The sequence below is a fragment of the Rhodoplanes sp. P11 genome (genome assembly GCF_964266735.1).
Taxonomy (GTDB): Bacteria; Pseudomonadota; Alphaproteobacteria; order Rhizobiales; family Xanthobacteraceae; genus Rhodoplanes; species Rhodoplanes serenus.
In genome coordinates, this window is record NZ_CAXWGY010000019.1 from 166029 (window position 1) to 214983 (window position 48955).

Annotated in this window: 44 protein-coding genes (1 of these 44 running past the window's edge); 26 read left to right on the forward strand and 18 right to left on the reverse strand. The window is 71.5% G+C overall.

Translation table 11 applies throughout. The annotated features are described in order from the left end of the window. The 6 genes from ACFQUV_RS19885 to ACFQUV_RS19910 all read left to right on the forward strand — a co-directional run. Positions 1–1934 carry the end of an alpha-2-macroglobulin gene (locus ACFQUV_RS19885; RefSeq protein ID WP_129608552.1) on the forward strand. 3328 nt of this gene lie to the left of the window's left edge, so only the last 1934 of its 5262 coding nucleotides appear in the window; its start codon lies off the left edge, out of view; the stop codon is at positions 1932–1934. Positions 1935–2234: 300 nt separating this feature from the next. After that, the gene (gene pbpC, locus ACFQUV_RS19890) at positions 2235–4238 is read left to right on the forward strand and encodes a penicillin-binding protein 1C (protein ID WP_244601526.1); all 2004 of its coding nucleotides are present in this window, start codon (positions 2235–2237) and stop codon (positions 4236–4238) included. A gap of 168 nt (positions 4239–4406) precedes the next feature. Next, positions 4407–6134, forward strand: a complete 1728-nt coding sequence (locus ACFQUV_RS19895) for a glycosyltransferase family 39 protein (RefSeq protein WP_129608554.1) — start codon at positions 4407–4409, stop codon at positions 6132–6134. Next, positions 6131–6985, forward strand: a complete 855-nt coding sequence (locus tag ACFQUV_RS19900; protein WP_129608555.1) for a phosphatase PAP2 family protein — start codon at positions 6131–6133, stop codon at positions 6983–6985. Before ACFQUV_RS19895 ends, ACFQUV_RS19900 begins: the two co-directional genes overlap by 4 nt. Before the next feature lie 46 nt (positions 6986–7031). After that, the gene (locus ACFQUV_RS19905) at positions 7032–7781 is read left to right on the forward strand and encodes a glycosyltransferase family 2 protein (protein ID WP_129608556.1); all 750 of its coding nucleotides are present in this window, start codon (positions 7032–7034) and stop codon (positions 7779–7781) included. Continuing rightward, positions 7775–8122, forward strand: a complete 348-nt coding sequence (locus tag ACFQUV_RS19910) for a lipid-A-disaccharide synthase N-terminal domain-containing protein (protein WP_129608557.1) — start codon at positions 7775–7777, stop codon at positions 8120–8122. The genes ACFQUV_RS19905 and ACFQUV_RS19910 overlap by 7 nt, the downstream gene beginning before the upstream one ends. Positions 8123–8125: 3 nt before the next feature. On the opposite strand, the gene metC is transcribed toward ACFQUV_RS19910, so the two are convergent. Further along, complete coding sequence (gene metC / locus ACFQUV_RS19915) at positions 8126–9331, reverse strand: cystathionine beta-lyase (RefSeq protein WP_129608558.1); 1206 nt, start codon at positions 9329–9331, stop codon at positions 8126–8128. Between the two features lie 318 nt (positions 9332–9649). On the opposite strand from metC, the gene ACFQUV_RS19920 reads away from it, so the two are divergent. The 4 genes from ACFQUV_RS19920 to ACFQUV_RS19935 are packed head-to-tail and all read left to right on the forward strand — an operon-like array spanning position 9650 to position 13839. Beyond that, positions 9650–10666, forward strand: coding sequence for an amino acid ABC transporter substrate-binding protein (locus ACFQUV_RS19920; protein WP_129608559.1), 1017 nt, complete (start codon positions 9650–9652; stop codon positions 10664–10666). A 27-nt stretch (positions 10667–10693) separates the two neighbouring features. After that, positions 10694–11872, forward strand: coding sequence for an amino acid ABC transporter permease (locus ACFQUV_RS19925; RefSeq protein ID WP_129608560.1), 1179 nt, complete (start codon positions 10694–10696; stop codon positions 11870–11872). Positions 11873–11879: 7 nt separating this feature from the next. Then, the gene (locus tag ACFQUV_RS19930) at positions 11880–13043 is read left to right on the forward strand and encodes an amino acid ABC transporter permease (RefSeq protein WP_129608561.1); all 1164 of its coding nucleotides are present in this window, start codon (positions 11880–11882) and stop codon (positions 13041–13043) included. Between the two features lie 10 nt (positions 13044–13053). Beyond that, positions 13054–13839: an amino acid ABC transporter ATP-binding protein gene (locus ACFQUV_RS19935; RefSeq protein WP_129608562.1), complete on the forward strand. Its 786-nt coding sequence runs from the start codon at positions 13054–13056 to the stop codon at positions 13837–13839. 473 nt (positions 13840–14312) lie between these two features. On the opposite strand, the gene sseA is transcribed toward ACFQUV_RS19935, so the two are convergent. Next, positions 14313–15179, reverse strand: a complete 867-nt coding sequence (gene sseA / locus ACFQUV_RS19940) for a 3-mercaptopyruvate sulfurtransferase (RefSeq protein WP_129608563.1) — start codon at positions 15177–15179, stop codon at positions 14313–14315. Positions 15180–15246: 67 nt separating this feature from the next. Then, positions 15247–16017 (reverse strand): alanyl-tRNA editing protein, encoded by a 771-nt coding sequence (locus ACFQUV_RS19945; RefSeq protein ID WP_244601525.1) that lies wholly within the window; start codon positions 16015–16017, stop codon positions 15247–15249. 197 nt (positions 16018–16214) lie between these two features. On the opposite strand from ACFQUV_RS19945, the gene ACFQUV_RS19950 reads away from it, so the two are divergent. After that, a complete protein-coding gene (locus ACFQUV_RS19950) occupies positions 16215–16370 on the forward strand; it encodes a DUF3096 domain-containing protein (protein WP_111385096.1) in 156 nt (51 codons plus the stop codon). 69 nt (positions 16371–16439) lie between these two features. Here ACFQUV_RS19950 and ACFQUV_RS19955 read toward each other — a convergent pair whose 3' ends face one another. Continuing rightward, positions 16440–17477, reverse strand: a complete 1038-nt coding sequence (locus tag ACFQUV_RS19955; protein ID WP_129608564.1) for a cysteine synthase A — start codon at positions 17475–17477, stop codon at positions 16440–16442. An 85-nt stretch (positions 17478–17562) separates the two neighbouring features. Next, entirely contained in the window at positions 17563–19029 is a 1467-nt protein-coding gene (locus tag ACFQUV_RS19960; RefSeq protein WP_129608565.1) for a deoxyribodipyrimidine photo-lyase, read from the reverse strand. 295 nt (positions 19030–19324) lie between these two features. Between ACFQUV_RS19960 and ACFQUV_RS19965 the strand changes: the two genes are divergently transcribed. Further along, a complete protein-coding gene (locus ACFQUV_RS19965) occupies positions 19325–20536 on the forward strand; it encodes a GGDEF domain-containing protein (protein WP_165363839.1) in 1212 nt (403 codons plus the stop codon). 19 nt (positions 20537–20555) lie between these two features. Here the strand turns inward: ACFQUV_RS19965 and ACFQUV_RS19970 are convergent, their stop codons facing one another. Both ACFQUV_RS19970 and ACFQUV_RS19975 read right to left on the reverse strand, forming a co-directional pair. Beyond that, a complete protein-coding gene (locus ACFQUV_RS19970; RefSeq protein ID WP_129608567.1) occupies positions 20556–21230 on the reverse strand; it encodes an SDR family NAD(P)-dependent oxidoreductase in 675 nt (224 codons plus the stop codon). Between the two features lie 4 nt (positions 21231–21234). Continuing rightward, positions 21235–22215 (reverse strand): tripartite tricarboxylate transporter substrate binding protein, encoded by a 981-nt coding sequence (locus tag ACFQUV_RS19975; RefSeq protein ID WP_129608568.1) that lies wholly within the window; start codon positions 22213–22215, stop codon positions 21235–21237. Positions 22216–22473: 258 nt separating this feature from the next. On the opposite strand from ACFQUV_RS19975, the gene thiL reads away from it, so the two are divergent. Next, complete coding sequence (gene thiL, locus ACFQUV_RS19980; protein ID WP_129608569.1) at positions 22474–23496, forward strand: thiamine-phosphate kinase; 1023 nt, start codon at positions 22474–22476, stop codon at positions 23494–23496. A gap of 6 nt (positions 23497–23502) precedes the next feature. On the opposite strand, the gene ACFQUV_RS19985 is transcribed toward thiL, so the two are convergent. The 4 genes from ACFQUV_RS19985 to ACFQUV_RS20000 form a co-directional block, all read right to left on the reverse strand. Continuing rightward, positions 23503–24282, reverse strand: a complete 780-nt coding sequence (locus ACFQUV_RS19985) for a DeoR/GlpR family DNA-binding transcription regulator (protein ID WP_129608570.1) — start codon at positions 24280–24282, stop codon at positions 23503–23505. 85 nt (positions 24283–24367) lie between these two features. Continuing rightward, the gene (gene pdxA, locus ACFQUV_RS19990; RefSeq protein WP_129608571.1) at positions 24368–25360 is read right to left on the reverse strand and encodes a 4-hydroxythreonine-4-phosphate dehydrogenase PdxA; all 993 of its coding nucleotides are present in this window, start codon (positions 25358–25360) and stop codon (positions 24368–24370) included. Between the two features lie 4 nt (positions 25361–25364). Then, on the reverse strand, positions 25365–26609 hold the full coding sequence (locus tag ACFQUV_RS19995) for a four-carbon acid sugar kinase family protein (RefSeq protein ID WP_129608572.1): 1245 nt from the start codon (positions 26607–26609) through the stop codon (positions 25365–25367). A 1-nt stretch (position 26610) separates the two neighbouring features. After that, the gene (locus ACFQUV_RS20000; protein ID WP_129608577.1) at positions 26611–27648 is read right to left on the reverse strand and encodes a 2-keto-3-deoxygluconate permease; all 1038 of its coding nucleotides are present in this window, start codon (positions 27646–27648) and stop codon (positions 26611–26613) included. 272 nt (positions 27649–27920) lie between these two features. Here ACFQUV_RS20000 and ACFQUV_RS20005 point away from each other — a divergent pair, with 272 nt between their 5' ends. Together ACFQUV_RS20005 and ACFQUV_RS20010 are read left to right on the forward strand one after the other, a co-directional pair. Further along, positions 27921–29159, forward strand: coding sequence for an MFS transporter (locus tag ACFQUV_RS20005; RefSeq protein WP_129608573.1), 1239 nt, complete (start codon positions 27921–27923; stop codon positions 29157–29159). Between the two features lie 183 nt (positions 29160–29342). Further along, complete coding sequence (locus ACFQUV_RS20010) at positions 29343–31466, forward strand: sodium-translocating pyrophosphatase (protein ID WP_111386757.1); 2124 nt, start codon at positions 29343–29345, stop codon at positions 31464–31466. 350 nt (positions 31467–31816) lie between these two features. Here ACFQUV_RS20010 and ACFQUV_RS20015 read toward each other — a convergent pair whose 3' ends face one another. After that, entirely contained in the window at positions 31817–32269 is a 453-nt protein-coding gene (locus ACFQUV_RS20015) for an outer membrane protein assembly factor BamE (RefSeq protein ID WP_170300805.1), read from the reverse strand. A gap of 264 nt (positions 32270–32533) precedes the next feature. Here ACFQUV_RS20015 and ACFQUV_RS20020 point away from each other — a divergent pair, with 264 nt between their 5' ends. The 6 genes from ACFQUV_RS20020 (at position 32534) to ACFQUV_RS20045 (ending at position 38256) form a co-directional block, all read left to right on the forward strand. Further along, on the forward strand, positions 32534–33064 hold the full coding sequence (locus ACFQUV_RS20020) for a DUF177 domain-containing protein (protein WP_129607176.1): 531 nt from the start codon (positions 32534–32536) through the stop codon (positions 33062–33064). A gap of 153 nt (positions 33065–33217) precedes the next feature. Further along, positions 33218–34267 (forward strand): phosphate acyltransferase PlsX, encoded by a 1050-nt coding sequence (gene plsX / locus ACFQUV_RS20025; protein WP_129607175.1) that lies wholly within the window; start codon positions 33218–33220, stop codon positions 34265–34267. Beyond that, positions 34264–35241, forward strand: coding sequence for a beta-ketoacyl-ACP synthase III (locus ACFQUV_RS20030; protein ID WP_129607174.1), 978 nt, complete (start codon positions 34264–34266; stop codon positions 35239–35241). The genes plsX and ACFQUV_RS20030 overlap by 4 nt, the downstream gene beginning before the upstream one ends. 139 nt (positions 35242–35380) lie before the next feature. After that, complete coding sequence (locus ACFQUV_RS20035; RefSeq protein ID WP_111386767.1) at positions 35381–35734, forward strand: integration host factor subunit alpha; 354 nt, start codon at positions 35381–35383, stop codon at positions 35732–35734. Between the two features lie 136 nt (positions 35735–35870). Then, positions 35871–36716, forward strand: a complete 846-nt coding sequence (locus ACFQUV_RS20040; protein WP_129607173.1) for a MerR family transcriptional regulator — start codon at positions 35871–35873, stop codon at positions 36714–36716. 301 nt (positions 36717–37017) lie between these two features. Beyond that, a complete protein-coding gene (locus ACFQUV_RS20045) occupies positions 37018–38256 on the forward strand; it encodes a lipid A biosynthesis lauroyl acyltransferase (protein WP_165363725.1) in 1239 nt (412 codons plus the stop codon). A 44-nt stretch (positions 38257–38300) separates the two neighbouring features. On the opposite strand, the gene ACFQUV_RS20050 is transcribed toward ACFQUV_RS20045, so the two are convergent. The 3 genes from ACFQUV_RS20050 to ACFQUV_RS20060 all read right to left on the reverse strand — a co-directional run bounded on the left by ACFQUV_RS20050 (position 38301) and on the right by ACFQUV_RS20060 (position 41901). Next, complete coding sequence (locus tag ACFQUV_RS20050) at positions 38301–39155, reverse strand: universal stress protein (RefSeq protein WP_129607171.1); 855 nt, start codon at positions 39153–39155, stop codon at positions 38301–38303. Between the two features lie 1585 nt (positions 39156–40740). Then, a complete protein-coding gene (locus tag ACFQUV_RS20055) occupies positions 40741–41325 on the reverse strand; it encodes a glutathione peroxidase (RefSeq protein ID WP_129607178.1) in 585 nt (194 codons plus the stop codon). Positions 41326–41574: 249 nt separating this feature from the next. Continuing rightward, positions 41575–41901, reverse strand: a complete 327-nt coding sequence (locus ACFQUV_RS20060; RefSeq protein ID WP_155480142.1) for an ATPase inhibitor subunit zeta — start codon at positions 41899–41901, stop codon at positions 41575–41577. A 331-nt stretch (positions 41902–42232) separates the two neighbouring features. Here ACFQUV_RS20060 and ACFQUV_RS20065 point away from each other — a divergent pair, with 331 nt between their 5' ends. The 3 genes from ACFQUV_RS20065 to ACFQUV_RS20075 all read left to right on the forward strand — a co-directional run bounded on the left by ACFQUV_RS20065 (position 42233) and on the right by ACFQUV_RS20075 (position 43569). Further along, positions 42233–42493, forward strand: coding sequence for a hypothetical protein (locus tag ACFQUV_RS20065; RefSeq protein WP_244601404.1), 261 nt, complete (start codon positions 42233–42235; stop codon positions 42491–42493). Between the two features lie 117 nt (positions 42494–42610). Continuing rightward, positions 42611–43213: a nucleoside deaminase gene (locus ACFQUV_RS20070; RefSeq protein ID WP_129607169.1), complete on the forward strand. Its 603-nt coding sequence runs from the start codon at positions 42611–42613 to the stop codon at positions 43211–43213. A 161-nt stretch (positions 43214–43374) separates the two neighbouring features. Beyond that, positions 43375–43569: a hypothetical protein gene (locus ACFQUV_RS20075; RefSeq protein ID WP_129607168.1), complete on the forward strand. Its 195-nt coding sequence runs from the start codon at positions 43375–43377 to the stop codon at positions 43567–43569. Between the two features lie 35 nt (positions 43570–43604). On the opposite strand, the gene ACFQUV_RS20080 is transcribed toward ACFQUV_RS20075, so the two are convergent. Then, positions 43605–44069 (reverse strand): SRPBCC family protein, encoded by a 465-nt coding sequence (locus tag ACFQUV_RS20080; RefSeq protein WP_165363724.1) that lies wholly within the window; start codon positions 44067–44069, stop codon positions 43605–43607. Positions 44070–44146: 77 nt separating this feature from the next. Between ACFQUV_RS20080 and ACFQUV_RS20085 the strand changes: the two genes are divergently transcribed. Continuing rightward, the gene (locus tag ACFQUV_RS20085; protein WP_244601403.1) at positions 44147–45829 is read left to right on the forward strand and encodes a DUF2339 domain-containing protein; all 1683 of its coding nucleotides are present in this window, start codon (positions 44147–44149) and stop codon (positions 45827–45829) included. On the opposite strand, the gene bcsS is transcribed toward ACFQUV_RS20085, so the two are convergent. Beyond that, positions 45717–46580, reverse strand: coding sequence for a cellulose biosynthesis protein BcsS (gene bcsS, locus ACFQUV_RS20090; RefSeq protein ID WP_378395558.1), 864 nt, complete (start codon positions 46578–46580; stop codon positions 45717–45719). The two genes, ACFQUV_RS20085 and bcsS, sit on opposite strands and share 113 nt — an antisense overlap. A gap of 346 nt (positions 46581–46926) precedes the next feature. On the opposite strand from bcsS, the gene ACFQUV_RS20095 reads away from it, so the two are divergent. Continuing rightward, positions 46927–48177 (forward strand): MFS transporter, encoded by a 1251-nt coding sequence (locus ACFQUV_RS20095; protein ID WP_165363723.1) that lies wholly within the window; start codon positions 46927–46929, stop codon positions 48175–48177. A 287-nt stretch (positions 48178–48464) separates the two neighbouring features. Here ACFQUV_RS20095 and ACFQUV_RS20100 read toward each other — a convergent pair. Next, the coding region (locus ACFQUV_RS20100; RefSeq protein WP_378395561.1) for an IS630 family transposase at positions 48465–48955 on the reverse strand (491 nt) is incomplete at its 5' end.

Below are 48955 nucleotides of genomic sequence, written 5' to 3' on the forward strand. Positions count from 1 at the left end.
TCGACATCCCGGCCTTCGCCGGCACCGTCCGGGTGATGGCGGTCGCCTGGTCGGCCGACAAGGTCGGCCGCGCCTCGACCGACGTGACGGTCCGCGATCCGGTGGTGCTCACCGCCACGCTGCCGCGCTTCCTGCTCACCGGCGACCGCTCGACGCTCCAGGTCGAGCTCGACAATGTCGAGGGGAAGGGCGGCGACTATCGTGTGACCGCGGCGGTCGACGGGCCGGCTACGATCGCGGCCGCAGGGCCGCAGACGGTGCGGCTGCCGGCGCGCCAGCGCGGCGCGCTCTCCCTGTCGGTCACCGCCACGGCGGCAGGCACCGCGACCGTGACGGTCTCCGTCGCCGGTCCCGACGGCTTCGCGCTGGAGCGGACCTATCCGCTCGCCGTGAAGCCGGCGACCCAGATCGCCACCCGGCGCACCGTGCGCACCATCGCCCGGGGCGAGAGCCTGTCGCTCGGCGCCGACCTCGTCGGCGATCTCGTGCCGGGCACCGGGTCGCTGGCGCTGTCGGTCGGGCCGTCAACGGCGCTCGACGTGGCGACGCTGCTCAAGGCGCTCGACCGCTATCCGTTCGGCTGCTCCGAGCAGATCGCCAGCCGGGCGCTGCCGCTCCTCTACGTCAACGACCTCGCGGTCGAGGCGCATCTCGCCCTCGACGCCGATGCCGACCAGCGCATCCGCGACGCCGTCGACCGGCTGTTGGCGCGGCAGGACTCCTCGGGCTCGTTCGGCCTGTGGGGGACGGGCGGCAACGACGTCTGGCTCGACTCCTACGTGACCGACTTCCTCACCCGGGCGCGCGAGCGCGGCTTCGTGGTCCCCGACAACGCCTTCAAGCTGGCGCTGGAGCGGCTGCGCAACCATGTCGCCAACGCGCCGGAGCCCGGCAAGGAGGGGGCGAAGGATCTGCCCTATGCGCTCTACGTGCTGGCGCGGAACGGCACCGCGCCGGTCGGCGACCTGCGCTACATCGCCGATACCAAGCTCGGCGACGTCGCGACCCCGCTGGCGAAAGCGCAGATCGGCGCCGCCCTGGCGCTGCTCGGCGACCGGGTGCGGGCCGAGCGGGTGATGGCGGCCGCCGTGCAGGCGATCGAGCCGCCCAAGGCGCTGGAGTTCGGCCGTCCCGACTACGGCTCGACGCTCCGCGACGCCGCCGCCGTGGTGGCGCTCGCGGCCGAGAGCGGCGCCGCGCCGGCGCTGCTGCCGGCGGCGCTCCGCGGGGTGGAGGAGGCGCGGGCGCGCGCCTTCTACACCTCGACCCAGGAGAACGCCTGGATGGTGCTCGCCGCGCGGGCGCTGTCCAAGTCGGTGCCGCTGTCGCTGGAGGTCGCGGGCAGTACCCGCACCAGCCCGCTGTACCGGACGCTGCGGCCGGCCGAGCTGGCGACACCCTTCCGCGTCACCAACACCGGCGAGGCGCCGGTGCAGGCGGTGGTGTCGGTCTCGGGGGCGCCGTTGACGCCGGAGCCTGCCGCCGAGCGGGGATTCAAGATCGAGCGGACCTACCACACCCTCGACGGCGCCAAGGTGGACATCTCGAAAGCCCGCCAGAACCAGCGCTTCGCCGTGGTGCTGAAGATCACCGAGCCGCAGCCGCAGTTCGGCCGCGTCCTCGTCGTCGATCCGCTGCCGGCCGGCTTCGAGATCGACAATCCGCGCCTCGTCTCGTCGGGCGAGACCGGGACGCTCGACTGGATCGAGGACGCTGCCGAGCCGGTGAAGGCCGAGTTCCGCGACGACCGCTTCTCGGCCGCCTTCGAGCGCAACGCCAAGTCGCCGGCGGTGTTCACGGTGGCCTATGTGGTGCGGGCGGTGTCGCCCGGCCGCTACGTGCTGCCGCAAGCCTATGTGGAGGACATGTACCGGCCCGACCGTTTCGGCCGCACCGGCACCGGCACCGTCGAGGTGACGGTGGCCAGGCAGTAGGGGGCGGATCACCAGGTCATGGGACCGGACGGGCAACAGGGCACGGCCGAACCCTCTGGCTTCGCGGAGGCTGTGTCGCATGGGTCATTCCGGGGCGCGGCACCCGGATCGGCGCTTCGCGCCGTCCGGGCGCCACGAACCCGGAATCCGGCGGCAGATGCGCAAGACCCGGCTGGATTCCGGGTCCGGCGCTTTGCGCCGTCCCGGAATGACCGGGATGGTAGCTGGCGCCGCGCCACGCGCTGTCTCGTCGCCGCTGCGGTGCTCGCCGGGGTCGGCCTCGGCGCGGCGGCGTTCTGGATGGCGCTGTGGGTGCAGTCCCTCGGCCCGCCGCCGCTCGGCGAGCGGCTGGCCTGGTCGACCGTGGTGGTCGATCGCGACAGTCGCATCCTACGGCCCTACGCCACCCCGGACGGGCGGTGGCGCCTGCCGGCGACTGCCGACGCCGTCGACCCGCGCTTTTTCGATTTGCTCCTCGCCTACGAGGACCGGCGGTTCCACGACCATGCCGGGGTCGATCCGGCGGCGCTGCTGCGGGCCGCCTGGCAGTTCGGCACCACCGGCCGGGTGGTGTCGGGCGGCTCGACCCTGACCATGCAGGTGGCCCGCCTGCTGGAGCCGCGCAGCGAGCGGTCGGTCGCCGCCAAGCTGCGCCAGATGGTGCGGGCCGTGCAGATCGAGCGGTCGCTGACCAAGGACCAGGTCCTCGCCCTCTATCTCGGGTTCGCCCCCTATGGGGGCAACCTGGAGGGCATCCGGGCGGCCTCGCTCGCCTGGTTCGGCAAGGAGCCGCGGCGGCTGACGCTCGGCGAGGCGGCGCTGCTGGTGGCGCTGCCGCAGGCCCCGGAGGCGCGCCGGCCCGACCGGGCGCCCGACGTCGCGCGAAGAGCCCGCGACCGGGTGCTCGACCGGATGGCGGCGGCCGGGGTGGTCGAGCCCGGCGAGATCGACCGCGCCAAGGCCGAGCCGGTGCCCACGGCCCGCCGGCCGATGCCGATGACGGCCCCGCACGCGGCCGACCGGATGGTATCTTACAACCCGGAAAAGAACATTCACCGCATGACCTTGGAGGCGCCGCTTCAAGTTGTGCTCGAAGCATTGGCGAAGGATCGTGCGACAGCTCTCGGCCCGGACCTGTCGGTCGCCGTCCTGGCGGTCGAGCACGCCACCGGCGAGGTCCTGGCCCGGGTCGGCTCGGCCGACTGGACCGACGCCCGGCGGGCCGGGCAGGTGGACATGACGCTGGCGGTCCGCTCGCCGGGCTCCACCCTCAAGCCCTTCGTGTTCGCGCTCGGCTTCGAGGACGGCTTCATCCACCCCGAGACCCTGCTGGACGACCGGCCGACCCGCTACGGCGCCTATGCGCCCGAGAACTTCGACCTCACCTTCCAGGGCACCGTGACGGCGCGGCGTGCTCTCCAGCTCTCCCTCAACGTCCCCGCCGTGCAGGTGCTGGAGAAGGTCGGCCCCAGCCGCTTCACGGCGCGGCTCGCCCAGGCGGGCGGAAGGCTGGTGCTGCCGCCCGGCGAAGCGCCCGGCCTCGCCATGGGGCTCGGCGGCACCGGGATCACGCTCGCCGATCTGGTCGGCCTCTATGCAGGGCTGGCCCGGCTCGGCACCACCGTGCCGCTCACCGAGCGGCTGGACGACACAACCGCCGCCAACCCGCCGCTACGGCTGGTCGAGCCGGTGGCGGCCTGGTACGTCGGCAATGTGCTGCTCGGGGCGCCGCCGCCCGAGAATGCCGCCGGTGGCCGCATCGCCTTCAAGACCGGCACCTCCTACGGCTATCGCGATGCCTGGGCGGTCGGCTTCGACGGCCGCCGCACCATCGGGGTGTGGGTCGGCCGGCCCGACGGCGCGCCGGTGCCGGGCTTGATCGGCCGCGCCACCGCGGCGCCGATTCTGTTCGATGCCTTCGCCCGGCTGGGCAGGCCGCTGGTGCCGCTGCCGCCGGCGCCGCGCGGCGCGCTGTTCGCCTCCACCGGCAAGCTGCCGCTGCCGCTCCAGCGGTTCCGGCCGGGGGCGCTCCCGAGCCAGGGGGCCGAGCCGCCCCTGCGCATCGTGTTTCCGCCGAACGGGGCGCGGCTGGAGCTGGCCGGCGAGGCGGGCGAGCCGGCCGCGCTCGCCGTCAAGATCGCCGGCGGCAGCGGGCCGGTGACCGTGATGGTGGACGGCCTGCCGCGCGCCGTGCTGCGCGACCGCCGCAGCACCACGGTGAGGCCGGAGGGCCCCGGCTTCGTCCGCCTCACCGTCACCGACGCCCGCGGCGCGACCGACAGCGTCCTGGTCCGGCTGCAATAGCGCCGGGCGGTCCGCGACCAGCCCCGCACAGTCCATCCAAATTACTGAAAAGGCTCTATTTCGCCGGGTGTTGCCGCGCCGCGACAACGGCCCTGCCATGGTTCCCGGGGCGCTTTCCCGCCCGGGTGCTTTTCTCTATTGTCCGCGCGACTTCAGCAGGACCCCGGAATGCGCCTGACCTCCACCACCTCGACGTCGACCAGGCTCGTCGCCACGCGGCTGCGGGCGCTGCTCGTCTGGGCTTCCCGAAGTCGCCGCAACGCCATGGTGCTGCTGGTCGCGACGAGCCTGCTGGCCTTCCTGCCGGGCTTCTTCACGCTGCCGCCGATCGACCGGGACGAGGCGCGTTTCGCCCAGGCCACCAAGCAGATGGTGGAGAGCGGCGACTATGTCGACATCCGCTTCCAGGAGGAGAGCCGCTACAAGAAGCCGGTCGGCATCTACTGGCTCCAGGCCCTGGTGGTGAACGGCGCCGAGGCGATCGGGGTGCGCGAGGCGCTCACCCGCATCTGGCTCTACCGCATTCCCTCGCTGATCGGTGCCATCGCGGCGGTGCTGCTGACCTGGTGGACGGCGCTCGCCTTCGTGTCGCGGCGCGGCGCCGTTCTGGCCGGGCTGATGATGGCGGGCTCGATCCTGCTCGGGGTCGAGGCCAGGCTGGCCAAGACCGACGCCATGCTGCTCGTCACCGTGGTGGCCGCCATGGGGGCGATGGCCCGCGCCTACCTTGTCGAGCGTGGGGTCCGGCGCGACGACGGCCACCCCTGGACGCTGCCGGCGATCTTCTGGACCGCCATGGCGGCGGGCTTCCTGATCAAGGGGCCGCTGATCCTGATGGTGGTGGGCCTCACCGTCGTGGCGCTCGCCGCCGTCGACCGCTCGGCCCGGTTTCTGCTGCGCCTCAAGCCGCTGCCCGGCCTCGCCTGGATGCTGCTGCTGGTGCTGCCGTGGTTCGTGGCCATCGTGATCAAGAGCGGCGACAGCTTCTTCGCCGAGTCGGTCGGGCGCGACCTGTGGGCCAAGGTGGGCAGCGGGCAGGAGTCGCACGGCGCCCCGCCGGGCTACTACCTGCTGCTGTTCTGGGGCACGTTCTTCCCGGCCTCGATCCTGGTGCCGATGGCGGCCGGGGCGGTGTGGCGCGGCCGCCGTCACCCGGCGGTGGTCTACCTGCTGGCCTGGCTGGTCCCGACCTGGCTCGCCTTCGAGGCGGCGATGACCAAGCTGCCCCACTATGTGCTGCCGGTCTATCCGGCGGTCGCGATCCTGCTGGCGCTGGTCATCGATCATCGCGCGCTCTCCACCAACAAGTGGCTGCGGCGGGCGCCGATGTGGTGGTTCATCCTCATCGCGGCCCTGACGATCGGCCTGATCGTGATCAACATCACCATCGGCCAGCGGCTCGGGCTGATCACCTGGGGCCTGTCGGCCGCCGCCCTGATCGTCGCCCTGGTGGCATGGTGGCTGTTCGAGGCGGACGGCGTCGAGGTGTCGCTGATGCGCGCCGTGGTCGCCAGCATGCTGATCTCGACCGCCGCCTTCGCGGCCACCTTCGCGACCATCGGGCCGCTGTTCCCGTCCTTGCAGCTCGCCCGCTTCGTCGCCTTCGGCCAGTGCGAGCGACCGGCGGTGGCGACCGCCGGCTTCCACGAGCCGAGCCTGGTGTTCCTGGTCGGCACCCAGGTGCAGCACGTCACCGGGCCCGGCGCGGCCGACTTCCTGGCCGCCGGTGACGGGCGGTGCCGCTACGCCTTCGTGGACAGCCGGCACGAGCGCGCCTTCGCGCAGCGCGCCGAGGCGCTCGGTCTGCGCTACCGCTCCGGCTTGCGCCTCGAAGGGGTCAACATCTCGAGCGGTCGCTCCGTGTCGATCGCCGCCTTCGTCGGGGGCCTGCCGTGACGGCGGTGACCGGACCCGAGGCGGTGCCTGCCTCCGCCACTGCGCCGGGCTGGCCGCGCCGGACGGTGACGCATCTCGGCGTCTGGCTCGCCGTGCTGTTCACGCGGCCGCGCCGGTCCTGGCGCACGCCCGGCTTCAAGGCGCTGGTGCTGGCGCATCGCTGGCAGGCCGCGGTGGCGCTCGGCCTCGTGCTGCTCGCCATGCTGGTGGTCGATCCGCTCGCCGCCGAGGTCAAGCGGGCGCCGCGGTCCGTCATCGGCATCGCCGAGGACATCAGCGATCTCGGCCGCTCGGGCTACATCCTGATCCCGGTCGCGGTGCTGATCCTCTGGATCGCGGCGTTGCTGCGGCCGGGGCTCGATCGTCTCAGCCGCGCCGTATTGGCCGCCTTCGTGGTGCGGCTCGGCTTCGTGTTCGTGGCGGTCGGCCTGCCGGGCCTCATCGGCACGGTGCTCAAGCGATGGATCGGCCGGGTGCGGCCGTCGGAGCTCGGCCACTGGGCCTATCAGCCGCTGTCCTGGCGGTCCGAGTATGCGAGCCTGCCGTCCGGCCACACTATCACGGCGTTCGCGGCCCTGGTGGCGATCGGCGCCGTCTGGCCGGCCGCCCGCCCGGTCCTGTGGGTGTATGCCCTGCTGGTCGGGGTCAGCCGGGTCGTCGTGTCGGCCCATTTCCCGAGCGACGTGATCGCCGGGGCGGCGTTCGGGGCGTTCGGGGCGATCCTGGTGCGCGAGTGGTTCGCGTCGCGCGGCCTCGCCTTCACGGCGGGACCGGACGGCGTGGTCCGGGCCCGTCCGGGGCCGCCCGCCCCGCGGGTGCTGCGGGCGCTGGCGACGGCGGTCGAGCGGTGAGGGCGCCGCGGCGCGGCCGCCGACAATTCTGGGAGCCTGTCCTTCGATGACCCTGCAAACTGGACCGGGACCGGCGGTGGCCGTGGTGGTGCCCGTGCGCAACGAGGCCGCCAATGTCGAGCCGCTGGTATCGGAGATCGCCGTGAGCCTCGCCCACGAGGGGCCGTTCGAGGTGGTCTATGTGAACGACGGCTCGACCGACGAGACGGCGGCCGAGCTCGATCGACTGCGGCAGGACCGGCCGTGGCTGCGCCATGTCCGCCACGCGGTCTCGTGCGGGCAGTCGGCGGCGGTGCGCACCGGCGTCGCGGCCGCGCGGGCGCCGCTCGTCGCCACCCTGGACGGCGACGGGCAGAACGACCCGTCCTTCATCCCGGCGATGCTCGACCGGCTGCGCAAGGACCCGCAGATCGGCCTCGTCGCCGGCCAGCGGGTCGGCCGCAAGGACACCGGCTTCAAGCGCCTCCAGTCGCGGATCGCCAACGGGGTGCGCAGCCGCGTCCTCAAGGACGGCACCCGCGACACCGGCTGCGGCCTCAAGGCGTTCCGCCGCGACGTGTTCCTGGCGCTGCCGTATTTCGACGGGCTGCACCGCTTCCTGCCGGCGCTGGTGCGCCGCGACGGCTTCACCATCGCGTATGTCGACGTGGTCGACCGGCCGCGCCGCCACGGTGTCTCCAAGTACGGCTTCTGGGACCGGCTGTGGATCGGGATCTTGGATCTCGCCGGCGTGTGGTGGCTGATCCGCCGCCGGGTCCGGGTGCCGCAGGTCACCGAGGGAGACCGCCCATGCTGATCGATCTGTCGCACGCCGTCGGCGGCTATCTCTACGATGTCTTCGTCACCCGGCTGGACTGGTGGGTGTTCCTCGGCATCGTGGCGCAGGGCCTCTTCACCATGCGGTTCGTGGTGCAGTGGCTCGCCTCCGAGAAGGCCGGCAAGAGCGTGGTGCCGATGGCGTTCTGGTGGCTGTCGATCTCGGGCGGCACGCTGCTGCTCGCCTACGCGCTCTACCGCCGCGACCCGGTGTTCATCGCCGGCCAGGGCTTCGGCGTCTTCGTGTACCTGCGCAATCTCCAGTTCGTGCTGCGCGAGCGCCGCGCCGGCCGCGAGGTGACCGGCAAGCCGGCGGGGTGAGGCTCACGCGCCGGCGGCTATCTTCATCGCGGCGAAGCCGCGGTCGAGGTCGGCGATCAGATCGGCGGGGTCCTCCAGACCGATGTGGAAGCGCACCGTGGGGCCGCCCGGCGCCCAGGCGGTGGCGGTGCGGATCGGCGTGCAGTCGAACGGAATCGCCAGGCTCTCGTAGCCGCCCCACGAGGCGCCGATGCCGAACAGCGTCAGCGCATCCAGGAACGCTTCGACGGCGGCCGGCGGCACCGGCCGGAATACCACCGAGAACAGCCCGCTCGATCCCGTGAAGTCGCGCCGCCACAGGGCGTGGCCGGGATGCGAGGGCAGGGCCGGGTGCAGTACCCGCAGCACCTCGGGGCGGCCCTCCAGCCAGCGCGCCACCGTGAGCGCCGCCTCCTGGTGGGCGGCGAGCCGCACCGCCAGCGTGCGCAGGCCGCGCTGGGCGAGGTTCATGTCGTCGGGGCCGACGCACAGGCCCATGTTGAATACCGTGTCGCGCAGCGCCTTGTTGGTGCGGGCATTGGCGGCGACGCAGCCGAACATGATGTCGGAATGGCCGCCGATATATTTGGTGCCCGACTGGATCGACAGGTCGACGCCGTGATCGAGGGCGCGGAAGAACAGCGGCGTCGCCCAGGTGTTGTCCATCAGCACGACGGCGTCGCGGGCATGCGCCGCGGCGGCGATCGCCGGGATGTCCTGGATCTCGAACGACAGCGAGCCCGGACTCTCGACGAACACGGCGCGCGTGTCGGGCCGCATCAGGTCGGCGATGCCGGCCCCGATCGCGGGATCGTAATAGGTGGTCTCGATGCCCCAGCGGGTCAGGATGGTGTCGCACACCGTGCGGGTCGGATCGTAGGCCGAGTCGCTCACCAGCAGGTGGTCGCCCGCCTTCAGCACGGCGAGCAGCGCGGCCGAGATCGCGGCGAGGCCGGACGGCAGCAGCGCCACGCCGGCGCAGGCATCGCCCTCGATCGCCGCGAGCGCGCTCTCCAGCGCCTCCGAGGTCGGCGTGCCGCGGCGCGCATACTTGTAGCGCGAGCGGCGGCCGAGATAGTCGCCCGCGGTCGGATACAGCACGGTGGAGCCGTGGAACACCGGGGTGTTGACGAAGCCGTAATGCTCGTCCGGACGGCGGCCGCCGAGCACCAGGCGGGTGCGCGGCCCGTGCTCCGGCCGCGGGCCGTGGCGATCGTCGGAACTGGTCATGGCGGACAATCCTCGCAGGTCGATCAGGCGCGTCGGCAGGGCCGCGGCGCAGCCTCTACCGGAGCGGGCATGCGACCCGCAAGCACTTGACCCGGGTTGGCATTCGTTCTGATATGCGGACCCGAAACGCGCTGTGGCGCTGGCCCCGCAGTGCCTTCGCTGGCGCTGCGGTGCAGCGACATTTCGACACGAGAAGCACTTCGGCACGAGACATGCTTCGTCACGTCGTGCTTCTGCACGTCATGCATCGGGACGTATCCGGGCAACCGTCGGATGCTGCCCATGCACTCTCCATTTCGCACTGTCAATGAGGCGCATATGAAACGTGTATTCGTCGCCATCCTCGCCGCGTGCGCAGCCCTGACGACGGGCGCGCCCGCCTCGGCGGCGACCCTCGACACCGTCAAGGCGCGCGGTAGCTTGAACTGCGGCACCAATGGTCAGCTTCCGGGCTTCGCCATGCCGGACGCCCAGGGTGTGTGGACCGGCTTCGATGTCGAGCTGTGCCGCGCGGTGGCGGCGGCGATCTTCAACGATCCCACCAAGGTGAAGTTCGTGGCGCTGACCGCCAAGGATCGCTTCACCGCGCTCCAGGCCGGCGACGTCGACGTGCTGATTCGCAATACGACCTGGACCCTGTCGCGCGACACCCAACTCGGCCTCAACGCGACGAGCACCTATTACTACGACGGCCAGGGCTTCATCGTCAGGAAGTCGCTCAAGCTCAACTCGGCGCTGGAGCTCAACGACGCCGCCGTCTGCGTCCAGCAGGGCACCACCACCGAGCTGAACCTCTCCGACTACTTCCGCGCCAACAAGATGCGGCTCAAGAGCGTGACCTTCGCGACCCTCGACGAGGCGCTGAAGGCGTACGACACCGGCCGCTGCGACGCCTACACCACCGACGCCTCCCAGCTCTACAGCGTGCGCCTGAAGCTGGCGCGGCCGGACGAGCATGTGGTGCTGCCCGAGATCATCTCCAAGGAGCCGTTCGCCGCCTTCGTGCGCCACGGTGACGACCAGTGGTTCGACATCGTGCGCTGGGTGGTGTTCGCGATGCTCAACGCCGAGGAGTTCGGCATCACCAAGGCCAACATCGACGAGCAGGCCAAGTCCGACAATCCGGAGATCAAGCGGCTGCTCGGCACCGAGGGGAACTTCGGCGAGGCCCTCGGCCTGACCAAGGACTGGGTGGTGCGGATCGTCAAGCTGGTCGGCAACTACGGCGAGGTGTTCGAGCGCACCATCGGGCAGAACACGCCGCTGAAGATCAGCCGCGGCCAGAACGCTCTGTGGACCAAGGGCGGGCTTCACTACGCCCCGCCGGTGCGCTGATCCGGGCCGGCCGACGGAGACCCCGCAATGTCCCGCGCCGGCTCCGCGGCCCCCACCGTGCCGCTGTGGCGGCGGCCCCGGGTGCGCAGCCTGCTGTGGCAGGTGCTGCTGTGCCTGGCGGTCGCCGCACTCGCCTGGTTCGCCATCGTCAACGTCACCGAGAACCTGGCGCGTGCCAAGATCGCGTCGGGCTTCGGGTTCTGGAATGTCACCGCCGGCTTCGACATCAGCCAGACGCTGATCGCCTACTCGGCGCAGGCGTCGACCTATGGGCGGGCCTTCTGGGTCGGGCTGCTCAACACGCTGCTGGTGGCCGGGCTCGGCATCGTGCTCGCCACCGTGCTCGGCTTCACGGTCGGCATCGCCCGGCTGTCGCAGAACTACCTGGTGGCCAAGCTGGCCGGCTGGTTCGTCGAGCTGATCCGCAACATCCCGCTGCTGCTCCAACTGCTGTTCTGGTACAACGCCGTGCTCAAGGCGTTGCCCGACATTCGCGGCAGCATCGCGGTGCCGGGCGGCGGCTTCCTCAACAACCGCGGCCTGTTCCTGCCCGACCCGCAGGTGACGGCCGGCGGGCCAGTGCTCGCCGCGCTGCTCGGCGGTCTCGCCGCCGCCGTCGCGTTCGGCCTCGTGCGCGAGCGGCTCGGGGCGCTCGGGCGCGGTGCGCCGCGCGTCGTCGTCACGCTGCTGCTGATCGTCACGCCGCCGCTCGTCGCCGCTTTGGTGGCCGGCTCGACGGTCTCCTTCACGGTCCCCGAGATGGGGCGCTTCAACATCCGGGGTGGCCTCGAGGTGCTGCCGGAGTTCGTGGCGCTGCTGCTCGGCCTGTCGATCTACACGGCCGCCTTCATCGCCGAGGCGGTGCGGGCCGGCCTGATGGCGGTGCCGAAGGGGCAGACCGAGGCGGCCCATGCGCTCGGCCTGCGCCGCGGCGCCACGCTGCGGCTCGTCATCGTGCCCCAGGCCATGCGGGTGATCGTGCCGCCGCTCACCAACCAGTACCTGAACCTCACCAAGAACTCGTCGCTGGCGGTCGCGATCGGTTACCCGGACCTCGTGCAGATCTTCACCGGCACGGTGCTCAACAACACCGGCCAGGCGATCGAAGTCGTGGTCATCACCATGGCGGTGTATCTCACCATCAGCCTCGCCACCTCGGCGCTGATGAACGGCTACAACGCCTGGATCACCCCGACGGAGCGGTGAGGGCGCCATGACCGATCTCGCCATGCCGGCCCACAAGAGCGTCGCCTTCGTGCGCACCACGCCGGCCCCGCGGGTGCCGCGGCCGCCGCTGCCGGGTGGGCCGCTGCACTGGGTCCGCACCAATCTGTTCCCGACGCCGTTCAACGGGCTGCTGACGCTCCTGGTGGTGCTGCTATTCGTGTGGACGGTGCCGCCGCTGGTGCGCTTCCTGTTTATCGATGCGGTGTGGATGGGGGCGAGCCGCGACGCCTGCCTGCCGAGCGTCGCCAATCCCGATCCGGGCGCCTGCTGGGCCTTCGTGCGCACCTGGTTCTCGTTCTTCATCTACGGCCCATATCCGATGGCCGAGCGATGGCGGGTCGACGTGTTCTTCGCGCTGCTCGCCTTTGGCACCGCCTGGCTGCTGTGGCTCGATGCGCCGCGGCGCGGCCTCGGCGCCGCCTTCTTCTTCCTGGTGCTGCCGGTGGTGTCCTTCGTGCTGCTCAGCGGCTTTCCGGCCATCGGGCTGCCGACGGTGGACACCGCCTCGTGGGGCGGCCTGCTGGTGACGCTGGTGGTGGCGTCGGTCGGCATCGTGGTGTCGCTGCCGGCCGGCATCCTGCTGGCGCTCGGGCGGCGCTCGACGATGCCGGCGGTGCGGCTGTTCTCGATCGGCTTCATCGAGCTGGTGCGCGGCGTGCCGCTGATCACGGTGCTGTTCATGGCGAGCGTGATGCTGCCGCTGTTCGTGCCGCCCGCCTGGTCGCCCGACAAGCTGCTGCGGGCGCTGGTCGGCATCGCGATCTTCGCGTCCGCCTACATGGCCGAGGTGGTGCGGGCCGGCCTCCAGTCGATCCCCAAGGGGCAGTACGAGGCGGCGAACGCGCTGGGCCTCGGCTACTGGCGCATGCTCGGCCTGGTGGTGCTGCCGCAGGCGCTGCGCGTCACCATCCCGAACATCGTCAACAACACCATTGCCCTGTTCAAGGACACGACGCTGGTGTTCTTCGTCGGCATCTTCGACTTCCTGCGCACCATCGAGATCGCTCGCGTCGATCCCAACTGGGCGACGCCGGTGACCAGCACCACCGGCTATGCCTTCGCGGCGATCTTCTACTTCGTCGCCTGCCATTTCATGTCGCGCTACGCGACCGGGATCGAGCGGCGGCTGGCCGCCGGCGATCGCCGTTAGGAGTGCCACCATGAGCTCGACCGCCGAGACGATCGCGCGCGACACCCCGGCGACCACCGCCGACGGGCCGGCCGTGCTGATCAGCGGCCTCTACAAGTGGTACGGCGAGTTCCAGGTGCTGGCCGACGTGAACCTCGAGGTGGCGCGCGGCGAGCGCATCGTCATCTGCGGGCCGTCCGGCTCCGGCAAGTCGACGCTGATCCGCTGCATCAACGCGCTGGAGCCGTTCCAGCGCGGCTCGATCGTGGTCGACGGCGTCAGCGTCACCGACGACCTCAAGCGCATCGACGAGGTGCGCCGCGAGGTCGGCATGGTGTTCCAGCAGTTCAACCTGTTCCCGCACCTGACCGTGCTGGAGAATTGCACGCTGGCGCCGATCCATGTCCGCAAGATGCCGCGCAAGGAGGCCGAGGAGATCGCCATGCGGTATCTCGCCCGCGTGCGCATCCCGGAGCAGGCCCACAAGTATCCGGCGCAGCTCTCCGGCGGCCAGCAGCAGCGCGTCGCCATTGCCCGCTCGCTCTGCATGGCGCCGAAGATCATGATGTTCGACGAGCCGACCTCGGCGCTCGATCCCGAGATGGTCAAGGAGGTGCTCGACACCATGGTGTCGCTCGCCGAGACCGGCATGACCATGCTGTGCGTCACTCACGAGATGGGCTTCGCCCGCCAGGTGGCCGACCGCGTGGTGTTCATGGACGAGGGCCAGATCGTCGAGATCAACACGCCGGCCGAGTTCTTCACCAATCCGCGTCACGAGCGGACCAGGACGTTCCTCGGGCAGATTCTCGGGTAGAGCATTTTCCGGCGAAGTGGACTCCGGTTCGCCGTTGAAAATGCGATTACGCGAGAACGTCCAGAGCGGAAACCGATCCAGTTGGATCGGATTTCGCTCGAGGGGCTTTGGCGGTCTCGGCCCCGTGTCCCGGATGCGATGCAGCGTGGCGCTTGGCGTCACGGTGCAGCACCGCTGATCCGGGACCCAAATCCTTCGTGTCGGAGACCATGAGTCCGGCGTGATAGGTCCCGCATCTGCGGGCGCAACGCTGGCGCGTCGCGTCGCGTGCGGGACACGAGGCTTCCTAATGTGTCCGGGTCATCGGTGCGCCGTCATCCCGGGGCGTCGCACCCGGATCGGCGCTTCGCGTCGTCCGGGCGCAGGCTCCGCGGCGAGTCCGGAATCCAACGGCAAACTCGGCGCTCTCGGCTGGATTCCGGACAGCGGCTTCCGGAATGACCGCCGAATGGAACAGCCGGATCTCGTATCGATCACTCCGCGCCAGTCGCGATCGGCAAGTCGCCGCGGCCGGCCCATTCGGTCCACGAGCCGTCGTAGAGGGCGACCGGCTCGCGGCCGAGTGTGTGCAGCGCCAGCCACAGCACCGCGGCCGAGACGCCCGAGCCGCACGAGGTCAGCACCGGCCTGTCGAGATCGACCCCACCCGCCGCGAACGCGGCGGCGAGCTCGTCGGCCGGCTTCAGCGTTCCGTCGCGCACCAACGTGGCGTGCGGCACGTTGAGCGAGCCCGGGATATGGCCGGAGGGCAGGCCGGGGCGCGGCTCCGGCGCCTCGCCGCGGAAGCGGTCGGCGGCGCGCGCATCCACCACCTGGGCGCTGCCCTCGGCGAGGGTCCGCTGCACCCGGGCGACGTCGGCGATCACGTCGGGCGGCGTGCGGACCGCGAAGGTCGTCGGCGCTCGCGTCGCCGTGCCGGTCTCCAGCGGCCGGCCCTCCGCCACCCAGCGCGGCAGGCCGCCCTCCAGCACGAACACCGCGCGGGCGCCGAACAGCCGGAACGTCCACCACACCCGCGGCGCCGAGAACAGGCCGAGCCCGTCATAGACCACGACGGTGTCGCGCTCGGAGATGCCCATGGCGCCGACCGCGGCGGCGAACGCGGCGGCGCTCGGCATCATGTGGGGCAGCGCCGTGGTCTTGTCGGCGACCGCATCGATGTCGAAGCGCAGCGCTCCCGGGATGTGGCCGGCCCGGTACTCGGCGTCGGCATCGCGCTTCTGCGTGGGCAGGTAGTACGAGGCGTCGAGCACCACGATGTCGGCCGCGCCGAGCCTTTCGGCGAGCCAGGCGGTGGAGACGAACGGGGAGGCGGAGGACGCAACGGACGGAGCCGTCATGGTGGTTGGCTTTCGCTGTGGACGAGGAACGAGAGCGCCGCGGCGCACCGGCGAGCCGGCGCGCCGTTCAGGCGAACGCGATGCGGACGCGGCGGTTGATCTTGCCCTTCTTCTCGATCTGGGTGACCCGCACGGCGCCGATCTCGGCGGTCCGCGCCACATGGGTGCCGCCGCAGGGCTGGAGATCGAGGCCGGCGATCTCGATCAGCCGCACCCGCCCGGTGCCCATCGGCGGCTTCACCGACATAGTCTTCACCAGCCCCGGGTTGGCGGCGAGTTCCTCGTCGGTGATCCAGCGGCTCGTCACCGCGGCATCCTGAGCGATCATGCCGGCGAGCTTCTCGGTGATGGCGTCCTTGTCGAGCCCGGCATCCGGGATGTCGAAGTCGAGCCGGCCGTCCTGGTCGCCGACCGAGCCGCCGGTGACGGCATAAGGCAGCACGGCGGACAGGAGATGCAGCGCCGTATGGATGCGCATGCGGCCATGCCGCAGCTCCCAGTCGATCGCGAGCCGCACCGTGTCGCCGGGCGCGAGCATTACGACGGGCGCCGCCACGGCGTCGCCATCGGGCTTCACCGGAAGATGGGCGATCTCGGTCTTGAGCGGGTCGGTGTAGACGGCGGTCTCGATCGGGATGGTGATGCCCTCCGCCGTGGTCAGCGTGCCGCGGTCGCCCGGCTGGCCCCCCGAGGCGGCGTAGAACACCGTGCGGTCGACCACGATGCCGCCGTCGGGTCGGATCGCCACCACGGTCGCGGTGCAGTCGCGCCGATAAGCGTCGTCACGGAAGAGGCAGTCGGTCGGCATCGGCACGCTGGTCGTCGGCTCGGTCGACATCGGCAGGCTCGCTCGCTCCGGTCGGTGGATGTCTGGTGGTAGCGCCGTTCGGCGCGGCCGTCGAGACGGGCCGGCGCCGGCGGTCTGTCCCGTGCCCTGGTGCCGTCGGCGATTTCTGGCGGAGCGAATGAACCGGCACGGCGGTATCGCGTTGTCGGAACGCGGCACCGCCTGCCGTCCCACCAGGAGAGAGCCCCATGACCCTCACGGCCGCCCACATCTCGCCGCTCGTCGCGCTCGTCGCCGGCGTGCTGATCCTGATCATGCCGCGGCTGCTGAACTATGTGGTCGCCATCTATCTGATCGTGGTCGGCCTGATCGGCCTCAACAACATCTATCACTTCATCAAGTGAGGCGGCCGCGAGGCCGGCCCGCATCGTCGCGCGACCGGCTCGCTCACTCGCCTCGTTCACTTGCTTGGTTCAGGCATGGGCGAAGGGGATGTCCTGGCGCGGCGGCCGGATCAGCCATTCCGGCACCGGCAGGTTCTTGGAGCGCAGGAACTCCGGGTTGAACAGCCGTGACTGGTAGCGCGTGCCGTAGTCGCACAGGATCGTCACGATGGTCTTGCCCGGCCCGAGTTCGCGCGCCAGCCGGATGGCGCCGGCGACGTTGACGCCCGAGGAGCCGCCGAGGCACAGGCCCTCGTGGGCGATCAGGTCGAACACCATGCCGACCGCCTCGCCGTCCGGAATCTGGAAGGCGACGTCGATCGGCGCGCCGTCGAGATTCTTGGTGATGCGGCCCTGGCCGATGCCTTCGGTGATGGACGAGCCCTCCGCCTTCAGCACGCCGGTGGTGTAGAAGCTGTAGAGCGCGGCGCCGGGCGGATCGGCGAGCGCGATGGTGATGTCCTTGCGGCGCGCCTTGAGCGCCATGGCGATGCCGGCCAGCGTGCCGCCGGTGCCGACCGCGCTGACGAAGCCGTCGATGCGGCCGCCGGTCTGCTCCCAGATCTCCGGGCCGGTGGTGCGGATGTGGCCGTTGCGGTTCGCCGTGTTGTCGAACTGGTTGGCCCACACGGCGCCGTTCGGCTCGCGCTCGGCCAGCTCGGCGGCGAGCCGGCCCGACACCTTCACGTAGTTGTTCGGGTTGGCATAGGGCACCGCCGGCACCTCGACGAGCTCGGCCCCGTAGGCGCGAAGCGTGTCCTTCTTCTCCTGGCTCTGCGTCTCCGGAATCACGATCACGGTGCGGAAGCCTAGGGCGCGCGCCACCATGGTGAGGCCGATGCCGGTGTTGCCGGCGGTGCCTTCGACGATGACGCCGCCGGGCTTCAGGTCGCCGCGCGCCACCGCGTCCTCGATGATGAACAGCGCCGCGCGGTCCTTCACGGACTGGCCCGGATTCATGAACTCGGCCTTGCCCAGGATGGTGCAGCCGGTCGCCTCGGAGGCGCGCCTGAGCTTGATCAGCGGCGTGTTGCCGATCGCCGCCACGATGCCGTCGTGAACCTGCATGATCCGTCCCGTCGATGTGAGAGGACGAGCCTATCGGGCGCGGCGCGCCCGAACAAGCCGCCCGGCCGCGACGGATCGCACCGCGTCAGCGCTCCGTCGCCTTGATGGTCGCGAGCGCGTCGAGCGCCCGCGCGCGGGCCTTCGCGTGATCGACGAGCGGATGCGGATAGGTCTCGCCGAGCGTCACCCCGGCCTGGCGCAGCAGCAGCGGCGGTGCGGTGAACGGCTTGTGGATCAGGCTCGCCGGCACGTCGGCGAGCGCCGGAATGTTCTCCTTCACATAGGCGCCGTCGGGATCGAACTTTTCTCCCTGGAGCACCGGATTGAAGATGCGGAAATAGGGCGCCGCGTCGGCGCCGGAGCCCGCCACCCACTGCCAGCTCGCCGGATTGTTGGCCGGATCGGCATCGACCAGCGTGTCCCAGAACCAGCGTTCGCCTTCGCGCCAGTCGATCAGCAGGTGCTTGACCAGGAACGAGGCGACCACCATGCGGACGCGGTTGTGCATCCAGCCGGTGCGCCACAGCTCGCGCATGCCGGCGTCGACGATCGGGTAGCCGGTCTCGCCGCGCTGCCAGGCGCGCAAGCCCGCGGGGTCGTCACGCCACGGGAAGGCGTCGAAGCGCGGCTGGAAGCTGCGCGTCGCGAGCTCCGGGTGGTGGGCCAGCAGGTGGTACGAGAACTCGCGCCACGCCACTTCGGCCAGGAACTTGTCGATGTCCGCGCCGCTCGGTCGGGCGCCGCGCGGCGCCTCGCGGGCGAGCGACGCGGCGGCCCAGACCTGGAACGGGCTGATCTCGCCGAAGCGCAGATGCGGCGAGAGCCGCGACGTCGCCGGCCGGTCGGGGCGGTCGCGCAGCGTCGCATAACCGGCGAGGCCGTTGTCCAGGAACGCGGCGAGCCGGGCTTGCGCGCCGGCCTCGCCGGGCGTCCACAGCGCCCGGAAGCCGGCCGCCCAGTCGGGCGCCTTGGGCTCCAGCCCCCAGCTCTCCAGCGGCTCGGAGGCGAGCCCCCCAACGCCGCGCAGCGGGCCGGGGGCGGGCAGCGGCGCCCGCGGCGCCGGACGTGCGAGGAGATGGCGCAGGAACGGCGTGAACACCGAGAACGGCGTGCCGCCCTTGGTGCGCGCCTCCGCCGGGTCGACGAGGAGCGAGGCGAGGAAGCTCCGCACGCCGACGCCGCGTCGTGCCAGCGCGGCCGCCACCGCGCGGTCGACCGCGTCGGTGGCGGGATCGTGCCGGCGGTTCCACACCACCTCGGCGGCGCCGGTCTCCGCCACCACGGCCTCGACCACCCGCACCGCCGGGCCGCGGCGCCGCACGAGATCGACGCCGCGCTCCGCCAGGGCGGCGGCGAGCGCCCGCAGCGAGCCGGCGAGCCACCAGCGCGAGGCGGCCCCGAGCGGGCGTAGCCCGGGACTGTCGTCGTCGAGCACATAGAGCACCACCACCGGCCGGCCGGAGGTCGCCGCGGCCGCGAGTGCCGGATGGTCGGACACGCGCAGGTCGTCGCGGAACCAGACCAGGATCGGGGCAGGCGAGGGCGCAGTCATGGCGTGGGCCTTTCGGGATGGGACGTGGCGGGCCCGGCGATGGCGGTTGGCCGGTTGCGGTTGGGCGGGCCGGTCACTCTCGGCCGCCCCGATACCATCCCGGACGCGGCGGCGCAGCCAGCGGCGGTATGCCGCTCGGGACATCCGTCAGCGTGCGGCGGGAGGTTAACGGTGTCTTCACCGTCGCGGACCCCGGCGTTCGAGTCGGAGCTAGCCTTCATCAGTTGTTGGGGCGCCCGCCGGCATGATGGAGGACGCGCCGGATTGCGGCCGCACCTTCCGGGACCCCGTGCCCATGAACGTCGACGTCAATACCCTGTTTCAGGTCACGGTCTATGTCGAGGCGATCCTCGGCCTGCTGCTGCTGTTCGCGTGGGTGCAGAACACCGCGATCCGGGCGGTCGCCTGGTGGGGGTCGGCGCATCTGCTGCGAGCCGGCTCGATCACGCTGTTCGGCCTGTACGGGACGTGGCCCGATATCGTCACCATCGATCTCGCTAACGCGATCCTGCTGACCTCCTTCGCGGTGACCTGGACGGGCGCCCGGGTGTTCGACGGCCGCCGGCCGCTGCCGCTGGCGATCATCGCGGGGGCGGCGCTGTGGCTGGTCGGAACCCATTCGGCCATCACGCTCGACCGGATGGAGCTGCGCGCCCTGGTCAGCGCCGCCATCATCGCGGGTTACACCTGGGCGACGGCCGCCGAATTCTGGCGCGGGCGGGCCGAGCCGCTGGTGTCGCGGCTGCCGGCCACCTTCCTGCTGTTCGCCCACGGCGCCTTGTTCCTGCTGCGCACGCCGCTCAGCGCGATGCTGCCGTGGTCGCCGACCAACGAGGTGTTCGGCAGCGTGTGGCTGACGGTACTGTCGTCCGAGGCGTTGCTGTTCTCGATCTCGATCGCCTTCATCCTGCTGGCCATGGCCAAGGAGCGCACCGAGCACCGGCACAAGACCGCCGCCATGATCGATCAGCTCACCGGCATCGCCAACCGGCGCGGCTTCGTGGCGGCTGCCGACGAGGTGGAGCAGCGCCAGGCGACGGAGCCGCGGCGGATCGCCGTGCTTCTCGCCGATCTCGACAAGTTCAAGTCGATCAACGATCGCTTCGGGCATGCGGTCGGCGATGCGGTGCTGCGGGTGTTCGCCGACACGATGGGGCGCACGGTGCGGCCCGGCGACGTGTTCGGCCGGCTCGGCGGCGAGGAGTTCGCGGCGGTGCTGTACGACATCGGCCGCGAGCGGGCGCTGCTCTTGGCCGAAGAGCTGCGCGCCCGCTTCGCCGAGGAGGCGGGCTCGGTGGAGGGTCACCCGATCTACGGCACCGTCAGTGTCGGTCTCGCGCTCACCGAGGACCGGCGCATCGATGTCACCGGGATGCTGCGTCAGGCCGATCAGGCGCTCTATCGCGCCAAGGAGCGCGGCCGGAATCGCGTCGAGGTGGCGCCCTGCGGCTCCGTCGAGCGGCCGAACGATCCGCCGCCGCCGGGCTATGCCGCCGACGCGGCGTGAGCGGTGCGGCGGAACAGCCTCACAGCGAGGCGCCGCCGCAGATCGCGATCTCCTGCCCGGTGATGGCCGCCGCGTCTTCGGACAAAAGGAAGGCGACGAGCGCTGCGACCTCCTCGGGCCGGATCAGGCGGCCGAAGGGCGGCGTCTGCGGCGGCAGGTCGGCGCGGGCCGGATCGCTCAGCATGCCGGTGTCGGTCGCCGCCGGGGCGACGACGTTGACGGTGATGCCGTGCGCCGCGACCTCCTTGGCCCACGACCGTGCCAGCCCGACCAGCGCCGCCTTGGTGGCGGCGTACTGGCTCCGCTGCGCGGCGCCGCGCGCGGCACGGCTGCCGATCAGCACGACGCGGCCCCCCGCTTCCATGCGGGGCACCAGCCGGTCGGCGAGAGCGGTTGCCGCATCCACATGGATGCGCCACAGCAGCGTGCCGGCGGCGGCATCGAGGGCGCCGAGCGGCGCCCCCCGCATCACCCCGGCGGCATGCACGAGAGCGGTCACGTTGGCGAGCCGATCGAGCGCGGCGGCCCGCTCGCCCGGATCGGCGAGATCGGCCGTGATGGCGGTGAAGCCCGCTGCCGCGATGGTCGCGTCGGCCCGGTCGAGGCCGGTCACCCGCCAGCCGTCGGCGAGCAGCCGGCGGACGATGGCGGCACCGATGCCGGCGCTCGCGCCGGTCACCACCGCGTGGCGCATGGGCTCACTCGGGCTTGAAGCCGATCGACTGGAGCAGCTCGCGTGCTCGCACGATCTCGCTGGCGACGAACTTGCGCGAGTCCTCGATGCTCTCGGCCACCGGCTCCAGCATCGTGGTGCGCAGCTTGGCGATCACCTCGGGGTCGCGCATCGTCTCCTGGATCAGGCCGTTGAGCTTGTCCTGGATGGCGCGCGGCGTGCCCTTCGGGGCCCAGATGCCGTACCACGAATTGTACTCGAAGCCGGCGAGCCCGCCTTCCGCCATGGTGGGCAGGTCGGGAGCGATCGGCGAGCGCTGCTTGGTGGCGATGGCCAGCGCCCGGATGTGGGTGCCCTGGTTGGCGGCGGGCAGCAGCGCGAAGGTCGGCTCGATCAGCAGCTGGACGCTGCCCCCCATGGTGTCGGTCAGGGCCGGCGCAGTGCCGCGGTACGGCACCATCTCGAACGGGATGCCGGTGCGGTGCGCGAACGCGATGGTGGCGAGGTGTCCGGCCGATCCGAGCGACGAGATGGCGAACAGATATTGGCGCGGATCGGCCTTGGCGGCGGTGATCAGCTCCGGCAGGCTCTTCGGCGGCCTTGTGGTCGACATCACCAGCACCAGCGGCGCCACCGCGGTGCGGCCGACCATCTCCAGATCGGCTTCCGGGTCGAAGGTCGCGCCCTTCACCACCATGGGCATCACGGCGGTGTTGAAGGCGCTGGCGAGCAGCGTGTAGCCGTCCGGCTCGGCGCGCAGCACCGCCGTGGTGCCGATCAGGCCGGAGCCGCCGGTGCGGTTCTCGACCACGGTGGAGGCGCCGAAGCGCTCCTGGATCTTCTGGGCGATCAGGCGACCGAGCGCGTCGTTGGCGGCGCCGGCCGGCCACGGCACGATGATCTTGACGGTGCGTCCGGGCTGCGGCCAGCTCGTATCGGCCGGGGCCGCCGTGGTGGTCGCGACGACGGCGAGTGCCGCTGCGACCGTGATCAGAAATCGTCGCACGTCGAATCCTCCCTGAACGGTCGGCCGGATGGCCGGACGCGGGAGGGCGCTCCCAAAAGCCGTGGGCCGCCGCTCGCCGCAGTGACCGTCGGAGTAACTAGGTGGTTCACTCGGGCGCCTGTCAATTGCGGAAGCGTCGGCGTCCCCTGTGCCGGCGGCGCGCCGGCCATGCGGCCCGCTGGGGGCGGGCGTGGTCCTGACGCCGCGGGACCGGGTGCGCTAGGGTCGCTCCCGGGCAGACGAATCGGGGACCGGGGCATGACGACGTGCGATACCGAAGGCTCCGGCGAGGACCGGCTGATCGCCGCCTACTTCGCGCCGCTGGCCACCCACCCGGGGGCGCTCGGGCTCGCCGACGACGTCGCCGTGCTGACGCCGCCGGCCGGCTGCGACCTGGTGCTCGAAACCGACGCCATCGTGGCGGGCATGCACTTCTTCGCCGACGATCCGCCCGAGACGGTGGCTCGCAAGGCGTTGCGCATCAACCTGTCGGATCTCGCCGCCAAGGGGGCGCGGCCGCTCGGCTTCCTCTTGTCGCTGGCGCTGCCGCGCGGGCGTGGCGAGGCGGCGGTCGGCGACCGCTGGCTGGCGCCCTTCGCCCGGGCGCTCGGCGAGGACGCGGCGGCCTATGGCTGCCCGCTGCTCGGCGGCGACACGGTGGCGTCGCCCGGCCCGGTGATGATCTCGGTGACGATGCTGGGCGCCGTGCCGTCCGGCACGCTCGTTCGCCGCGCCGGGGCGCGGCCGGGCGACCGCGTCGTCGTCTCCGGCAGCATCGGGGACGCGGCGCTCGGGCTGCTGATGCGCGGTGAGCGGGTCGCGGCCGGCGACTTCGGTCTCGACGCCGCGGCGCGCGACCATCTGGTCGGCCGCTATCTGGTGCCGCAGCCCCGCACCGCGCTCGCCGAGGCGGTGCGCACCCATGCGTCCGCCGCCATGGACGTGTCGGACGGGCTCGCCGGCGATCTCGCCAAGCTGTGCGCCGCCTCGGGTGCCTCCGCGGTGATCGAGACCGCACGGCTGCCGCTGTCGGCGCCGGCCCGGCGGGTGCTGGCGGCGGCACCGGAGCTGCTCGCCACCGTGCTGTCCGGCGGCGACGACTACGAGATCGTGGCCGCGGTCGCGCCGGACCGGCTGGCGTCGTTCGCGGCGGCGGCCGCCGCCGCCGGTGTGCCGGTGACCGAGATCGGTGAGATCCTGGAGGGCCGCGGTCCGCCGCGGGTGCTCGGGCCGGACGGCTCCGCGCTCGCCCTCGACCGGGCGAGCTTCAGCCATTTCTGACCGGGATCAGGCGGCAAGTCCGTCGCCGTCGGCCACCATCACGGTGACGCCGGGCAGGGCGCGGAACGGGCGGAGCTGCTCGGCCGTCGCGCCCACGTCGGTGACCAGCGTCCACGGCCGGTTGAGCGGCAGCCACGCCGGCTGATGCGCGTTGCCGAGCTTGGAGGCGTCGGCGAGGAGATAGACCTCGGACGCCTGCTCGACCATCCGCTCCTTGAGCGCCACCTGCTCGGGCGTCGCCTCGCACAGGCCGCGGCCGGCGACGACGCCATCGGCGCCGAGAAACAGCTTGTCGACGGTGAGGCGGCGGATCGCCAGCTCGGCGAGCGGCCCGAAGGTGCCCATGCTGATCGGCCGCACGTTGCCGCCGAGAAGGGTCAGCTCGATCGTCTCCGACTGGGCGAACACCGGCACCAGCGCCAGGTTGTTGGTGACGACGGCGAGCCGGCGATCCTTGATCCGCAGGCCGAGCGCCTCGACGGTCGAGCCGACGTCGAGCAGCACACGGTCGCCGTCGGCCACCAGCGTTGCCGCCATCGCGGCGATCGCCTGCTTGGCCTGGAGGTTGATGTGCTCGCGGCTCGACAGCGTCGCCTCGGCGGCCGGCCGCGACAGCACCGCGCCCCCATAGGTGCGCATGACGGCGCCGGAGTCGGACAGCCGTTGCAGGTCGCGCCGGATGGTGGAGGGGGACACGTCGAGGCGCCCGGCGAGTGCGTCCACATCGGACTCGCCGGACTGGATCAGATCGAGGATCTGCTGCTCGCGCTCGCGTCGTCGCCGCATCTCTCGCACTCCCGCCACCGCGGGCCTGTCCGCCGCGGACGCCACCGTTGCGAGCGCTGCCGCCGGCCGGCCGTCACGGTCCCCCTCAGCGGCGGACCGCGAGCTCGGCGGCCTGGCGCAGCGCCTCGACCATGCTGCCCTCGTCGGCGATGCCGCGGCCCGCGATGTCGAAGGCGGTACCATGATCCACCGAAGTGCGGATCACAGGCAAGCCGACCGTGATGTTCACGCCCGCTTCGAGCCCCATCACCTTGATCGGGATGTGGCCCTGGTCGTGGTACATGGCGACGACGAGATCGAAGTCGCCCCGATAGGCGCGGAAGAACAGCGTGTCGCCGGGCAGGGGGCCTTCCACCGACCAGCCGCGCGCCCGGCAGGTGGCGACCGCCGGATCGATCTTGGTGGCCTCCTCGCCGTGGCCGAACAGGCCGTTCTCGCCGGCATGCGGATTGATGGCGCAGACCCCGATGCGGGGCTCGCCGAGCCCAGCGGCGACCAGCGTGGCGCGGCCGCGCGCGATGGTGCGCTCCACCAACCCCGGCTCGATCTTCGCCACCGCGTCGACGAGCCCGATATGGGTGGTGACGTGGATCACGCGGAGGCGCGGCCCGACCAGCATCATCGACACCTCGGGGGTGCCGGTGAGATGGGCGAGCAGCTCGGTGTGGCCGGGGAACTTGTGGCCGGCGGCGTGCAGCGCCTCCTTGTTGAGCGGCGCCGTGCAGATGGCATCGGTCTCGCCGGTGCGGCACAGCTCGGCCGCCTTGGCGATGGCGCGGTAGGCGGCCTCGCCCGACACCGCCGACATGACGCCGAACGGATGGCCGGACGGCACCGTCTTCAGGTCGATGCAGTCGATGGTGCCGGCAGCGCCGAGGCCGTCGGCCGGCCGCGCGACCGGCCGCACCGTCACGGTGGCGCCGACGATCGCGGCGGCCTCGCGCAGGCGCGCGGCGTCGCCGATCACCACCGGGCGGCACAGCGCGTGGACGTCCGGGCGGGCCAGCGCCTTGACGATGATCTCCGGGCCGATCCCCGACGGGTCGCCCATGGTGACGGCAATGACGGGGGTCGGCATGCGCTCAGCCCTTCTGCTCTGCGGACGTCTGGTGGAGGCGATCGAGGCAGCGCGCCAGCGTCGCGTCGCTGCCGAAGCCGCCCGCCTTGGTGGCGATCGGCAGCGCCACCGCCCCGACGGTGACGCCGAGCGGCACGCCGGGCTCGACCTCGTCGGCCAGACGGATGCCGGTGACGCCGATCTGGGCGAGGAGCGCACACACGGTGTCGCCGCCGGTGGCGACGAGGCCGCCGGCCTTGCGGGCCGCCGGGGCCACCAGGGCGGCGAGTCGCTGGGCGACCTCGCCACCGTGGCCGAGATCGCTGCCGGCGCCGTACTCGGTGGTCACCAACACGTCGCCCTGATCGATCGCCGCCTCGATGCGGCCCGCCAGCGCTTGCGCCAAGCCGGGATCGGCGGTGCCGCGCAGCACCGATTCGGCCACCGTGACGGCGTGCACCCGGCCGGTCTCGACGAGATGGGCAGCGGCGGCGCGGGACACCTCGGCGACGCTGCCGACGACCGTCAGGACCGACCCGCGCGTCGGCGGCACCGGCGCGGCCGGAATGGCGTCCGGCAGCGCCAGGCGGGCGAGGGCGGCCGCGAGGCCGCCGGTGCCGACGAACAGCAGCCGGTCGGCGAGCGGCAGCGTCGCCTCGGCGATCAGCCGCAAGTCGTCCTCGGTGGCGGCGTCGCAGACGATCGCATCGCAATTCTCGGCGAGCGCCGCCGTGACGATGCCGCGGACGGGGCCGGCGCCTCGCCTGACCTGGTCGAGAGGCACGACGCCGCTGCGCAGCGTCGCGGCCGCCAGCACATCGGGCAGGCGGCCGGTCGGATAGGTGTGGTCGCGCGCCCACAGCGGGGTCTGCTCCAGCGGCGCGCCGCCGACCAGCACACGGCCGCCCTCGGTGGTGCGCCCGGTGGCCGGGAAAGCGGGGGCCACCAGAGCGAGCCGCGGCGACCCGTCCCGCCGCAGCGCCGCCAGCAGGGCCGCCGTCTCGGCGGCCGGCTGGCCACGCAGGGTCGAGTCGATCTTCTTGTAGAGGTGCTGGCCGGGCCGGCGGCGGGCCGCCAGCACGGCGCACTGGCGTTCCGCCGCTGCCGATGCCGACAGCCGGCGGCTGTCGGCATCGACGGCGAGCACCGGGGCGGCGCCGGCGTCGCCGTCGCCCCAGGTCACCACGGTCTCGGCGCCCCGCCGCGCGAACGCGATGGCACAGTCGGCGGCGCCGGTGAGATCGTCGGCGAGGACCAGCCAGGGGGTCACGTCACGCCCCCTTGGAGGCGGGCGGAGCAGGGCTCGCGGCCGGCGCCGGCGCGGCCGGCTCGGCCGCGTCGTCGTCCGGCAGGTCGGCGGGGGCGCCGAACACCCGGGCGGTCCAGGCGGTCGCGAACGGCACCAGGATCGCCGTCACCACCACGCAGGCGGCCACCAGGATGGTCGCCGTCTTGGCGGCGTCCGCATAGATCGGGTTGGAGGCCGCGATGATGGCCGGCACCGCCGCCGCGTTGCCGGCGGTCGAGGCCGCCGCCACGCCGGCGACGCCCGTCCCGCCGGTCAGCCGGTCGGCGAAGAACAGCGGGATGCCGGTGACGATCACCACCGCGACGCCGAGGCCGAGGCCGAGCAGGCCGGCTTGCCACACCTTGGTCAGATCGAGGCCGGCGCCGAGCGCGAAGGCGAAGAACGGGATCATCACCGGCACCGCCTTGGCGAGGAAGTCGCGCATCTCGCGGTCGAGATTGCCGATGATCATGCCGACCACGAGGGGCAGGATGCCGCCCACCAGGGTCTGCCACGGGAACGCCGCGAGGCCCGCCACGCCGAGCGTCACCATCGTGAGAAATGGTCCGGATTCCAGCGACATGATGGTGTAGGCGCCGACGTCGCGCGGCTTTCCGTACTGGCCCATCAGGGCCATGTAGAGCCCGCCATTGGTGTCGTTGAAGGCCGCCACGATGGCGAGCGTCGACAGGCCCGCGAACATCCCGGCCTCGATCGGCGCCTCGCCGATCAGCCGGCCGAACACCACGCCGGCCACGATGCCCATGCCGATCTTCACGGCGAACAGCGTGCCGCCCTTCTTGAGGATGTAGGGGGTGGCCTTGAAGTCGATGCTGGCGCCCATGCAGACGTAGAAGACCGCCAGGATGGTCAGGGCGCCGGTGAACAGGGCGCCGGTGAACGAGCCGAAGAACTTGGGCGTGTTGGGTGCCAGCGTCGCGATCACGGCGCCGAGCAGGAGCGGCACGATCATCATGCCGCCGGGGACACGTTCGATGCTGCGCTTGATGGGCACTTGGATCACGGAAGGTCCCTTTCTCGATGATCGGAATGTGCGAATTCGGGCAAGTTGACCGCGCGGATGTCACCCGCTCGTCACATTAAATGCGCAATTTGCGCATTTCGCAAGCTTGTCTGCGCGATTCGGGCACAATTCCTGTGCGCACTGCACTCACACCTGCGACGCTCGCGCGGCTCGGGTGGCGATTTCCTCATCCCGAGACGGACGGGGGGCGATGGTGGCCTCCCGGCACGAAGCACACTAGTGTGCCGGCCCCGCCGCCGAGGAATTCCATGTCCGCCATCGCCACCGAGCCGCAAGCCGGGATCGACGACCGCCTGGCGCGTCGCAACGCCGTGGTGCTCGCCGTCGCCCAGGCGCTGGCCGGCGCCAACACCACCGTGGTGTTCGGCACCGCCGGGCTGGTCGGCACCATGCTGGCGCCGGACCCGGGGCTCGCCACCGTGCCGGTGTCCACCTTCGTGCTCGGCCTGTGGGCCGGGACCCTGCCGGTCGGCTACATCGCGCGGCGGTTCGGACGGCTCGTCGCCTTCGAGATCGGCACGCTGCTCGGCTTCGCGGCCGGTCTTCTCTGTGCCACCGCCGTCGTCTTCGCGTGGTTTCCGCTGTTCTGTGCCGGCACTTTCGCGGGCGGGCTCTATGGCTCGGCCCACCAGTCCTATCGCTTCGCGGCGGCCGACACGGCGAGCGAGGCGTTCCGGCCGAAGGCGGTGTCGTGGGTGCTGGCGGGCGGCGTGATGGCCGGCGTGTTCGGGCCGCAGCTCGTCATCGCCACCAAGGATCTGATGCCGCATTACACGTTCGCGGCCGGCTATCTGGCGCAGGCCGTGGTGGCGGTCGTGGCCGCCGGCGTGCTGCTCCTGGTGCGCTTTCCACCGCCCGCCGCGGCCGCCGCCGGGCGGAGCGGCGGCCCGCCGGCCCGGCCGCTGCCGGTGATCTTCCGCCAGCCGCGGCTGATCATGGCGGTGATCTGCGGGCTGGCCAGCTACGCCACCATGAACCTGATGATGACGGCGGCGCCGGTCGCCATGGTCGCCTGCAATCATTCGGTGACCGACGCGGCGCTCGGTCTCCAGTGGCACGTCATGGCGATGTACGCACCGAGCTTCGTCACCGGCAGCCTGATCGCCCGGTTCGGCAGTGCCCGGGTGATCGCCGCCGGGCTCGCCCTGACGGCGGCGGCCGGGGCGGTCGGCTGGGCCGGCGTGTCGCTCGCCCATTTCTGGGTCGCGCTGATCCTGCTCGGGATCGGTTGGAACTTCGCCTTCGTCGGCGCCACCGCCCTGGTGACTGCCTGCCACACCCCGGCGGAGCGCAACAAGGTGCAGGCCGTCAACGACTTCTTCGTGTTCGGCGCGATGGCGATCGGCTCCTTCGCGTCGGGCCAGATGCTGGCCCGGCACGGCTGGCCCCTGGTGGTCGAGGTCGTGCTGGGCGCGGTCCTCGCCACCGTGGCGCTGCTCGGCTGGGTGGCGCTGGCGGGACGGCGTCGGGCCGCGCCGCCGTCCTGACCTGCGAAACATCGTCGGCCGGTTGCGGCGAGGCTCGCGCGGCCGGTTCTTTCGATTGCGTCGCAAAAGGCTTTTTGGCAATGTCCGCCGCGCGGAATTGCGGACGGCCGGCGCAGGGGCGTGCCGGTCGCGTCTTACGCCCCTCCCGGGGGCTCGCTGCCAGCGCACAATCGAGGGTCATCGATGACAGCTTTGTGGGTAATCGTCCTTTGCGGGGCGTTTTCGATTGTTTACGCCGTCTGGGCGGTACGGTCCGTCATGGCCGCCGATGCCGGGACGGCGCGGATGCAAGAGATTTCCGCTGCCGTGCGAGAAGGCGCCCAGGCCTATCTGAAGCGGCAGTACACGTATATCAGCCTCGTCGGCGTCGTCATTTTCCTTCTGCTCGGCGTATTCCTCGGCTGGCTCGTCGCGGTCGGCTTCGCCATCGGTGCGGTGCTCTCGGGCGCGGCCGGCTTCATCGGCATGAACGTCTCGGTGCGGGCCAATGTGCGCACCGCCCAGGCGGCGATCTCGTCGCTCGCCGGCGGCCTCGACATGGCCTTCAAGGCGGGCGCCATCACGGGCCTGCTGGTGGCCGGCCTGGCGCTGCTCGGCGTCACCGTCTATTTCGGCTTCCTCACCGGCACGCTGGGCCTGAAGGCCAACGACCGCGTGGTGATCGACGCCCTGGTGGCGCTCGGCTTCGGCGCCTCGCTGATCTCCATCTTCGCCCGTCTCGGCGGCGGCATCTTCACCAAGGGCGCCGACGTCGGTGGCGACATGGTCGGCAAGGTCGAGGCCGGCATCCCGGAGGATGATCCGCGCAACCCGGCCACCATCGCCGACAACGTGGGCGACAATGTCGGCGACTGCGCCGGCATGGCGGCCGACTTGTTCGAGACCTATGCGGTGACCACCGTCGCCACCATGGTGCTGGCGGCGATCTTCTTCGCCGGCAGCGAGCTGCTGTGGCCGATGATGCTGCTGCCGCTCGGCATCGGCGGCCTGTGCATCATCACCTCGGTGATCGGCACCTTCTTCGTCAAGCTCGGCCCCAGCCAGTCGATCATGGGGGCGCTCTATAAGGGCTTCATCGCCACCGCGGTGCTGTCGCTGGTCGGCATCGCCGGCGTGGTCGGCCTGCTGATCGGCTTCGGCCCGCTGCCGGGCGTCGGCTACTCGGGCTGGCATCTCTATGCCTGCGGCGTCGCCGGTCTCGCCGTCACCGGCCTGATCGTGTGGATCACCGAGTACTACACCGGCACCAACTTCCGCCCGGTGCAGATGATCGCCAAGTCGTCGGTCACCGGCCACGGCACCAACATCATCCAGGGCCTCGCCGTCTCGCTCGAGTCGACGGCGCTGCCCACCATCGTGATCATCGCCGGCATCCTGGTGACCTACGGGCTCGCCGGCCTGTTCGGCATCGCGGTGGGCGTCACCACCATGCTGGCGCTGGCCGGCTTCGTGGTCGCCCTCGACGCCTTCGGCCCGGTGACCGACAACGCCGGCGGCATCGCCGAGATGGCCGGTCTGCCCAAGGAGGTCCGCCACTCCACCGACGCGCTCGACGCGGTCGGCAACACCACCAAGGCGGTGACCAAGGGCTACGCGATCGGCTCCGCCGGCCTCGGCGCCCTGGTGCTGTTCTCGGCCTATAACGAGGACCTGAAGCACTTCATCACCAACTCGGCGCAGCACCCGTACTTCGCCGGCGTGAAGCTCGACTTCGCGCTGACCAATCCGTACGTGGTGGTCGGCCTCCTGTTCGGCGGCCTGCTGCCGTATCTGTTCGGCGCCATGGGCATGATGGCGGTCGGCCGTGCCGCCCAGTCCATCGTCGAGGAGGTGCGTCGCCAGTTCCACGAGCGCCCCGGCATCATGAAGGGCACCGAGAAGCCCGACTACGGCCGCGCCGTCGACCTGCTCACCAAGGCCGCCATCAAGGAGATGGTGATCCCGTCGCTGCTGCCGGTGCTGTCGCCGGTGGTCGGCTACTTCATCATCTACTTCATCGCGGGCGGTGGTGCGGCCGGCAAGTCGGCGGCCTTCTCGGCGGTCGGCGCCATGCTGCTCGGCGTCATCGTCACCGGCCTGTTCGTCGCCATCTCGATGACCTCGGGTGGCGGCGCCTGGGACAACGCCAAGAAGTACATCGAGGACGGCCATTACGGCGGCAAGGGGTCCGAGGCCCACAAGGCGTCGGTGACCGGCGACACCGTCGGTGACCCCTACAAGGACACGGCCGGCCCGGCCGTGAACCCGATGATCAAGATCACCAACATCGTGGCGCTGCTGTTGCTGGCGATCCTCGCCCATCAGTGAGTCTGCCTTCGGGTGATCAGTTGTCGTTCCGGGGCGCGGCGAAGCCGCGAACCCGGAACCCAGCGGCACGCTCGACGCTCTCGGCTGGATTCCGGATCGCCGCTTCGCGGCTTCCGGAATGACCACCAAATTGATCAGCCGGATCTCGTCTGAGCCGTTCGCCCGGCGCTGGAACGACGAAGCCCCGCGGAGCGATCCGCGGGGCTTTTTCGTGCCGTCTCGTCCGTCCGAGGCGAATCGCACTGCCGCAGGGGTGAGCGGGCGGGTCCACGCGGACGGGGCTCACGCAGGTGGGAGGGGCAGGTCGGGAAGGGGGCGGGGCGGTCAGTACGGCGGACGCCGCGTCCCGCTCACCACCACTTCAGGGCCTTGAACATGTAGCTCAGATAGTTGAGCTCGCTGCCGGCGGTCGGGGTGGTGCGGCTGACGAAGTCGAAGATGCGGCCGTCCTTGATGCCGTAATTGGCGAGCCGCTCGACCTTGCGGGACTTGTCGAAGTAGACCGCGATGACGCGGCGGTCGACCTCCTTCTGAGGCAGGAACGAGGTCTGCTCGGCGCGCTGAGAGATGTAGTAGAACACCTCGCCCGAGACGGTCGCGACCGTCGACGGGGTGCCGAGCACGATCAGCACCTGCTCCTGCGAGGCGCCGAGCGGGATCTGCTCGAGCGCGCCCTCCGGCACGATGTAGCCGCGCTGATAGGTCTGGGTGATGCAACCGCCGAGCAAGAGGCCGAGCGCCAGAACGGCGCCGATGGCCCGACGCGGGCGGCGACCGGATGGCTGGCTGGTGGTCTGATGCACGTCGGTGGTCCCCCTTCGGCAGGCCGTAGCGTGGCAGGCCGTAGCGTGGCAGGGCATCCCACGCAACCGCGTCGAACGCAACCGCCAGATGGAATCGACGTGCCGCCCCCGCGACCCGTCGCTGCTCTCGCCGGCGGCCGCACCTTTGTCGCCCTCTATGGCGCGATCGTGGCATATGGAGACCGGGGCCCCCATATCGGGGGCGCCCGAGTCGCACCGGCCGTCTGTGGCGGGGCTGCTGATCGGTTGGGAAGGAGTATCGCCATGGGCAAGCCGGATCGTCCGTGGAGCGTCCCGGTCAAGCTGGACGACGTGCCGGAGGAGGGGCTCACCCTGCATCTGTCGGCCGACGCGCCGGCCCGCGAGGCGATCGCGCGGCTCGGTGGCCTGACCGGCCTGCCGCGGCTCACGGCCGATTTCGAGCTGACCCGGCAGGGCCGCGGCCTGCGTGTCGTCGGCACCGTGACGGCGACGGCCGGGCAGACCTGCGTGGTGACGCTGGAGCCGATGGAGAGCGAGATCGCCGAGGCGGTCGATCTCGTGTTCAGCCCAGACGCGCCGGTCGAGGAGGCGGGGCCGCCGCGCGACCCGGAGGCGGCCGAGCCGCCCGAGCCGCTCGTCGGCGGGACGGTCGATCTCGGCGCGGTGGCGACCGAGTTCCTGCTGCTCGGCCTCGATCCCTATCCCCGCAAGCCCGGGGCGGTGTTCGATCCGCCCGCCGACGGGGCGCCGGAGCCGGGACCCTTCGCGGCGCTGGCGGCCCTCAAGGATCGCGGTGCCTCCGGCGGGGAATGACCCCGCGCAGCGGAGTTTTCCGGACCCGCATCGGTGAATTAAGCGATTGTCACGCGACGCGGACGCGGTATTGTCGCGGCCTCTTCAACCCAGCGACTGGTCCGCGTCGGCCGGTCAATGGCGCAGTTTGCGCGCCGCCGCCAACGTCGGTTCATGTCTGAGAAGGTTCGCATCGCGCTGGACGCCATGGGGGGGGACAACGGGGCCGCGGTGGTGATCGCCGGTGCCGACTTGTCTCTCTCCCGGCATCCCGACACCAGTTTCATCGTGTTCGGTGACGAGGCCGTGGTTCGGCCACTGCTGGAGAGCCGGCCGGCGCTCGCGGCGGCCTCGCGGCTCGTCCACACCGAGGTCACCGTCAAGATGGACGAGAAGCCCAGCCAGGCGCTGCGCCATGGCCGCTGGCGCTCGTCCATGTGGCTCGCCATCGATGCGGTGAAGAAGGGCGAGGCGGACGTCACCGTCTCGGCCGGCAACACCGGCGCCCTGATGGCGATGTCCAAGTTCCACCTGCGCACCATGCCGGGGGTGTCGCGGCCGGCGATCGCCTGCCTGTGGCCGACCCTGCGGGGCGAATCGATCGTGCTCGACGTCGGCGCCTCGATCGGGGCGGACGTCCAGCACCTGGTCCAGCTCGCCGTGATGGGCAGCGCCATGGCCAGCGTGGTGTTCGACCTGGAGCGGCCGACCGTCGGGCTGCTCAATGTGGGGGTCGAGGAGGTCAAGGGGCTGGAGGAGATTCGCGAGGCCAGCCAGGTGCTGCGCACCCTGGCGTGCAGCCACATGGACTTCCGCGGCTTCGTCGAGGGCGACGACATCGGCCGCGGCACCGTCGACGTGGTGGTGACCGAGGGCTTCACCGGCAACATCGCCCTGAAGACCGCCGAGGGCACCGCCAAGCAGCTCGCCGCATACCTGCGCAGCGCCATGGGCCGAACCTGGATGGCGAAAATCGGCTATCTGTTCGCGCGACAGGCGTTCAAGACCCTGAAGGACAAGATGGACCCGCGCAAGGTCAACGGCGGTGTGTTCCTCGGACTCAACGGCGTGGTGATCAAGAGCCACGGCGGCACCGACGCGGAAGGCTTCGCGGCGGCCGTCGATCTCGGCTACGACATGGCCCGCTACGAGCTGATGGCGAAGATCCGCCGGACCCTCGGGCAGGCGGCCCCCGCTCCGGTGGCCGGAGAGGTGGCGTCGTGAGCATCATCCGTTCGATCGTCCGCGGCTGCGGCGGCTACCTGCCGGCGCGCACGCTCACCAATGCCGAGTTGGCCGGCATGGTGGACACCAGCGACGATTGGATCGTCCAGCGCACCGGCATCCGCGAGCGCCACATTGCGGCCGACGGGGAGCTGACCTCCGACCTCGCCGTCGCGGCCGCTCGCCGCGCCCTCGACGCCGCCGGCCTGGAGCCGCAGGCGATCGATCTCATCGTGCTGGCGACCGCCACCCCGGACCATACCTTCCCGGCGAGCGCCGTGACCGTGCAGGCGAAGCTCGGCATCACCCAGGGGGCCGCCTTCGACATGCAGGCGGTCTGCTCCGGCTTCGTGTTCGCATTGGCCACCACCGATTCGATGCTGCGCACCGGCGGCTTCTCCCGCGCCCTGGTGATCGGCTCGGAAACCTTCTCGCGCATTCTCGACTGGACCGACCGCACCACCTGCGTGATCTTCGGCGACGGTGCCGGCGCCGTGGTGCTGGAGGCGACGCCGCAATCCGGAACGCTGGCCGACCGCGGCGTGCTGGCGGCGCGGCTGCGCTCCGACGGTCGCCACAAGGACAAGCTCTATGTCGACGGCGGCCCGTCGGCGACCCGCACGGTCGGCTTCCTCCGCATGGAGGGCCGCGAGGTGTTCCGGCACGCGGTCGGGATGATGTGCGGCGCCGTCGAGGACGTGTTGGCGGCGACCGGCACCACCGCGGCCGACATCGACTGGTTCGTGCCGCATCAGGCCAACCAGCGCATCATCGACGCCTCCGCCCACAAGCTCGGCATCGGCCCCGAGAAGATCGTGTCCACCGTGGCGCTGCACGGCAACACCTCGGCGGCCTCGATTCCACTGGCGCTCGACCATGCCGTCGCCGACGGCCGGATCAAGCCGGGCGACCTGGTGATGGTCGAGGCGATGGGCGGCGGCTTCACCTGGGGCGCCGCGCTGATCCGCTGGTGACCGGCGCCCGCGAGCCCGACGGCGCCTGTTCAAATCTTCCCGCCGCATCGCACAGCCCCGGTTGACCCCGGAGGGCGAAGCTCATATCGTTGTAAATTCAGAGGGATATCAAAGTCGCTGGGCAGGCGCTGGGGCCACGATGAGCGCGAAGACAGTCACTCGGGCGGACTTGTGCGAGGCCGTCTATCAACGCTTGGGACTCTCCCGCACCGAATCGGCCGCGCTGGTCGAGCTGGTGCTCAAGGAGATCACCGATTGCCTGGAGCGGGGCGAGACCGTGAAGCTCTCCTCGTTCGGGTCGTTCGTGGTCCGCAAGAAAGGCCAGCGGATCGGCCGCAACCCGAAGACCGGCAAGGAAGTGCCGATCTCGCCGCGGCGCGTGATGGTGTTCAAGCCGTCGGCCATTCTCAAGCAGCGCATCAACGCCGACTCGGGTGGCGATGCCGCGACCGGCGCGCCCGCCACCGCCGGCACGGACGGGGCCGGCGCCTGACGGCGTGCCACGGCCGTCTCGGGGTGTGCCGGCGCGCGTGACGGCGAGGGCGGATCGTGCCCCACCCGGCGCGTACGGACCGGAAATGACGGACCCGAGATGACGGACCGGAAATGACGGACCCGAGGGGGCGGCCGTGAACAAGGCGCCGGAAGCGTTCCGCACCATCAGCGAGGTCGCCGACGAGCTCGACCTGCCGCAGCATGTGCTGCGCTTCTGGGAGAGCCGCTTTCCGCAGGTGCGGCCGATGAAGCGCGGCGGCGGCCGCCGCTACTACCGGCCCGACGACGTCGACCTGCTGCGCGGCATTCGCCATCTCCTCTATGGCGAGGGCTACACCATCCGCGGCGTGCAGCGCATCCTGCGCGAGCAGGGGGGGCGCTTCGTCCAGACGGTGTGGCAGGAGGGCGCGCCGCAGCCGGAGCGCAAGCCGGAGCTCGACGGCACCGAGAGCGAGGCCGAGATCGAGCCGGACGCCGCGGATGTGGCCGATGCGGCGGCGGCCTTCGACGAGGCCGTGGCCGGGGAGATGCCGCCGCAGGCATCGCCGGTCGCGAAGGCGGCCGAAGGGGAGCATGGCGAAGCGGGGCGTGACGAATCGGTCGATCCATCGGTCGATCCCTATGGCCGGCGCGAGCCGTCCTTCGGGGCGGCGGGCGCAACCCCGCACGCGACTCCGGCGCTCGGATCACACCCGCCGCCGAAGCGCGAGGCGGCACCCCTCGGCGCCGCGCCACACGACATCACGGCGCCTCGCGAGGCTGCCCCGGCGAGCGAGCCCGCCGTCCGCGCCCCGGTGGCGGAGCGCACCCCGCCGCCCGTCCGCGAGGTGCCGGCCGTGAGCGAGCGGGCCGCCGCCGTGCCGGTGCCGCCGCGGGGGCTCTCGGCCGCCGACCGGGCGCGCCTCGCCACCGTGCTCGATGCGCTGGAGGCGTGCCGCGCGCTGCTGCGCTCGGCGCGAGAGTCCGAGCGGACGTCGTGAGCCGGCGATCGCCGAGACTATCTCGTCCGGCGCGGTGATCCGGCCGAGAGCCGGGCCGAGGCCGGACGGACATCTTGCGGCTTGCGACTCCAAGGCGGCGCTTTCGACAGCCGACCGGAGCGAATTCCGACTCGATCGGATCGAAATTCCCTTCCGAGCGGTATCCGATCCAACGGGATCGGCCCCGCTCCAAAAGTCCTTATCTGATCGCATTTTCGACGGCGAACCGGAGTCCACTTCGCCGGAAAATGCTCTAGAAGTCGGGCGCCGCCCACCGCGGGCGGGGCACCACCGATCGAGCATGACCGACCCGACCTACACCTACCGCGCCCATCCGTTCACCGCCGAAAAGCTCTTCAGCCTGGCGCCCGACGGGCTCGCCTGGCGCGACCGCGGCCGGGCGCGGCTGCTCGCCTTCGCCGATGTGGTCGCGGTCGAGATCTTCCAGGAGCGACTTCCGGGGTCGTCGGCGGCCTACTGGGCTTGCGTGCTGCACCGGCGCGGCGGCGGCCGGGTCAAGCTCTCGGCCGGCCACCGGGTCGGGCTGTTCGCCGCCGAGGACCGCTCGGCGACCTACTTTCCCTTCGTCCACGCCCTGATGGCGCGCCTCGACGCCGCCCGGCCGGGGCTGGAGCGGCGCGAGCACCGGAGCGTGCTGGCCCGCGTCGAGACCGCGATCGGGCTCGTCGGGGTCGGCGTGCTGCGGCTGCTGCGCCGCCTCGATCTCGCTCGCACCGCGGCGCTCGCCGGCCGGCTGGTGCGGCTCGTCGGGCCACGGCTCAAGGGCCATCGTGTCGCTCGCGAGCAGCTCGCCATGGTGTTTCCCGAGATGTCGGCGGAGATGCGCGAGCACACGCTCGCCGGCATGTGGGACAATTTCGGCCGCCTGTTCGCCGAGTCGGCGCATCTCGACCGGCTGTGGGATTACGACTGGCGCGACCCGCGCCCCGGCCGCATCGAGGTCGACGCGGCCACCCGCGCCGCGATGCTGCGGCTGCGCGACGATCCGCGGCCGGCCCTGATGTTCACCGGCCATCTCGCCAACTGGGAGGTGGTGCCGCTCGGCGCCGGCACCATCGGGCGCGAGATCGCGGTGGTGTTCCGGGCGCCGCGCATCGGGCCGTTCGTCCGCGAGATGATCCGGGCCCGCCAGGCGGGCGGCAGCATGGTGATCGCGGCCGGGCCCGACACGCCGCTGCGCATTCGCGAGGCGCTGCGGCAGGGGCGGCTGGTCGGCATGCTGGTCGACCAGCACTATGCGCGCGGCGTCGACGTCACGTTCTTCGGGCGGACCTGCAAGGTCAACCCGATGCTCGGCCGCTTCGCCCGCCTGTTCGAGTGCCCGATCTACGGCGCCCGGGTGGTGCGGCTGCCGGACGCGCGCTTCCGCTTCGAGCTGGTCGGGCCGCTGCCGCCGCCCCGCGATCCCGACGGCAAGATCGACGTCGACGCCACCATGCAGATGATCACCGGCCTGATCGAGGACTGGGTGCGCCAGCATCCCGAGCAGTGGCTGTGGCTGCACCGCCGCTGGCGGTGAGCCCGTGGGGAGACCGGGCGGCCCGGCCCTCGGTGCGCTGGGCGTCAGTGGGTGGTGAGCACCGGGATCTCGGCGTGGGTGAGGATGTGGCGGGTGGTGCCGCCGAAGATCATCTGACGCAGCCGGCTCTGGGTGTAGGCGCCCTTGACGATGAGATCGCAGCCGAGCCGTGCGGCATGCTCCAGGATGGTCGGGCCGGCGGTGCGGTTGTCGCCGCCCTGGGTGTTGATCAGCGTCGCCTTGATGCCGTGGCGGGCGAGATTGCCGGCGAGCTGCTCGGCCGACGGCCCGGGCACCACGGCGCCCTCGACCGTCAGGATGGTGACGCGCTCGGCGCGGGCCAGGAACGGCATCGCCGAGGCGGTGGCGCGGGCCTGCTCGGTCGAGCAGTTCCAGGCGATCAGGACATGGCGGCCGACCGTGGCGGACGCCTTCGGCGGGGCCAGCAGCACCGGGCGGCCGCTCTCGAACAGGGCAGCCTCGAAGGTGCTCATATGCGGCCCGCGCGGATCGTTGCTCGGGCGGCCCATCACGATCAGGTCGAAGATGCGGCCGAGATGTCCGACGAAATTGTCGCCCTCCGGGGCGTCGTCGAGCCAGCCCCAGGCGGGGGCGGCGCTCGGCCCGGGCTCCGCGCCAGAGGGGGCGGTCGGCACCGCCTCGGCCCGCATCGCGGTCTCGAACAGCTCGCGGGCCTGGCGGGCCGCCTCGGCGTTCTCCTCCTCGAAGAAGGCGAGCGAGGCGGACGGCGCGACGTCCATGGCCACCACGGTCGGCACCGAGACGCGGACCGCAAATCCTTCGAGATAGCTGCCGAAGGTGCGGGCCACCGTGAGGGCGGTCGCCAGCGTCGACCGCATGGCGTCGTTGGGTTCGGTCGGGACGAGAATGGTCTTCATGGCGGCTCGGCCCCTGTCTGCGCCGTTGGGTCAACGCAGGGCGACGCCTCGTGTTCGGCGACGCATCGCGTTCGGTGATGCCTCGACGGCCACGTCGGCATGGTCGATGCACGCCACGAATAGGACGGACCCGGTCTGCTGTCGAGCGGTGCCGGGCACTGCCGCAGACGATGGAGGCTCGGGGGATCACGACCATACCGCTATGGGGCCGGCGCAGGTGAAGCGGCTGGCCGAACTCCAGCCGAGAGTTCGACGTTTGCGGCTGGATGTCGCGTGCCGCGGGATTCCGCTTTCGCAGCTTTGCCGCGCCCCGGAATGGCGCCGAACCGATGCCCGGAAACAGGATGAGAGCGATGGCCGCCGATGCCGACTCGTTATGCCCGGCACTCGGGTCCGGCCTTCGGCCGGCTCGAGCACATGCCTCGTGCCGGGTCTCCACGACCGCAAGCCGAGCAGCAACCAAGACGTGGATGGCCGGGACGAGCCCGACCATGGCGGAGGATGCAATCCGAGAGTGCTGCCGTCGGCATCGTACTCTTTCCGGGTGATCAGTCGGCGGTCGTTCCGGGGCGTGGCACCCGGATCGGCGCTTCGCGCCGTCCGGGCACAGGCTCCGCCGCAGACCCGGAAGCCAGCGGCACACTTCATCCAGAGGCAAACGTCGAACTCTCGGCTGGAGTCGGACAGTCGCTTCGCGGCTTCCGGAATGACCGCCGCGTTGATCAGCCGGATCTCATATGAGATCAGCCGCGCCGGGCGGCGCCTTGGTGACGAGCGAGCGGCGCCAGCGACAGGGTGTCCGTGACGAACGAGCGGCACCAGCAGGCGGCGTCACGGTGGCGAGCAAGCTGCTCCGCCGCTTCAACAACAAAAAAACGCTCGCTGCAGAGCAGGAGCGTTCACACAAACTCGGTTGAGCACGGCTCGAACTCACATGACATTGTTCAATTGACAACGTTCACACGAGCAGAATTTAGCGAGCCAAGCTCAGCTGATCATATCGAGGAAGATAGACAAAGGCGGAAGCGGTCGAGGTTGGGCCTTGCCTCACTGATGCGGCCCGATGAGACCGCTTCCGACCTTATCCGTTGTGGGTTCAGCCGCTACGCCAAAGTCCCAACGAAGACCAAGGCGATCGTCGCGGCCTTGCGAGCCCGGTGGCATTTCACCTCCCGCTCTCGACGCCGGATCTGCGTGTCGCCGAAGGTTCGGCGGAAGCGCGTCCGGCCGGAGTGTCTGCTTCGTCGGACCGTCGGATCAGTGGATCAACCAAGTCCGTCTCGAAGCTGACGATGAGATGGTCGCGCCAATGTCGTGTTTTGTCAAGCGGTCGCGGTCGTCGCAGTGAATTTCTTGTTTGCGCCGTCGAATGGATGCACCGCACACGCCATGCGGCGCCGCATTGCGGGTCGCATCACGATGCGGCGCCGTTCAGCGAACGGGAGACGACGACGGTTGTCGAACCGCACAGCGCTGCATCGCCGCGCTCCACAGAGCTTTATATGCAAAGATACAAGTGGAGAGCCGGACCAGATGCGGAGGCTCCAGCCGCGAGGCCATCAGCATCATCGCCGGATCGGCATTCTCATCCTGTCAGCATCGTCGCGATGGCCGCCGCGATGCGCGTGTCGGTCGGCTCGATCGCGGACGCGAACGCCCCGGCGATGCGGCCGTCACGGTCGATCAGATACTTGTGGAAGTTCCAACGCGGCGTATCGAGCGGACGCTCGAGCGCGGCCCAGCGATAGAACGGATGCGCCTGCGGGCCACGCACCACCGACTTCACGGTGACCGGGAAACTGACGCCGTAGCGATGCGTGGTGTGATCGATGCTCGCCTGGTCGCCCGGCTCCTGGCCGCCGAAGTCGTCGGACGGCACCGCGAGCACGAGCAGCCCGCGCGGCCCATAGGTGCGCCAGAGCTGTTCGAGCCCGGCATATTGGGGCGTGTATCCGCACAGCGACGCGGTGTTGACGATCAGCATCGGCTTGCCGGCGTGGCTCATCAGCCGGATCTCGCCGCCGCCCGCCTGCGCGAACCCGTGGACCCAGGCATTGGCACGGCTGGTCTCAGCGGCATGCGACGAGCCGGTCCAGGCGAGCGCCGCGGCGGCACCGGCCAGCACGGCGCGACGATCGAGGCGGGCCGGCGTGATCCAGTCTGGAGCCATGGTCGACGGGCCGGGGCGAGGAGAGGGGCGATGGAGCGTCATGGCGGCGTCCGGCTGCGTGCGATACGGCGCGCCGCGATGAAGGCTCCGCGAGCCGCGGAGCGCGCGACGCCGTGCTGTCCGTCGGACCTTACGTCGTCGCCGCCGCGCCGGATCACGTCCGCATCCACGCTGCGTGAATTCACGCTGCGACCGACGCGCCGTCGTCTCGCGGCGTCACGTCGATGCTGCGCCGATGCTGCGTCGGGGTCAGTCGGTGGCGCTGAGCTGGCCGATGGCGTCGCGGTGCAGCTCGCCCATCTTGGCGCCGATGTCGGTGCGCGACATCGGCACGCCGGCGCGGTTGAGGTCGTACCAGAGCTTCTGGAGGATGGCCTCGCTGCCGTCGACGGTGCCGGAGGCGTGCACCTCGGCAGCATAGAGCGTGAGCTGGTCGTCCGGAAGCTGCATCAGGCGCCCGGCCCACAGGCCGGCCAGCGCATTGCGGCGCGCCACGATGCTGTCGCGGGTGTCGGCGTCCGGGCACCAGCGATGCGTGGTGGCGCGGCGGGCGATGGTCTCGGCCTGGGTCGTCATGCGTCTCCTCCGGGTGTGACGAATTGGACGTTCGAGCGTCCTTGCGGCTTTTGGGTTCGAGGCTCCGGCCACGATCGCGGCTTCGCCCGCGAGCATCAGGGCCGGTCCTGAACCGCCGATCGACGGCGTCGGTACAATTACCTAGCTGGGTCTCCGACTTTTGTCTACCGGCGCGAACTGGCGCGACCTTGCGCGGGACGGGTGTGGAGTGGGCCGGGATCGGCTGGACCGCCTCGCCAGGTCGAACCCGCGTCGCGGCGGCCGACACGAACCGCACGAACGGCCTCCGCGGCGGCGTGGAGCGGGGCCGGCACCCGAGGGAGGATGCGGCATGGCGAGCAGCATGCGCGGTCGCGGTATGGGTCTCGTGCTCGGGCTGGCTCTCGGGCTCTTCGGGGCCGCCGGCAGTGCGGCCGCGCAGGGTGAGTATCGCGGCACGCCGGCCCAGCAGCGGGCCTGCCGGCCGGACGTGTTCCGCCTGTGCGCCGGCGAGATTCCGAACGTGCGCGCCATCACGGCCTGCCTGGCGGCTCGCATCGGGCGGCTGAGCCCCGAGTGCCGGGCGGTGTTCGAGGCCGCCCGCGGCCAGTGAGCGACGAAGAGGCGGCCGGACACGCGCCCGCCGCCCGTTCCAATTACCTCTCCGCCGATCCGGCAACTTGTCCGATCGCCCGCTCCCGTGTTATGCCGGGTGGGGGTGGGCGACGGGATGGATGCGGCGAGGCTGCACGGGATCGACGAGCGGATGATGCGCCGGGCGATCGCGCTCGGGGCGGCGGCGGGCTGGCGCGAGCTGCCCTTCGCCTGCGTGATCGCGCGGGGCGACGAGGTGGTGGCGGAGGCCACCAATGCGGTGCGGCGCGAGCAGGACGTCACCCGCCACGCCGAGATCGTCGCCATGGCGACGGCGCGCCGGGCGCTCGGGCGGCGCAGCCTGGCCGGCTGCACGCTCTACACGACGGTGGAGCCGTGCGCGATGTGCGCCTTCGCGATCCGCGAATCGCGGCTCGGCCGCGTCGTCTATGGCCTGCGCTCCCCCATGATGGGCGGCCACTCGCGCTGGGACATCCTGGCGGACGCGACGCTGTCGCGTTCGATGCCCGAGGTGTTCGGCGCGCCGCCAGAGGTGCGCTCCGGAGTGGTCGCCGACGAGGCCGAGCGCGGTTGGCTCGCCTGGAATCCGCTGGTGTGGAGCATCATCCGCCTGCGCGGCTGCTTCGTGGCGCATGACGCGCAACCGGAAGGCGCGGACCCGTCTCCGCCGCGGCGCGCGCGCCGGCGGACGCTGCGCTCGCTCTTCTCCGGCCTGTGACGGGGAGTCTTCGCCGGCAGCCGCCACCGCAGGAGCCTGGTAACCACGACGGCGGAACCGCGGCCCCGGCGCCTCGCATCGGCGCGGGCGGATCGAACGCGCGTGCCGGCCGCGCCGACCAATCGGCGTCAGGTCTCCTCGTTCCTCCGCCCAGGCTCGCCATGTCCAGGCTCGAAAGCGCAATCTTCACCGCCGCCGGGATCGTCCTGGTCCTCGGCGGGCTGGCGTGGTCGGGCTGGGTGGCCGGTCACCGTGGCCACACGAACGTGGCGGCCGCGCTTCTCGTCATCGTCGGAGCCGTGGCCGACCACACCGCGCCGCGCTGCCTGACGCCGAGCCGGCCGTTCGGCGGATGACGCCCGGCCGCCCGATGGCCACACCGCGGATCGCCTCAGGCGCAGCCGAGCCGGCGCGCCAGGCCGTCGCGGCCCTGGCGCATCGCGGCCGCGTGGTTCCAGGCGAACGCCTTGCGGGCCAGCGGGGCGGCGAGCCGCATTCCGGGTGCCGACACCGTCATGGTCCAGTCGTAGCGCACTCGCGTTCCGCTCCCTGTCGGCCGGATCAGCCAGGCGCCGCGGCCGGTGAGGGCGCCGGACGCCTCGCCGCCGATCAGCGCGAGCGGCTCCACCCGCGTGGTCCGCACCTCGAAGGCGAGGCGGACCGGCAGGGCGGTCCGCCATTCGAAGGCGAGGCGCGCGCCGACGCCGCTCGCATCGCCCGGCGCGAGCACCACCGCGCGGGTGACGGTCGGCCACCACTGCGGCCATTCGGCCGGGCGCATCAGCGCCTCCCACACGCGCTCGGGCGCGGCGGCGAGGTCCCAGTCGGCGAGGAGGCGGATGTCGGCGCTCGACATCGTCGAGCGTTCGCCGACAAATACGGCCCGGCGAGGGCGCCGGCCGATTCGCGGGTCCATCCGAGGAGGGGGCCGAGATGGAGTTCCTGGCGTTTGTGGCCGCGCTCGTGGCCATCGTCATGCTGCGCGGCGAGCGCCGCCAGGTCGCCGTCCTGCGGGACCGGCTGACCGGCATCGAGGCGGAGATCGAACGGCTGCGTGTGCTGCTGGCCAGGGCATCCCGCCCGGGGGGCGAGGCGCCGCCCGCGACCGAGCCGTCCCCCGATGACGGCCCGGAGATCGCGGCGGCGCCGGTGGTCCCGCAGGCTCCCGCCGACACGGCGGCCTCGAGCCCCGCTGCACCGCCGCCGCCCACCGCGGTGCCGCCGATCTCCGCACCGCCGATCTCCGGACCGGCAATGTCCGAGCCGTCGGGCGTCACGGCGGACGCGGCGACCGCGCCCCCGCCGGTCGCGCCGCGTGGCTTTGAGGAGCGCTTCGGCACCCAGTGGGTGGTCTGGGTCGGCGGCGTGGCGCTGGCGCTCGGTGGCCTCTTCTTGGTGCGCTACTCCATCGAGCAGGGGCTGATCGGGCCGGGCGTGCGGGTCGCCCTCGGGGCGCTACTCGCCGCCGCCCTGGTGGCGGCCGGCGAGTGGACCCGCCGCAACGAGATCCGGGTCGGCGCCGCGGCGCTGCCGACCGCCCACATCCCGAGCACCCTGACGGCCGCCGGCACCACGGTGGCCTATGCGACCGTGTGGGCCGCTTTCGCGCTGTACGGCTTCCTGCCGCCGCCGCTCGCTTTCGTGCTGCTCGGCGCGGTGGCGCTGGCGACGCTGGCGGCGGCGCTGCTGCATGGGCCGGCGCTCGCCGGGCTCGGCCTCGTCGGTGCCTATGTGACGCCGGTTCTGGTCGCCAGCGACGAGCCGAGCTTCTGGGCGCTGTATCTCTACCTCGTCGTGGTGACGGCCGCCGCCTTCGCGCTGGCGCGGGCGCGGCTGTGGCGCTGGCTGGCGCTCACCGCCATCGCGTTCGCGACGCTGTGGGCGCTGCCCGGCATCGCCGAGGCGGCGGTCGGAACGGCGGTGCCGCACACCGTCTACCTCGTGGCGGTGTTCGGGCTCGCCGCGGCCTTCACGGTGTCGGGCCTGCTGCTCGGGCCTGAGGCGACCCCCGACACGCTCGACGAGGTCTCGTCGGTGGCGCTCGCCGCCGTGCTGGTGCCGGCCGGACTTCTCGTGATGGCGAGCGGCCACGATGGCGTGGCGCTCTTCGGCTTCACGCTCCTCGCCGCCCTCACGGTCGGCATCGCCTGGCGGGCGCCGGCGGCGCTCGGCGCCGTGCCGGTAGCGGCCGCGATGGCGGTGCTGGTGATGGCCGAGTGGGCGACCGAGACGCGGCTCGACACGCTGATCGCGCCGGCCGGTCCGGTCGCCGGCGCGGTGCCGGAGCCGGTGCGCACCTCCTTCGCGCTCCACCTCGCCGCCGGGGCGCTGTTCGCCGGCCTGTTCGGCGGCGTCGGCTTCGCGGCGCAGGGGCGGGCGACCCGCGCGGTGGTGCCGGCGGTGTGGGCGTGGTGCGCCATCGCGACGCCGATCGCCATCCTGATCGCGCTGTACTGGCGCATCGCCGGCTTCGCCTCGGTCAGCGTGAGGCGGCCTGTCCGCCTCACATCTTGGTCAGCACTCCGAAGCGCACATAGGGGCCGCTGCGGTCGTCGGTGTCCATCGTCCAGCCGACGCCGCCCGACCACTGGTACGGGCCGAGCTTCCAGGCCGTGAGGTGCAGCCCGGCGCGAAGCTGGCGATAGGTCTCGTCGCCGTAGATCTGCACCTCCGGGCCGACATAGAAGCCGCCGTACACGGGCTCGAGCACGCGCCAGCCGGCGGCCGCCTGGAGCCCGAAGCCCTGGCCGATCGACGACCAGGTGGCGGCGACCGCCACCATGATGTCGGGTGCCGGCTCCCACCACGTCTCCACACCGAAGCGCAGGCCGATGTGCAGGCCCCTGAGCGGATTGCCCGGATCGAGCGGCCGCGTCGCATGATCCTGGACGTCGAGCCCGCCGTGGACGACCGCCGTGAAGGCGCCGCGCCGGAACACCCAGCCGGATGTCAGGGCGCCGAGCACCTGGCCGGCGACGACGAGCCGGCGCCCGGAGCGGTATTGATAGACACCCGTGCCGACCAGCAGCCGCAGCAGCGGCCCGTTGCGGTCGAGGCCCTCCGGCGCCCAGGCGAAGCCGCCGTGTAGGAAGCCGCCGGCGCGCCACAGATCGGTGCCACCGAACAGGAGCAGACGCTCGGCTTCGAGACTGGCGAGGATGTCGGGGGGCAGTGGGCCGACAGGCGGAGGCGGCGCCGGAGGTGTCGCAGAGGTGGCCTCGACGCCGAGCATGAGAGCGACAGCGGCCAGCATGGCCCGAAGCGGCGCCGCGCGACGCCGCGCGGCGTCGAGCAGTGCCGCGCCGAACAGCGCAATGCGGCACAGCGCGGTCGCCGAAGCGACCGCGCCGATTTCCAGTCGGCTCATGGACGAGTCCCTGGAAACCGAAGTGCTCAAGTCTGCCGCATAGGGTTGTGATTTTACCGAGCGGCACGCATTCGATCCAAGGGAACAAACACGGAAAGCCTGTCACGAACCGTCGATAGGGACGTCGGCGTGACGGATTGGCGACATCGCCCGGACAGACTAGATCCGGGAGATGCGCGAGCCCGGTTGTTTGGCCCGGTGCTGCGCGTCGCGACACGTCCGGCCACGGTCTGTCCTGCGCGCCGGCCCTACCGGGCTGCCGGCGGACTTGCCGAGGCGCGTGCTAGCATGGCGTCGCTCGCCCCCGGACTCGCCCGCCAGGCCCGGCTTCGCCAGGACAAGCACCATGCCTCCGAACGACTCGCCGGCCGCCACCGCGGTGGAACCCGATGCCATCCAGCAGCGTCGTCAGATCGGCTTCCTCAACGTCGCGCACGGCCTCGATCACTTCGTGCTCGGTATCTACCCGACCGTGGTGATCGGGCTCGAAGCCGTCTATCGGCGGCCCTATTCCGAGCTGATCGTGCTGTCGACCGCGATGTTCGTGGCGTTCGGGCTGTTCTCGCTGCCGGCCGGCTGGCTCGCCGACCGCGTCAGCCGCCGCGCCATCATGGCAGCGTTCTTCGTCGGCACCGGCGTCGCGCTCGCCGGCTGCGCGGTGGCGCCGAGCCTGCCGATGCTGGCGACGGCGCTGTTCCTGGTCGGCATGTTCGCGGCGATCTACCACCCGGTCGGCATGGCGATGCTGATCCAGGTGTCGGGCGCCCGCGGGCGCACGCTCGCCTTCAACGGCGTCTGCGGCAATCTCGGCGTCGCGCTCGCCTCCGGCGTCACCGCGGTGCTGGCCTCGTGGCTCGGCTGGCGCGGCGCCTTCCTGGTGCCGGCGCTGATCAGCCTGGCGCTGGGCATCGCCTATCTGGCGCTGGTCGCGGACGACCGCCACGAGACCGGACGACGCGCCCGGGTCGCCGACATCGTGCTGCCGCGCCGCGCCGCGGTGGTGTTCTTCGGCCTCTATCTGATCATCTCGTTCTGCGGCGGGCTCACGTTCAACACGATCGTGGTGACGCTGCCCAAGATCATCGACGAGCGGCTGGGGGAAGGGGTCGCGCTGGCTGCGGTCGGTGGGCTCGCCACCGCGGTGTTCCTGTGCGGTGCGGTGGCCCAGATGGTGGTCGGCCGCATCGCCGAGCGGGTGGCGCCGCATCTCCTGTTCGCCGCCGTGGTGGCGCTGCTGCTCGGCGGCGCCGTCTGGGCCGTGCAGGCGAGCGGCATGATCCTGCTGGCCGCCCTGGCGGTGGTGATGGCGGCGCTGTACGGGCAGGTGACGGTGGGCGACATGGTGATCGCCCGTTACACGGCCGATGCCTGGCGTGGCCGCGTCTACGCGGTGCGCTACTTCCTGTCGTTCGCGTCGGCCGCCGTCGCGGTGCCGGGGATCGCGGTGCTGCACGCGCGCGGCGGCTTCGATCTGGTTCTGGTCGGGCTGGTCGGGGTGACGGCGCTGTTTCTCGCCGCGGTGCTCGGCCTGGTCGCGGTGGTGACGCTGGCAGCGCCGCGGACCGTGGTGTCCGCCGAGCCGGCCGCCGCCGAATAGGGGGCGCCGTGACGGTGACTCGTCTCTTTCTCGGCCGTCGCGAAATTTCTTCGTGGCCTTAACGTCTCGTTAACCGTCGACTCGCATCATGGAGGTGAAAGGGCGCTTCGGCGCCACGGCCACCGGCCACGATGACGCCGGATGAACGCGCATCGGGGCCGGATCGGTCGCTTCTCGAGTTCCCGCACGGGGCGGGTATGGGGGACCGGCGTCTTGCGGCGCCGCATGGGGCAAGGCCCGGGCGAAAGCCCGGGCCTTTTGCTTGGCGGGCTCTCATACCAACGGCGTCAGAGATTGACCGCTGCCCAAGCTCTGGTTGCGATCGAGCGGATGCGGCCCGGCTCGGCGGCGAGGGCGTTCCAGGCGTCACAGCAGGCGTCGACGATGTCGTCGTAGGTGTCGAAGACACGGTTGGAGAGCCAGTTGCCGCGCAGGAACTGCCAGACGTTCTCGACTGGATTGAGCTCTGGTGAGTAGGGTGGCAGCTTGAGCAGGCTGATGTTGTCTGGGACGCGGAGCCGTCCGCCGGTCTTGTGCCAGCCGGCCCCGTCGAGCACGACGACGGCATGGTACCCGGGCCTCACGGTGCGGGCGATCTCGGCGAGATGCAGGGTCATGGTCTCGGCATCGGCCTTGGGCAGCACGAGAGCGGCGCCGCAATCGCGAGCCGGACAGACCGCCCCGAACAGATAGGCCCAATCGTAGCGCTGGTCGCGTGGAGCGCGCGGCCTTGTGCCGCGCGCGGCCCAGATGCGGGTCAGCGTGCCCTGCTGGCCGA

Coding starts and splice junctions, on each gene's coding strand:
- ACFQUV_RS19935 (WP_129608562.1), top strand. CDS start 13,054: ATGAGCTCGACCGCCGAGACGATCGCGCGCGACACCCCGGCGACCACC.
- metC (WP_129608558.1), bottom strand. CDS start 9,331: ATGACCAGTTCCGACGATCGCCACGGCCCGCGGCCGGAGCACGGGCCG.
- ACFQUV_RS19905 (WP_129608556.1), top strand. CDS start 7,032: ATGACCCTGCAAACTGGACCGGGACCGGCGGTGGCCGTGGTGGTGCCC.
- ACFQUV_RS19895 (WP_129608554.1), top strand. CDS start 4,407: ATGCGCCTGACCTCCACCACCTCGACGTCGACCAGGCTCGTCGCCACG.
- ACFQUV_RS19930 (WP_129608561.1), top strand. CDS start 11,880: ATGACCGATCTCGCCATGCCGGCCCACAAGAGCGTCGCCTTCGTGCGC.
- ACFQUV_RS19925 (WP_129608560.1), top strand. CDS start 10,694: ATGTCCCGCGCCGGCTCCGCGGCCCCCACCGTGCCGCTGTGGCGGCGG.
- ACFQUV_RS20085 (WP_244601403.1), top strand. CDS start 44,147: ATGGAGTTCCTGGCGTTTGTGGCCGCGCTCGTGGCCATCGTCATGCTG.
- ACFQUV_RS19910 (WP_129608557.1), top strand. CDS start 7,775: ATGCTGATCGATCTGTCGCACGCCGTCGGCGGCTATCTCTACGATGTC.
- ACFQUV_RS19970 (WP_129608567.1), bottom strand. CDS start 21,230: ATGCGCCACGCGGTGGTGACCGGCGCGAGCGCCGGCATCGGTGCCGCC.
- ACFQUV_RS19920 (WP_129608559.1), top strand. CDS start 9,650: ATGAAACGTGTATTCGTCGCCATCCTCGCCGCGTGCGCAGCCCTGACG.
- bcsS (WP_378395558.1), bottom strand. CDS start 46,580: ATGAGCCGACTGGAAATCGGCGCGGTCGCTTCGGCGACCGCGCTGTGC.
- ACFQUV_RS20060 (WP_155480142.1), bottom strand. CDS start 41,901: ATGACGACCCAGGCCGAGACCATCGCCCGCCGCGCCACCACGCATCGC.
- ACFQUV_RS20045 (WP_165363725.1), top strand. CDS start 37,018: ATGACCGACCCGACCTACACCTACCGCGCCCATCCGTTCACCGCCGAA.
- ACFQUV_RS20080 (WP_165363724.1), bottom strand. CDS start 44,069: ATGTCGAGCGCCGACATCCGCCTCCTCGCCGACTGGGACCTCGCCGCC.
- ACFQUV_RS19945 (WP_244601525.1), bottom strand. CDS start 16,017: ATGTCGACCGAGCCGACGACCAGCGTGCCGATGCCGACCGACTGCCTC.
- ACFQUV_RS19965 (WP_165363839.1), top strand. CDS start 19,325: ATGAACGTCGACGTCAATACCCTGTTTCAGGTCACGGTCTATGTCGAG.
- ACFQUV_RS20095 (WP_165363723.1), top strand. CDS start 46,927: ATGCCTCCGAACGACTCGCCGGCCGCCACCGCGGTGGAACCCGATGCC.
- ACFQUV_RS20010 (WP_111386757.1), top strand. CDS start 29,343: ATGACAGCTTTGTGGGTAATCGTCCTTTGCGGGGCGTTTTCGATTGTT.
- ACFQUV_RS19960 (WP_129608565.1), bottom strand. CDS start 19,029: ATGACTGCGCCCTCGCCTGCCCCGATCCTGGTCTGGTTCCGCGACGAC.
- pbpC (WP_244601526.1), top strand. CDS start 2,235: ATGGCGCTGTGGGTGCAGTCCCTCGGCCCGCCGCCGCTCGGCGAGCGG.
- ACFQUV_RS19955 (WP_129608564.1), bottom strand. CDS start 17,477: ATGCAGGTTCACGACGGCATCGTGGCGGCGATCGGCAACACGCCGCTG.
- sseA (WP_129608563.1), bottom strand. CDS start 15,179: ATGACGGCTCCGTCCGTTGCGTCCTCCGCCTCCCCGTTCGTCTCCACC.
- ACFQUV_RS19950 (WP_111385096.1), top strand. CDS start 16,215: ATGACCCTCACGGCCGCCCACATCTCGCCGCTCGTCGCGCTCGTCGCC.
- ACFQUV_RS20055 (WP_129607178.1), bottom strand. CDS start 41,325: ATGGCTCCAGACTGGATCACGCCGGCCCGCCTCGATCGTCGCGCCGTG.
- ACFQUV_RS20070 (WP_129607169.1), top strand. CDS start 42,611: ATGGATGCGGCGAGGCTGCACGGGATCGACGAGCGGATGATGCGCCGG.
- plsX (WP_129607175.1), top strand. CDS start 33,218: ATGTCTGAGAAGGTTCGCATCGCGCTGGACGCCATGGGGGGGGACAAC.
- ACFQUV_RS20005 (WP_129608573.1), top strand. CDS start 27,921: ATGTCCGCCATCGCCACCGAGCCGCAAGCCGGGATCGACGACCGCCTG.
- thiL (WP_129608569.1), top strand. CDS start 22,474: ATGACGACGTGCGATACCGAAGGCTCCGGCGAGGACCGGCTGATCGCC.
- ACFQUV_RS20065 (WP_244601404.1), top strand. CDS start 42,233: ATGGCGAGCAGCATGCGCGGTCGCGGTATGGGTCTCGTGCTCGGGCTG.
- ACFQUV_RS20035 (WP_111386767.1), top strand. CDS start 35,381: ATGAGCGCGAAGACAGTCACTCGGGCGGACTTGTGCGAGGCCGTCTAT.
- ACFQUV_RS19985 (WP_129608570.1), bottom strand. CDS start 24,282: ATGCGGCGACGACGCGAGCGCGAGCAGCAGATCCTCGATCTGATCCAG.
- ACFQUV_RS20050 (WP_129607171.1), bottom strand. CDS start 39,155: ATGAAGACCATTCTCGTCCCGACCGAACCCAACGACGCCATGCGGTCG.
- ACFQUV_RS20020 (WP_129607176.1), top strand. CDS start 32,534: ATGGGCAAGCCGGATCGTCCGTGGAGCGTCCCGGTCAAGCTGGACGAC.
- ACFQUV_RS20075 (WP_129607168.1), top strand. CDS start 43,375: ATGTCCAGGCTCGAAAGCGCAATCTTCACCGCCGCCGGGATCGTCCTG.
- pdxA (WP_129608571.1), bottom strand. CDS start 25,360: ATGCCGACCCCCGTCATTGCCGTCACCATGGGCGACCCGTCGGGGATC.